Genomic DNA, 57,671 nt, shown 5'->3' on the forward strand with positions numbered 1-57,671 from the left:
AGCGAGCGGGACAACACTGCCATCCGGGCCGGGCGGGGCCTGATCAGCGGGATCACCAGGAGGACGGACAAGTGACCGTGACCGGCGACCGGACACCGGCGCACAGCACGTTCGAGACGCCCGGCACGGCGTCCGGCGGCCCCGAGGGCAACGAGCGGCTGACCGCGGCGACCGGCGCGGTCCTCCTGGTCCTGTTCGCCGTCGAGGGCGTCACCATCCTCTTCCTCGGGCAACTCCTCACCCTGCACTTCTTCGTCGGGCTACTGCTGACCGGCCCGGTCTGTCTGAAGATCGGCTCGACCGGCTACCGGTTCTACCGCTACTACACGGGCTCGCCCGCGTACCGCCGCAAGGGACCGCCCGCACCGCTGCTGCGGGCGCTCGGACCCCTCGTCGTCGTCACGAGCGTCGCCGTCCTCGGCACCGGAGTGGCACTGGCCCTGCTCGGACCCGACACCGGCCCGGTCCCGGTACTCCTGCTGCACAAAGCCGCCTTCGTCTGCTGGATCGCGGTGACGGCCGTGCACGTCCTCGCCTACCTGTGGCGGCTGCCGCGCCTCATCGGCGCCGATCTGCGGCGCCGCCCGGCACGTCATGGGGCTCCCGCTCCCCTGCGGGCCGGACGCTGGTCGCTGCTGGCGCTGTCGCTCGGCGCGGGCCTCGCCGTCGCGCTCGCAGGAGTCCACCTGGTCTCCGGCTGGACCGGATAGGGCCAACGCTTCTTCCCTGCCCGGTCGGGAATCGATGTGCGGACGAACCGGGTCTTGCGCCAGGTGCTTTTCGTCGACGCGGTTCAGTCGTCAGAGTCTGTGCGGGGGGTCGCGCTCCTCGGCCTCCCCACCCGCCTCTTGGGGTCGTTCACGGAGCGAGGGAGAAATAGTTCTCCTCCTCCTGGGTGAAGTGCAGGCGCAGGACGGTGTTGAGGCCGTAGAGGCAGGAGCGGAGGTCGTCGAGTTGCCCGGCGGAGAGGCCCCCGTCCGCTTGTGCCAGTTGCAGGTGGGTTGCGATGCGGCGGGAGAGGCGTTCGATCTCGGTGTGGGCGCGACTCATGGTGGCGGTGGCCTCGGGGCCGCCGAGGGTGGGGGCGAGGGCGGGGTAGAGCTCGTGCTCCTCTGCGTACTCGTGCGGCAGTAGCCGTTCGGTGAGCAGACGGTGGGTCTCCTCCAGTGCGGCCAGGGCCGTCGGGCCGGAGCTGTCGGAGAGGCGGTCGGCCGCATCGCGTACGGATTGCAGGACGTCCTGGAGGTCGTCGTGCTCGGCGGCGAAGCGGTGGATGAGGGCTTCGGCAGCGGGGGTGAGGGCCGGGTGCGCGGCTCGGCCGACGCGCAGCGCGCGCAGGGCGTTGAGGATGACAGCGGCATCGATGCCCTCTTGGAGCAGGGCGCCGGCGGCGGGCGGAAGGAGCCCGGCCGCGGCTGCGGCCATGGCGGCCAGGGACATCAGCATGCCGCCGAGGGCGCTCTGTACGGCGATGTGGCGGGCCCGCTGGGCGATGGTGACGGCGTCGGCGAGGCGGTCGACGCGGTCGGTGGTCAGGACGATGTCGGCGGCTTCGGAGGAGGCTGTGGACCCGCGTGCGCCCATGGCGACGCCTATGTCGGCGGCGGCGAGGGCGGGGGCGTCGTTGACGCCGTCGCCGACCATGACGGTGACCGCACGTTCGCGTTCGGCGCGTACGGCGGCGACCTTGTCGGCCGGACCGAGTTCGGCGCGCACGTCGTCCAGGCCGAGGACGGCGGCGACCTCATGGGCGGGTGCGGCGCGGTCGCCGGTGAGCATCAGCAGCCGTTCGATGCCCGCCGCTCGCAGGTGGCGCAGGGTGCGGGGCGCGTCGTGGCGGAGAGGGTCGCGCAGCAGGACGGCACCGGCCGGCTGTCCGTCCACGGTGAGCCAGGCGACGGCCGCACCGTCGAGGAGCGCGCGGTTGTCGACCGCGTTCGCCCAGCCCGGCCGGGCGGTCGCCGCGCCCATACGGCCTACGGAGACCTGGTGCCCCTCCACGTTTCCGGTGGCACCCCGGCCGGGCTCCTCGGTGACGTCCGTCGGGACCGAGAGCGCCAGTCCGCGTTCGCGGGCGGTGTCGACGATGGCCTGGGCGAGGACGTGCGGCGAGTACTGGTCGAGGGAGGCAGCGAGGCGCAGCACTTCGGCGGCTTTGACTTCGGGCGCGGCAATCACGTCGAGGACGCGGGGGCGGCCGCGGGTGAGGGTACCGGTCTTGTCCAGCAGGAGGGTGCGGGCCCGGCCGAGGTTCTCCAGCGCGCCGCCGTCGCGGATGACGACGCCGAGACGGGAGGCGCGCGAGAGGCCGGAGACGATGGCGACCGGGGCGGCCAGCAGCAGAGGGCAGGGGGTGGCGACCACCAGGACGGCGACCGCCCGTACCGCGGACCCGCTGATCAGCCAGGCCAGGCCCGCCACCGCCAGGGACAGCGGCAGGAACCAGGCCGCGTACCGGTCGGCCAGCCGTACGACGGGCGCGGACTCGGCGCCCGCCTGCCGGGCCAGTCGTACGATCCCGGCATAGGTGCTGTCCTGCTCGGTGGCCGCGGCGCGCAGTTCGAAAGCGCCGCCGGCGTTGACCACGCCGCTGCGCACCGTCTCGTCGCGGCCCCGCTCGACCTGTAGGGCCTCACCGGTGAGAACCGACTCGTCGAGCACGGCGGCGTCGCTCTCCACCCGGCCGTCGACGGGGACCACCTCGCCGGGGCCGACGACGAGCAGGTCGCCGACGGCGACCTCGGCCAGCGGCACCGAGGCCACACCGGCGTCGGTGCGGCGGCGCGCGGAGCGCGGTGCGTGCTCCAGCAGGGCCCGCAGGTCGTGGGAGGCGCGCCGCTGGGCGGCGGCTTCCAGGGTGCGGCCGGTGGCCAGCATCAGCGCGATCAGCGCGCCGGCGAGGTATTCGTGGACGGCCAGGGTGCCGCCGAGCGCGAGCACGGCGATGAGGTCCACGCCCGCGTGCCCGTGCCGCAGTGCGACGAGCACCCATGCCACGGCGGGGACGACGGCGGAGAGGGTGCCCAGCCCCCAGAAGAGATCGGCGAGGTCGCCTGCTCCCGTGAGCCAGGCGATGCCGCCGGCCGTCAGCGCCGCCGCGGTGACGGCCAGGAGGACGGGTTCGAGCCGTGGCGACCCGGTCGCCGAGGCCAGGCGGCGCAGCTGCGCTGTGCACGTGCGGTGGATCATGGCGTACCTCGGTCCGTCCGGCGCGGCGATCCCGAAACCGGTTCTTCTCCATCGGAATGCACCGCTGGGTGCCCACGGCAGGGGTCGTCCGGCCCTGATTCAGGGCCATGCGGACGGTGCCCGCGCGTGCTGCTCATGGCCGGCCCCGGTCGGTGTGCACCGCAAGGCGGGGCAGGCGGCGACGGCCCGGCGTGCGGGAGAGCGCAACTGACCGGGGCACCGCTCGGCCCTTCAGGACGGGGCAGGCCCATTCGGCGAGGTCGATCAGTTCGGGCAGGTTCCGGTGCCGGCAGGGAGGCCGGTGGCGGTGGCGGTGGTCCAGGTGTGCCGGATGGGGCGGCGCACCGAGGCAGGTGTCCGTGCTGGTGGCGACGATGGTCGCTGTGGTGGTGGTCTGGTCCGAGGTCACCTGGGTGTGGAAGGTGTCGGCGCGTTCCGCGGTGACCGCGGCCGGGGTGGCGGTGCTCGCGTCCGTGTCCGCCCGCACGGGTGTTGGCGGAGGTGCTGGAGGCGCTGGTGCTGGGGAGCGGTGACGATCGCGGTGGCCTGGTCGCGGGAGCGGCCGGCCTGCCACACCCCGCCCGCAGTCGCCAGGACGAGGCGGCAGGCGAGGGCGAGCGCGGTTTCGGGCCGGTCGGGTAACTCGCGGCGGTAGTCGTAGTAGAGGGAGGGGCTGGCACGGCGTACGGGGCGTCGGATGATGTCGTCGTGGATCACGGCGGGGGTCTGCAGCAGTTCGATGCAGGATGGCGGCCTCGTCCAGACCGGGCACGGCCTCGTCGGTGACCAGGGCGGCCTCGTGCAGCAGGGCCACGCGCAGGCACTCGCCCGACACCGAAACCCTCGTCCTGGGCACCCACTTCGCACCGCACGCCGCCGACCGCGTGATCACACACCAGCTCGGACCAGGCGTCGAGCGCGGCCGCGGCCGGTCGCGCCGACGCCTGACAGTTCCGACCGCGCCATTTCTCAACTCCACTTCCAGCATGGCTCGTCACTGAGCAGTGGCATGCCGCAGGTCCTCGGGCGCCAAGGGTCTCGACCCATCCTGGACCCAGACATTGGGTCGGCGCCGTCACGGACCAGACTCCGCCCCACAGGCCGTCAGCCCGCGACGGCACCACCCATTTGCACTTGTAACAAAGTGATCACGAGATCAAAACTGTGTGTCAAGTTTGAAGTGCCGGAACGATTCTGAGATTTTAGTCGGACGCCCGCTCCTGCTGCAAAGCCTGCCCAAAAAGAAGGGAGTGGTGCGGCTGAAAACTCGGGACCGCCGGGGGCTAAATCCCGTTGCAGACGGCGGGCTGGAGGGTACATGTCACGGATTGAGTTGCGTCCGCATCAGGTTGAGGCGAGCGATGGGATCCTCCGGAATCTTTCCGTTGCTCCGGGTGGTCGAATCCCGCCGGAGGGACTGAGAACGCAGGTGATCGCCGCCACCGGCTCCGGTAAGACGCTGATCGGCGTGGAGTCCGCGAACCGGCTTTCGGCTCGCCGGGTCCTGGTCCTGGTGCCCACCCTCGACCTGCTGACCCAGATGGCCCGTGCATGGCGCCGGGGCGGGCGCGAGGGCCCGATGGTGGGGGTTTGCTCGCTGCGGCCTGAAGACAGCGATGGCGTGCCCTGCACGACCAATCCGGAAGAACTCGTGGCCTGGACGCGGGATCTGGAGTCGGTGACGGTGTTCGCCACATACGCGGCCGTGGGTCTCCGCCTCCTGCAGCGGGCGCACGAGAGCGGCCTGCCGATGTGGGACCTGATGATCGTGGACGAGGCGCACCGGACGAGTGGTGATGCCGGGAAGCCGTGGGCGGCTGTGCACGATCAGAAGCAGATCCCGTCGGTGCGCAGGTTGTACATGACCGCGACGGCGCGCATCTGGGAGGCAGAGGGCAAGACGTACCGGCTGATGGCCAGCATGGACGAGGACTCCCCCGTGTTCGGGCCGGTGGCCTACAAACTGCGGTTGTCCGAGGCGATCCGGCTGGGGCTGGTGGCGCCGTATCAAGTGCTGTGCCTGGACATCCGCGATCCCGAACTGCACGCCGCGCTGACGAGCGAGGAGACCGGCTCCGCTGCCGTACGCGGTGCGCGGCTGGCGGCTGTGCAGACAGGGCTGATGCGCGCGGCCGTTGAGGAGCGTTTCCGACGGGTGCTCTCGTTCCACAGCCGGATCGGGGAGGCGGAGGCGATGGCGGCCGGCATGCCGGCGATCGCGGCCCGGCTCGCCGACGACGCCCCGGACACCTTCCCACCCGCCGAGCGGGTGTGGGCGGACTGGTTGTACGGCGAGCATCCGGCCGGCCATCGCCGCCAGGTGCTGGATGAATTCGCCTCGGATTTCCTCGGAGGAACCGGCTTTGCGGGGCGTGAAACGCCCGCTGCTTTGCGGGTGTTGAGCTCGGTTCGAGTTCTCGGGGAAGGAGTCGATACCGCCGAATGCGACGCGGTGCTCTTCGCCGACGCGCGCGGCAGCATGATCGATATCGTACAGATGGTCGGACGAGCACTACGCATGCAGCCAGGTTCCGGAAAACTCGCGACGCTCATCGTGCCGGTGTTCCTGGAGCCAGGCGAGGACGCGAATCAACTGCTCACCTCGGACGCCTACGGCACACTTGCAAAGGTCCTCGGAGCTCTGCGGGCCCACGACACGGACACGATCGAAGCGCTCGCCAACCCCAACATCCGCGACGCTCGCTTGCAAGTTGAACCGGATGGTGACGGTGGGCGGTTGCCCGAGGACGTCGTGGGCGAAAGGCAGAACGAGGAGGACTCCGCGCGGGTGAGCGAGCGAGCGGCTGGAGTGCTGCGGTTCATGGAGGAACGCGATCCGGCAGCCATCGCCCAGTTCGTGAGGTTGCGGGTCATCGACTCCGAGGGCACCTACTGGCGGCGCGGCATCGAAGCCGCCACGCGGTGGCGGCGTGAGACCGGCAGCCCCGAACTGCGCGTGCCCTACACCTTTGTCACACCCAAATACTGGCAGGGTATCGGCAACCACCCCTTGGGGGTGTGGGTCGCAGATCAGCGCCGCTACTATGCGGCCGGGACGCTGCAGCCGGAGCGTGTGGCCGAACTCCAGGCGCTGGGCATGGTGTGGTCGGTGCACGACACCGCGTGGGAAGAGGGCCTGGCCGTGGCCCGCGCATACGCGGCCGCGGCCGGTGGGATGCTGCTCCCGCCGACCTCCGCGGTGTGGAAGGGCTACCCGATCGGGACATGGGTCAAGAACCAGCGCGCCGCCGCCCGCAAGGCACGGGAGAACGCCGAACGACGCGCAGCAGGTGAGACCGTCTCTTACGCCGGGGAACTGCCACAGGACCGACTGGCGGCCCTGGATGCGATCGATCCAGGATGGTGCCCCTCCTGGGACATCGGCTGGCAACGCTGCTTCCGCCTCGCCCATGCCCACGTGAAGGCCGGCGGAACGCTGTCGGCGCCCGCCGGCCAAGTCATCGTCCGGGGAGAGGATCTGGGAGCCTGGGCAGCCGCGCAGCGGCACGGTTGGGACAAACTTCTCCCCGCCCAGCAATGGCTGCTGGGCAGCGCACTTGGTCTGGAACCGGCGGGCGAGAAAAAGCGGTCCACGGGTCGCTCGCAGAGCGCCGCGTGGGCGCGGAACATCGCTGCCGCCCGGCAGTTCCGCGCCCGCCAGGGGCACCTGACCGTGCCGCGCAAGCACATCGAGGATGTCGAGGGCGACCTCGTGAAACTGGGTGCGTTCATCAGCAACATGCGCCGTCGCGCCACGACGCTGAGTGCGCAGCGACGCGCCGACCTCGACGAACTCGGAATGAAGTGGTAGCCGGATTCAGCGTCCATGGATGATCCGTGAGGCCCGCCGCCCACATCCCAGCGCAGCGTCGGGTGGCGGGGTAAGGAAACTCTTCGCCACCGGGCAATCTGTGCCGAGGAACCCGCCAGAGCTTGCCTCTGTCGGGCCGGTCGACGCTCCACGTGAAGCGCTTTCTACGGTCGCCTACCGGGCGAAGCAAACAGGCGGGCGCCGAGCCGATACCACTGGCCGGACTGCCGCTACACGAGCCCGTGGGCGTTGAGCGTACGCAGCAGGCGCGGCACGGTCGACGTATGCGCGCCCCCACAGTCGCGTTCCGACTCTCCGCTCAGCCCCTTCGCCGCGCCGGGCTTTGATGCCTGCATTCGGGTGGACTGCACACCGCAATTGCCCGCCGAACAGCCGCACCCTCACAAGGAAATCGTAACGTTGACGGAAATGACGGTGGTTCGGACTCCGGCACCGTCGGCACCGCCGCGGTCATTTCGGTGCCGACCGGCCGCCCGGGATCAGCCACATCCTTGATCCTCACTATTTCCATGAGATGTGAAAAAATGAAACGCAGGCGATTGTGGGCGGGGATTTTCAGTGCGGCGACGGTTGCGGCTGGGGTGACCATTTGGGCGGTTCATTCCCATTCCGCAACAGCACCTGAATCCGGATCCGATGTGGCGAACAATCGAACTCAGGATGCCGATACGCTCTTCCAGGCCGCCCTGCTGCAGGAGAAGTACCAGGACTTCCAGGGCGCGGTCAGAACCTATCAGCGGGTGCTGGAGCTCGAACCTGGCAACAAGCTGGCCTGGTACAACCTGGGGGTCCTCGCGCAACGGGACGGCAGGACGGTCGAGGCTCGTGCCGCCTACGACAAGGCGCTGAAGATCGACCCGAAGTACGCCTCGGCCCTCTACAACGAGGCGGTCCTGCTGAAGGCGAGCGACACCGACCAGGCCGTCAGACTCCTCAAGCGCGCCATCGCCGCCAGTCCCCGGGCCGCCACGGCCCACCTCCAGCTGGGCTGGATCCTGACCCGGAAGAACCACGACGACGAGGCCGAGGACGAGTTCCGCAGTGCCGTCGCGGCCGACCCCTCGCTGTACTCCCAGGTCCCGGAGCAGTTCCAGGACGACGTAACCCCCACTCCGACATCGAGTCAGGCAGGTGCCAACGGATGACATCGACCGCAACGCCCAGGTTCTCCGTCTTCACCCCCAGCCACCGGCCCCGCTTCCTCGACGAGTGCCTCAAGTCCCTTCAAGCGCAGACCTGTCGGGACTGGGAGTGGATCGTCCTGCTCAACAACGGCGCCCGGTGGCGGCCCGAGCGGGACGACGAACGGGTGCGGATCGAGATCGCGGACGGCATCCGCGGCGTCGGGGCGGCGAAGCGCAGGGCCTGCGAACTGGCACGCGGCGACATCCTCGTCGAGCTCGACCACGACGACCTCCTGGCGAAGGCATGCCTGGCGGAACTGGCCAAGGCGTTCGACGCGCATCCCGAGGCCGTCCTCGTGTACAGCAACACCGCACAGATCACCGAGGACGGCAAGCGGGACGACACCCGCTTCAACGAGGCGCACGGCTGGAAGTACGAGGACGTCCGCGTCGACGGGCGCAAGCTGCTCCAGGCGCTCTCCATGGATCCGACGCCGCACAACGTCTCCTACATCTGGTACGCGCCGAACCACGTGCGGGCATTCCGCAGGGAAAGCTACGAGAAGGCCGGCGGGTACGACGCCACACGTACGGTGCTGGACGACCAGGACCTGATGTGCCGACTGTTCCACCTCGGGGACTTCCACCGCATCGCCCGCTGTCTGTACCTGCAGCGGATGCACCCCGCGAACACCCAGCGCGACCCGGAGATCAACGCACACATCCAGCGCGAGACGGTCGCCCTGTACGACAAGTACATCGAGGCCAACGCGCTGGCCTGGACACACCGGCGTGAACTGCTCGCACTGGACCTCGGCGCGGCGCACCGCAAGCCGCCCGGCTACCTCGGCGTGGACCAGTACCCCGGTAAGGGCGTCGACATCGTCGCGACCCTGCCCGGAAAGCTCGACCTGCCCGACAACTCGGTCGGTCTGCTGCGGGCGGTGGACTTCCTGGAACACGTACCGGCGAAGGTGCCGCTGATCAACGAGCTGTACCGGCTGCTGGCACCCGGCGGCATGCTCCTCACCATGACGCCCAGCTCCGACGGCCGCGGCGCGTACCAGGATCCGACCCACGTCGCCTACTACAACGAGAACTCGTTCTGGTACTACACGGACAACCAGTACCGCACCTTCGTGCCCGAGATCGAGGCCAGGTTCCAGGCGTCACGTCTGGTCACCTACTTCCCGACCGAGTGGCACTCCCGGAACAACATCTCCTATGTCGTCGCCAACCTCATCGCGATGAAGGACGGCGCCGCGCGGTGCGGAGGACCGCTGCTGGTCTAGCGCCGGCACATGCGGAAAGGCGCCCTGCTGACGGTCATCTCCCGCAGGGCGCCTTTCTTTCCGTCCGGGGCAGTCGCTCGTCGGTCAGGCCGGCGACCGTGGACCGTTCCTGCGCGCGGCTTCGGCCAGAGCAGCGAAGGGGTGCTCGGCGAGAGCCGCGGTCAGCTGGTCGTGCCATCGCGGGAGGGGGGCGAGGCCGTATCGGGCCCAGTTGCCGTGGCCCAGGACGCCGGACGCCGGGCGGGCGGCCTGGCGCGGGAACCTCTCCGAGCCGACCGGGCGGATCCGTGCGGGGTCGAGGCCCGCGAGGTGGAAGGTCTCCCGCGCCAGGCCGTACCACGTGGTGTGGCCGCTCGCCGTGCCGTGGTAGATGCCCGCCGGCGCCCGCCCGGCCAGGGCCGCACGGCCGAGCGCGGCCAGCTGCCGGGCGAGCGCGCGGGTCCAGGTGGGCTGGCCGCGCTGGTCGGCCACCACGTCCAGGGTCTCGCGCCGGGCGGCGAGTTCGAGCACGGTGGCCACGAAGTTGCGGCCGTACGCGCCGTAGAGCCAGGCGGTGCGCACGACATAGCCGGTACGCGGCAGCAGTTCGGCGACGGCCCGCTCCCCCGCCAGCTTGCTGCGCCCGTAGGCGTTGACAGGACCTGTCGGCGCGTCCTCCGGGCAAGGCTCACGACTGTCGCCCGGGAACACGTAGTCGGTGGAGACGTGCAGCAGGAGCGCACCGCTGTGCGCGCAGGCCCGTGCCAGGTTGCGGACTCCCGTGCCGTTCACGGCCGTGGCCGCCGCCTCGGACCGCTCGGCGCCGTCGACGTCCGTCCAGGCGGCGCAGTTGACGACCACACGGTGGCCCGTGACGGCCGCGCGGACGGCGGCCGGGTCGGTGATGTCCAGCTCGGCACGGCCCAGTCCCGTCACCACGGCGTCCTGACGGGTGGCGAGTTCGGCCAGCACGTCCTGCCCGAGGAGCCCGCGGGCGCCGGTCACCAGCCATCCGGTGCTCACCGCAGCCCCGCCCTCTCCTTGAGCGGTGCCCACCAGGAGCGGTTTTCGCGGTACCAGGAGACCGTGGCGGCCAGGCCCGCGGCGAAGTCCACCTGCGGCTCGTACCCGAGCTCTTCGCGGATCTTGCCGTCGTCCAGCGAGTAGCGCAGGTCGTGGCCCTTACGGTCGGCCACCTGCTCGACCCGGTCCCAGCCTGCGCCGACCGCGTCCAGCAGCAGACCGGTGAGCTTGTGGTTGCTCAGCTCGGTGCCGCCGCCGATGTGATAGACATCGCCCGCCCTGCCGCCCTGCAGGACCAGGTCGATGCCCCGGCAGTGGTCGGTTACGTGCAGCCAGTCGCGGATGTTGCGACCGTCGCCGTACAGGGGGACCGGCTTCCCGTCGAGCAGGTTGGTGATGAAGAGCGGGATGATCTTCTCGGGGAACTGGTAGGGCCCGTAGTTGTTGGTGCACCGGGTGACGACGACGTCCAGGCCGTGGGTACGGTGGTAAGCGAGCGCCAGCAGGTCGGAGCCGGCCTTCGAGGCGGAGTAGGGGGAGTTCGGCGCAAGCGGCCACGTTTCGGGCCAGGAGCCCTCGCCGATCGAGCCGTACACCTCGTCGGTGGAGACGTGGAGGAAGCGGCCGACGCGGTGGCGGTGGGCCGCGTCCAGGAGCACCTGGGTGCCCATCACGTTCGTACGGACGAACGGACCGGCGCCGTCGATGGACCGATCCACGTGCGACTCGGCGGCGAAATGGACCACCGCGTCCTGGGCTGCCATCACCTGGTCGACCACGTCCGGGTCACAGATGTCGCCCTGGACGAAAGTGAAACCCGGGTACTCACCCACGGGCGCCAGGTTGGCCTCGACCCCTGAGTACGTGAGCTTGTCGAGGACGGTGATCCGTGTCCGCGGCTCGGACTTCAGTCGTCGGCGGACGTACTCGGAACCGATGAATCCGGCGCCGCCGGTCACAAGGATGCGCATGGCTCTCTGTCTTTCCTGCTGGCCGGCGTGCGCCGCATTCCTGGCAAGCCGGACCGGCTGAGGTCGGTGTCGTAGGACTCGGCGTCGCGTGCGGGGCGGCGCCGGAGACGGGAGCGAAACGCTCCGGTGCCCCGCGGCCGAAGCCTTGGGGCACCGGAGCTCGTCCGAACCGGGGTGGGCGGTCGTACTGCGTGTACCGCCGCTCACCTTGCGGTGGTCACGGACTGCAGATCACGTACGCCGTGAGCGTCGAGCCGTCGTTGCTGGTGGCCTGCCACCCCGTGGCGGGGGAGCCGCCGATCGGGGCGCTCTGGCTCGCGGCGGCGCCGGCCGTGGGGTCCTGATATCCACCGCCGAGAGCCGACTGGCCGGCGGGGCAGGTGGCGGTCGACTGTGCTCCCTGGGCTCCGGTCACGACGGTGGTGCTGACCGCTCCCTGGGCACCTTGCGTACCCTGAGCGCCCTGTGAACCGGTGGCGCCGGTGGCACCCTGCGGGCCCGAGGGACCGGTGGCACCGGTGGTGCCGGTGGCACCCTGAGAACCCTGCGGGCCGGTGGCGCCGGTGAGGCCGGTCGATCCCGTGGCACCCTGCGGACCGGTGGGACCTGTCGCACCCGTGGCACCAGTGGCGCCAGTGGTGCCCTGGAAGCCCTGCGGACCCTGCGCCCCGGTGTCACCCTGGAAGCCCTGCGCGCCCTGCGCACCGGTGTCACCCTGGGAGCCCTGGAAGCCCTGGAAGCCCTGCGCACCTTGGGCACCGGTGTCACCCTGGAAGCCCTGCGCACCTTGGGCACCGGTGTCACCCTGGAAGCCCTGCGCACCTGTGGCCCCGGTCTCCCCCTGGAAACCCTGCGCGCCCTGCGCACCGGTGTCACCCTGGAAGCCCTGGAAGCCCTGGAAGCCCTGCGGACCCTGCGCCCCGGTGTCACCCTGGAAACCCTGGAAGCCCTGCGCGCCCTGCGCCCCGGTGTCACCCTGGAAGCCCTGGAAGCCCTGGAAGCCCTGCGGACCCTGCGCCCCGGTGTCACCCTGGAAACCCTGGAAGCCCTGCGCACCTTGGGCACCGGTGTCGCCCTGGAAGCCCTGCGCGCCCTGCGCCCCGGTGTCACCCTGGAAACCCTGGAAGCCCTGAGCACCGGTGTCGCCTTGGAAGCCCTGCGCGCCTTGGGCACCGGTGTCACCCTGGAAGCCCTGTGCGCCCTGAGCACCGGTGTCACCCTGGACACCCTGAGCGCCTGTGGCCCCAGTGTCACCCTGGAAGCCCTGCGCACCCTGAACGCCGGTGGCACCCTGCGAGCCCTGCGGACCGGTGGCACCCGTCAGGCCGGTCGACCCCGTGGCACCCTGCGGGCCCATGGGACCAGTCGCACCCGTGGCACCGGTGGCGCCGGTGTCACCCTGGGGGCCGGTGGCCCCGGTGTTGCCCTGGAAGCCCTGAGAGCCCTGGACACCCGTGTCACCCTGGAAACCCTGGAAGCCCCGCGGACCCTGGACACCGGTGTCGCCCTGCGAGCCCTGCGGACCGGTGGCCCCCGTCAGGCCGGTCGACCCCGTGGCACCCTGCGGGCCCATGGGACCAGTCGCACCGGTCGCACCGGTGGCGCCGGTGTTGCCCTGCGAGCCCTGGACGCCAGTGTCACCCTGAGAACCCTGGACGCCGGGGTCACCCTGGAAACCCTGCACGCCCTGAGTACCAGGCCCGCCTTGAGAACCCTGGGCGCCCTGGACACCCGTGTCACCCTGGAAACCCTGGAAACCCTGCGGGCCCTGAGTACCGGTGTCTCCCTTGTCCCCCTTGTCTCCCTTGTCCCCCTTGACGCCCTGCGGCCCCTGAGCACCCGGGACGCCCTGGAAACCCTGCGGGCCCTGCGGGCCCCTGTCGCCACGCGGCCCCTGCGGCCCACGGTCACCGTGCGGGTCGCTCTTGCTCGCCTTCACCTGCCCCTTGCCGTGCTCGGCGCCCACGGCACCGTTCGGGCCGGGCAGCCCCACGCTGCTGCTCGTGCCGGAGCGGTGGATCGCATCGGCGATGGCCGCGGCGCTCGGAGCGATATTGAGCACGACTGCGAGCGCGCCCACCGAAACCAGAGTTGCGGATTTCACGCGCGAAATCCGCATTGTTCTACGGCTCACTGAGAACCTTCCTCGTGAAACTTGGGAAGCGGCCATGCCGTATACGCACGCACCGTGCGCGCTCACCAGACGGCGGCCATCGACTGTGCCATTATTCACTTCCGGCGGTGAAATAATCGGGAATGGGCCCCGACATAGTCCAATATCACCCGGGTGGCGGCAACGAATCGAATTGTGCAGGGCGTCAGAAATTCCGGCTCGACACGAACCGGTGACCGCGGGACTTCTGCGATACGCATGCCGACCTCGAACGAAGAGCGGCAGGTCCCGCCATTCGCCCTCCTCCGGCATGGCCGGCGCCAGGACGAGCGGACCGAGCTCCCGCTGCGGCGCATACCCTTTCGAACGCGGAGAAACGACTGCGGAGTTGGCTCCCATCGCAATGAAGGCGTGACCCGGTCACTCCGGGAAGCACCCACAGTGGTGCTTGGTGCCGCCCGGCCGATTCGCCTCCCATTTCCCGAAAGTCAGGGAACCGATACGGATATCGACCAGGACGTCCTAGTGAATATCGCGGAGAGTACCACTGAGGAAGTGAATGCCGCGGCCGTACGACCCAGGCCCCTTCTACTCCCAGCGGTCACACAAAACAGAGAGGAACGCCGTCACGCAAGAACTCCCGGACCGGCGCGCAGCATTTCCTCGCCGCGCGGTCCGGTGTCCACGCTGCCCCGTGGGGGTACGACGAGATACCGGGAATCCTCCAGCAGACCCAGCAGGTAATGGCCGTATCCGCTCGCGAGCAGCGGCTGGGCCAGCTCCCGAAGCCGCTCGTCGTCGATCAGTCCGGCCCGCCAGGCCGCCTCCTCGACACAGCCGACCTTGTAGCCCTGGCGCTGCTCGATCACCCGGACGAACTCCGACGCCTCGACCATGGAGGCGAAGGTCCCGGTGTCCAGCCAGGCGGTGCCCCGGTCGAGCCGGGTGACGCGCAGTTCCCCGGACTCCAGATAGACACGGTTGAGGTCGGTGATCTCCAACTCGCCCCTGGCGCTGGGCCTGAGGTCCTGCGCGAATTCCACGCCCCGGTTGTCGTAGAAGTACAGGCCGGGCACGGCGTACCGCGACTTCGGCCGGGCCGGTTTCTCCTCGACGGACAGCACCCGCCCCTGCTCGTCGAACTCCACGACACCGTAGGCCGAGGGGTTGGCGACCTGGTAGGCGAACACTCTGCCGCCCTTCAGGTCGCCGTAGCACGACAGCTGTGTGCCCAGTCCGGTGCCGTGGAAGATGTTGTCGCCCAGGATCAGAGCGACCGACTCGCCGCCGATGAAGTCGGCTCCGAGGACGAGCGCATGGGCGATGCCCTTCGGGCACTCCTGCGCCACGTATTCCAGCCGCAGGCCCAGCTGGCCGCCGTCGCCGAGCAACCGGCGAAACTGATCCTGGTCTTGCGGGGTGGTGACGATCAGGATCTCCCGAATGCCGGCCATCAGCAGTGTGGAGAGCGGGTAGTAGACCATCGGTTTGTCGAAGACCGGCAGGAGTTGTTTCGACACCGAACGGGTCAGCGGCCACAGCCTCGAGCCGGTACCTCCGGCCAGCAGAATTCCGCGCACGGCATCACCATAGGCGAACTGTCGGCAGATGCCCCTTTTATTCCACGCGTGGCGCGTACCGGCAACATCGAAGGGCTTCCCCCTCACCAACGCCGCGACCCCTTCGGCACCCAGGGAGTAGACCACCTCCCGCAGGAACTCGCGTACGGCAGCCACCGAGAACACACCCGGCGCCAGGCCGCGGACCCACGTGGGCCCCGACGTGTGGTGGCCTCACCCGGTGCGGCTGGGGCAGTCGCTTGATCCACTCAGGGCAATCCCGCGCCCCCGAAAGTGGATAACCCTGACATATTACGAATTACCGGCCGACTGCCCTGGCAATGATCAGCCCTGTCCGAGTGTGCAGCCTGTGCTTGGCAGAACTTCCTGGGGGGCTGCCGGGCCGGCGTCGCACGCCCTCAGAGAATGGAGACACACGAATGAAGTACGGTTTCAGAGGCCTCTACGCAGTGACCGGAGCGGTCGCCGCCGGGGCACTCTTCGCCTCGCCCGCGGTCGCCCAGAGCGCCGCGCACGCGGCAGCGGGAGCCCACTACTCCACTCCCGGACTCGTGTCCGGGAAGTTGGCGAACCAGAACGGCCACAAGAAGGGTGAGGTCAGTACGCGCTGTCGCGAGGACGAGCGTGGTTTCGACACGGACATCGTGGCGAACGGGACCTTCGCGAACACCGAGTTCCGCCTGGTGACGAACGGCAAGGGGGAGGCCCTCCTCAACGACAGCCGCAACCCGGGAGTATGGGCAGACATCGATGTCGTCCCCAACGCCCCGAAGTGTGTGATCGACGCCGCCGTGTCCGTTACCGACAGCGGTGCGCTCAACCCCAACAAGCTCTTCCTCAACGTGGAGACCGACAAGGGCGCGATCTACGAGGCTGTGTGCGCCATCACCGCGACTCCGTTCAGCGCGTCGAACCTGGGGACCAGCTGCGGCTCAGGCTTCACTGAGCTTCCGGGGACTCCGGTGCGATAGCACTCCGTGTGCCGGCCCCGGTCCTTCCGCCCCGGGGTCGGCACACTCATGGCATCGCGGTGAAGTCCCGCCGCACGAAGTCCGGGGCGCCGGCGCCTGCCCGGCCTGGTCAGCGACCAGCGGCGCGTGACCTACCGGCCGACCAGACCAAACGCGCCCATCAGCTCACGGCGGTGTTCACCGGCACCCGCCGGCCGACGGCGCACCAGCTCGAGAAGACCGATGGCCGCCCTGCCCCACCGGTACGGATGCGGTCAGAGGACCTCGACGCGCCCGTCCCGGCAACGGTTGCGGGCATCGAAGACGTATGCCCCCGCTTCCGCGACGAGCGCGTAGTCGAAGTCGTCGTGATCGGTGGCCACCACGACCACGTCGGCCGCCCTGATCTCCTCCTCGGTGAGTTCGACCTGGGTGATCTCCGGGGGAACGAGGCGTGAATCGGTGTGCGATTCCGCCACGAACAACCGGGCGCCGAGATCCAGGAGTGAGTGGGCAAGAACGAGGGCCGGCGACTCGCGGATGTCACCGGTGTTCTTCTTGTAGGCCAGGCCGAGTTGCAGGATGCGCGAGCCATTGACCGGTTTACCGCGATCATTCAGCCCGCGGATGATCCGCTCCACTACACGGGCAGGCATGTGGTCGTTGATCTCATTGGCCAGCGTGATGAATCGGAGGTCCTGTTTCAGCAGGCTCTTCGCTTGCCACGACAGGTAGGACGGGTCAACAGGAAGGCAGTGTCCGCCCACGCCCGGCCCGGGGCTGAAGGGCATGAACCCGAACGGTTTCGTGCTGGCTGCTTCGACGGCCTCCCAGATGTCGGCCCCCAACTGCCGGGAAACCACAGCCATCTCGTTGACCAACGCGATGTTGACATGTCGGAAGGTGTTCTCAAGCAGTTTGGTCAGCTCCGCTGTTCGACAGGAGCTCACGCAGACGGTTCGCTCCACGATACGGCCGTAGAAGCGCTCGACGCTTCGCAGCGACTCGGCGTCGATACCGGAGATCACCTTGGGCGTGTTCTCCAGGTGCCAGTCCGGGTTCCCCGGGTCGATGCGCTCGGGACTGTAGCCGAGGTGGAAGTCATCGCCTGCCTGCAGTCCGCTGCCCACCTCCAGCAGCGGGCGCAGCAGACTCTCTGTTGTCCCCGGATACGTCATGGACTCCAGAACGACCGTGGCACCCCGGGTGATGTGGGGGGCGATGTTCCGCCCGGCACACTCCACGAAACTCAGATCCGGCACCCCGTCCCGCAGCGGGGTGGGCACCGTGATGGCGCACACGTCAAAACCGTCGACCCGACAAAAATCGCTGGTGGCACGAAGGTAGCCGCTTTTCATCGCCGCCGTGAGGCGTGCGCTGTCGATGCCTTCAACGTAGGAGTCGCAGGCATTAAGACGCTTGATCCGCAGCTCATCGGTGTCGAGGCCGAGGACGGAATAACCTGCTTCAACCCCACGAATGGCCAGGGGAAGACCTACGTATCCCATACCTACGACAATCAGACTGGGCCTGACTTCGGCATCACTGTTCTGCCGCACCTTCACCACACCCACTTCGTTCCCGAGGACCCCACGGTCATATGCCAGGGGACAGTTATGCACCAAAGTGGCGGCGGTCAGCAACCTTGGTGCGGGTTTCCCGCCAGCATCACCCCAATTCCGTAACCGCCGGCGTGACGCGTCCGAATGAGTAAACATCGGCTGACGGAGTTTCGATTTGATCCGAAACCCGCATAGGTGAACATTGTCTCGATGACCGTCGAGTGCTTGCCCGAGGCACCGAATCCTTATCGCCCGCACCGGAGTGAGACCATACATGGATCATGGTTCGAAGAATCTGGTCACTGGCGGAACACACACCCGTCCAACGCCCTACCTCGGTGGTGTGGCCGTCGCTACCGCCACCCTTGCCGCAAGTGGGGCGACCGCCTTCGCCTTCGGTGCCTTCGACCCGGCTCTCGCGGTGCTGCTCGGTGGTGCGGCCGTCGTGTGCGTCCTCGGGCTCATCGACGACCTCCGCCTGCTGGGCCCGGGGGTCCGGCTGAGCGTCGAGACATCGACGGCCGCGGTAGTAGTGCTGACGGGAGGACACCCGACCGTCTTCGGTGGAGCACTGGACGCTGTCCTCGCCATCGTGTGGACAGTCTTCGTGACGAATGCGTTCAACCTGCTGGACACCCTGGACGGTGCGGCCTCCTCCCTGTGCGTCATCATCGGCGGATCCCTGTGCCTGACCGCACCAGCCGGCGGTTACGAGAGCCTGGGGGTGGTGATGGCCGCGCTGGCTGGAGCCTGCCTCGGCTTCCTCTTCCACCACAGGCATCCGGCGCGGATCTTTCTCGGCGACGCGGGCTCGCTCTTCCTCGGCTTCACGCTGGCGTCCGCGATGGTGGTGCTCCACGATGACGCCGCAGGCCTCTCCGGACCCGTCAGTCTTGTGCTCGCCACGCTGGTCCCGACGTTGGACACCGCGCTGGTCGTGCTCTCCCGCCGTAGGAAGTCGAAGCTCTTGCTGCAAGGCGCCGCCGCCCAGATCGCCCACAGGTTGCAGCGCACGGGCATGACGGTGCGGCAAGCAGTCCGGACCCTGACCCTCGCCGCCGTGGTCGGCTGCCTCTCCTCGATGCTGGTGACATCCGGGTTGCTCGCTCCCGGCGTCTCGCTCCTGGCCGCTTCCGCGGCGAGTGTCATCGCCCTCCAGTTGTTGCTCAAGATCCCTGCTACAGCGCGAACGTCACCGCGCACGCGGCACCGATCGGGGCTCCGCAGGAGTGAGCGGCTCGTTCCGCCTCGCGCTTTGAAGCGCCCTTGGAGCTCCCGGACGCCGTCACAGAGTGATCCGGCCGCTCATTGCGCCCCGTTCAGGAGAGTCCCTGGCGAGGCACCGCCCCACCTTGTCCCGGACCGGGGGATCCCGACAGCACCGCGGTGACGCAGGTGCGCCGAACGCCGCCAGGGGGCGGGGCGTGCCCGCAGTGGACCCTTCTGCGGGCATCGCCGAAATGGGGCCACCCCCTGGCGGCACTCAGATTCCGCCGATCCACCTTTCCAACTGCTCGCACCGCGCCCTTGGAACGCTAGAAGGGCCGGACGCCGGCCGAGGAGGCCGGCGAGCTGTGCCCGGACGGCATGCAGCGGCTGCTGAACCAGGCCGACTGGATCGAGAGTGCGCGGAGGGGATTTCCTTCGGCCTACCGAGTGAGTTTTCGATCCAGACCCCTGGCAAAGGGTTGCCCCGCGGACAAGATCGTCCCGAGGCGCGGCAGCGCGCCGCCACACGCGTGCACGACCGCGCGCGACACCTGGAACTACCGAGAGGCGCTCTCCATGTCCGTCCTGAGGAAATCCCTGCGTCCGTTCCCCGCCGTCACCCTGGGAGTTGCGCTTCTGGGGATGAACGCCGGTCTCGCGCAAGCGGTTCCGGCCGCGCACCAGAAAACACAGAGAGCCGCCCCCACTTCCGACGACTGGCGCAAGACGGCCGTCCAGTACGCGGACGCCCACTGGAACTGGAGCACATGGGACGACAGCACCCCACGGGTGAAGGACGGCCAGGCTCAGCCCGATTTCGAGTGCGCCGAGTTCGTCGCTCGCTCCCTTGCCGCGGGCGGCCTCGTTCCCGGACTGAAGCCGGATGATCCTCAGGATTCCTACTATCACTACAAGGCGCCGAACGGAAAGGAATACGATCTCCTGCTGATCTCGGACGTCATCGGCTACCGAAGCCTCTACGACTTCATCATGGACTACGACCTCGGCGCGGACGTCGGCGACGATCCCACCCAGGCTCAGCCAGGCGACGTGGTGGTCATCTTCAACCCGGACTACTCGGACAAGCTGCACACGGGTCTCGTGGCGCAAGAGGTGAAGGGCGACGCGGATTCGACCGTCGACGCCCACAACAACGCGCACTACCGTCGCACGTACCAGAAATTCGACGCGACCGGATACGCTCACGTCATTCATATCGACCCGGGTGGGATCAAATCACAGAAGCCCGCCGTTCAGCCGCCCTCCGACCCGGACCTCATCCGATCCCACGCCAGTCACGCCCGCCCCTCCTAGTACTGCAGCCGCTGTTCACTCCATTCCTTTCCCCCTGTCATATGGATTTCCGACATCCAGACTGCGGGCCTCCACCGACAGGAAACACCAGATCGCGCAACCAATTGACTTCTCCGAAGATGCACAGGTGAGCGCCGCGACGTGTGTAACATGACATTCCGTGAGGATCACCCAGGAGTCACCCTACGCACGTATGGTGGCCATGTCATATCTGCACCACGTCCTTGACGGGGACTGGATGGAGAGACGGAGACTGGAGAAGGAATATCCGAATCTCTCCGCCGGCGTTGCCGCGGTAGGACTGAAAGCGGTGGATGACATCGCACTGCCCGCCCTTCGGCAAATCCCAGACGCTCGCAAAGAGATAAGGATTCTGCATTCGCGCCAAATTTTCGTCACGCGGACGAGTGTGCCCCCTCGGGTGTTTTCTCGGTTGCAGACTCGAATGTTGGCCCACCTGGTGCTGCGCCTTATCAGTACGGAACGTGCTGTCATCGGCTTCTCTCGTAGAGAAGAACGGCTGTTCGACAGAGCCCAGCGCGCCCAGAGGCTCCGAGACCTGGCCCGAAGCTGGTACTAGGTCTCCCACCCTCCGGCAAGGACGATCGGATCACTTTCCGTGGGGAAACGTCGGTGCGCGGCCGACCCCGAAGAGCCAAAGCCAAGGAGGAGCGGCGACCTCCGTTGGCTGTTGCCTGCTGTGGCGACGAGACAGTGACCGCCGCACGGACCGCAGGGTCGCCGTGCCGCCATCAGTCGCCGCCCTGCCGCGCCAGGGCGGGAGGCGCCACCGCTGGATGCATCATCTTGGGTGCGGATAGGTTTTGGAATGGCCTGTCCCACGCGTCCCTGGACGCTGCCGGCCTTCTGAGCCGGCAGGTCCGGCGAGCTGTGGGGCGACGAACGAAGGTCCTCGGCGAGGCAGCGTGGACGGCGATGATCAGACACGTCCACAGCTCGGCAGCGCGCCGATCGCCAGGCCGGCCGCCTCCTTCGACGACGACGCAGGCATCGCTCTGGAAACCGCACGGCCGCTCATGCGGCGACACACTCCCGCTCTCGCCGTGGCCCCCGAGAGCGAAGGTATCGTCCAGGAGGTCGTCAAAAGAGCCGAGGAATTCGGCGTGGCCCTGGTGCCGGGCTGGGTGACGGGGAAGGACCGGCGAGATCGCGGAGGTGGCCGGCGCCGAGGAGGCCCTCACGGTCGACGGCGTGCTGGAGGCCTTCATCTTCGTCGCCGCGGGGGACGAGGTCCGGGAGCCGCGCAACTCCTTCAACCGGGTGGCCTTCGCCTCGGCTGCCGCGGCCACCGCCGACGAGGCGCTGAACGCCGTACGGGCAGCGACGGATCGTATGGTCGTCAAGACCGTACCCCTGTCCAAGGACGTCCCTGCTCAAGGCAGTTCGACGGAGCAGGCAGGGAGCGGCACGACTAGGCTCGCACGCCATGAAGCTCAACGGATCCGAGTCCGGTAGGGAGAAGGCGTTCTACGTCACCACCCCCATTTACTACGTGAACGATGCTCCTCACCTGGGTCACGCCTACACCACGGTCGCAGGCGACGTACTGGCCCGCTGGCACCGCCAGCGCGGCGAGCAGGTGTGGTACCTCACCGGCACGGACGAGCACGGTCAGAAGATCATGCGCACCGCGGACGCGAACGGTGTCTCTCCGCAGGAGTGGTGCGACCGGCTCGTCGACGGCTCCTGGAAACCCCTCTGGGAGCACCTGAAGATCTCGAACGACGATTTCATCCGCACCACGCAGAAGCGGCACACGGACCGCGTGCAGGAATTCGTGCAGGACCTCCACGAGAAGGGGGAGATCTACCAAGCCGGGTACGAGGGTCCCTACTGCGTGGGCTGCGAGGAGTACAAGCTCCCCGGGGACCTGATCGACGGCGAGGGCGCCTACACGGGCCAGAAGGTGTGCGCGATCCACAAGAAGCCGGTGGAGCTCCTCAAGGAGGAGAACTATTTCTTCCGACTGAGCGCGTATGGCGACAAGCTGCTCGCCCACTACGAGGCCAACCCCGGCTTCATCCAGCCGGAGTCCGCGCGCCACGAGGTCGTGAACTTCGTCCGCCAGGGTCTGCAGGACCTGTCGATCTCCCGCTCGACGTTCGACTGGGGCATCCCGATCCCGTGGGACGACAAACACGTGATCTACGTCTGGGTCGACGCGCTGCTGAACTACGCCACGGCGGTCGGCTACAACGAGAACCCGGAGAAGTTCGAGTCGACCTTCCCGGCCGACGTCCACCTGGTCGGCAAGGACATCCTGCGATTCCACGCGATCATCTGGCCCGCGATGCTGATGGCGAACGGCCTGCCGTTGCCGGGCAGGATCGCGGCCAACGGCTGGCTGATGGTCGGCGGCGAGAAGATGAGCAAGTCGAACCTGACGGGCATCAAGCCCCAGGACCTGACCTCGCACTTCGGCGTGGACGCGTACCGCTGGTACTTTCTGCGCGCCATCGCCTTCGGCCAGGACGGCTCGTTCTCCTGGGAGGACTTCTCGGCCCGCTACACGAGCGAGTTGGCGAACGACTACGGCAACCTCGCGTCCCGGGTGGCGGCCATGGTCGGCAAGTACTTCGGCGGCTCCCTGCCGGCGGCGACAGCGGCGGGCGACGCGGAGAAGGCGCTCCAGGACGGCTTGCGCAAGGCGGTCGCGGAGTCCGACCGGAGGATCGGTGACGAGCTGGATTTCCAGGGCGGCATCCTGGCGATCTTCGCCTTCGTCAAGCAGGTGAACGGCTACATCACCGAGCAAGCACCGTGGACGGTCGCCAAGGACACCTCCGAGGAGGGCCGGGCCCGCCTGGCGACGATCCTGTACACGGCTGCGGAGTCGCTCCGCGCGATCGCGGTGCTCCTGAACCCGATCATGCCGGACACCTCGCAGGAGCTCTGGGAGTCCCTGGGCGCCGAGGCGTCCCTGGGACTCGTCGCGGACCAGAAGGTCCAGGAGGCCGGCACCTGGGGCAGACTGCCCGCCGGATCCGTGGTCACCAAGGGCGCGGCCCTTTTCCCCCGTCTGGGGGACCCCGCACGGGGGTGAGACCGGGCGGGTGTCCGCCGTCGTGCGGCGGCGGACACCCACGTGCCAGGACCGTCCGTGCCCTCATAGACCGCCGTCGAGGTCACGGAGTTGCTCCGCCATGAGTTCCCAGCTGCGCGCGTAGCCCTCTGCGAGGGTCGCCATGGCGTGCATGCAGTGCGGGAGCAGGCTGGCCGCGATGCTCTCCCTGTTCCTGGCGAACGCGGCACTGGCATCGAGGAGACGGAGAATGGATCGCCCGGCGTCGCTCAGACCGAGGGAAGGGTCTCGCCGTAGCGTGTCCAGAATGTCCCCGAACTCCGTGACCGGGACGGGACGGTGCACGGCGGCGGATCGGCCGCGGAGGTCCTGCGCGCGGGCCGTCGTTGCCGCGAGGGAGGCCTCTCCTCCAAGGTCGGGCTCTCGCCGCGCGCCATACGGCCCCGCACGTCGGCGACGGTGGTGGGAGAGACACCGGCCTCCTTCGCTATCTGCCGCAGCGAGGCGGCGGGGTTCTGCAGGAGGAGTTCGGCTACCGGCGTCCGCCCCTGTGAGGGGGCAAGCGGGCGGGCATGGTCGTCTCGCCCCACTCGTTCGCTACCTGCTGCGGTCCCGCTGAACAGGTCCCGCCGAATGTCCGCGGCTTTTTTCGGTGACAGACCCGCGATCGACGCGACTGATCAGTCAGCCCAGTCCGGATGGCTGATCAAGTTCCGCCGCACCGCCGCCATGCGCTCCCGGGCCGAAGTCACTGGTTCGGGGCCGGCAACCAGATCCCGGGTCAGCACTTCTTGGTCTTCTTCCGCTGCGGCGGAGTCCACTCGCCTTGGTGCAACTGGCAGCGGGAGTAGCCGATCATCGCCGGATTCTGGCAGCGTTTGCCGGTCTTGGTATGATTCGACCCATTTGACCGCGGTCTTCCGCTCTTACGGCACGCTGGGCCCGGAATCCCACAAGGAGGAGACCGGCGCAACCGAGGGGACAGCCGAGCGCGGTCCGCCCGGTGCGGGATGTCGGCTGCCGAGGGGGTGTTGCGGCTGTATAGCACCCGCAAACCCCCGGCACCAGCTTGCTCTGTCATCTGGCGAGAGCCTTGCGGCCTGCTTGGCCAGTATGCCATTTTCAATGGCATACTGGGGGTGTGACTGATGACGACGTTGACTTCCTGCCCGGCGACGGCCCCACCAGCGGCATCTCCGTCACGCTGACCGCCGGAACCCTGCAGGCGATCCGTGAGCGGGTCGGCAAGCGGGGCGTCTCGGCGTACCTGGAGAAGGCCGCCCAGCGGCAGATCGAGCGGGACAACCTGGACGAGCTGATCGCGGACTTCGACAGGGTGCATGGCCCTGCCGACCCCGAGGCCGTGGCAGTGAAGCGTGCCCGGTTGACCGGCGGCGCTTCAAATGCCGGAGCGGCCGCGTGAGCGGTGCCCTGGTCCTGGACAGCGAGGGCCTGGCGAAGGCCGTACAGCGTGATCGGGACATCCACGAGTGGCTGACGGCGGCTCGTGACGCGGACCTGCCCGTGATCACCTCTGCAGCGGTACTGGTCGAGGTGATCCACCCGAAGATCAACGAAGCCGCACTGAAGTGGACCCTGTCCCGCCTGAGTGTCGAGCCGGTGACCCAGGCCGTCGCCCAATCCGCTGCCGCTTTGCTGCGTGGAGCGGGGCTGCACGGCCACAAGTACGCAATCGACGCCATGCTGTGCGCGACCGCCCTGCAGCATCCCGGCCGGGTGACGATCCTGACGTCCGATGCAGAAGACGTCGGGCAGCTCACCGCGGAGCATCCACGCGTGAGCGTGGAAAAGGTCTGAACCGAGGCGCCGTCTCGCCGTGCCTCACGGGCAGCCGCTGTTCCCCGTGAGTCCCCGCTGCGTCTCGTCGGACCGGGCACGCAACGGGCTCGCAGATGCACTTTGAGCTGTCCGGGCCGTTTATGCGACGGCTGGCCCGTGACAACGGAGCCGGCACCGGAGCACTCTCAGCCTGAGGAGCCGTCAGTGTCGCCGAGTCCCCGTGTTTCTCCGCTCCTTCTGGCGCGGCTATGGCACGGGCTTACCCCCTCGACGCGAACTACGGTCGGGGACGTTGCTGGATCGCGGTATTCGCTGCTTCTGCGTCCGCTCAACTGCGCCCATCGTCACCTCCGCCGCGCGTGTCGGGATTACCGGCGTAGGCTCCGCGTGTCCGCATGCAGGGCACAACCGAGGGGCGTTCATGGGCGAATCTTGGAAAGCCGGTCCGGAGGCCAAGTCCCGGGTCGGTGGGGATGAGAAGTTGGACGGGACGACTTACCCGGAGAACGTGAGCGGTGTGCCGGACAGCGGGGGCGGGCTACGGCGCCGGCTGTCGTGCCTGGGAGTGGTCACGCTCGTCCTCGCGATGCTGGCTGGAGGGATCGTCTGGCTGTTCCGGGATGAGCTGTTTTACCCGTTCGGCGATGTCCGGGCCTGCCAGGGAAGCGACGTGCAGTTGCCAGGCGTGATCGGCGCCGGGCGTGCAACGATCCCCACCGACGCATCCGACATCCACTACTTCACGCGAAACAGCAGCGCCGAGGTCTCCTTCCTGAGCGCCCAGATACCGAACTACCTACACCGCGCAGGCCTCGTCCCAGATGGCATGCCCCTGTTCGACGAGAATTACGGCAGTCCCTACGGGCTCGGCGACGATGAGACCGAGCTTCCGGATGGCCTGTGCGGCTCGCCACTGCGGGGCCCCGCCTGGAGCTACCAGTCCACAGGCGACACCAGTCCCCGCGTCAGCGTATTGGTCGAACGCTCCCCCACAAGCGGCGACTCCTTCCGGACCCCGGCCCGCGCCGTAGTCAGCTTCGACATCCAGTGACGCACGCTCGGGGCGGCCTCTTTACGCGTCACCGAAGTGCTCCACCGGCCCACCCCCTCCTCGATGCGAACCACCGGCGGCGCGGTCGCCGAGGTCTGCCGCGGTGGTCAACACCCTTGGCGCGATCCAGGCCGAGGTGCATGATCTGGGCCATGAGATTCACCGGTGGCGCAAACATTCCGACCATGTTGGGTTGGCGGCTGAACGCAACGTGGCCGCTGGGTGTGCTCACGATAGAGGACGGCAGGCTTCATCTGCGCGTACGAGCCCTTGGGCCCATCGCGAAGTTGTTCGGAATCAGGCCGCTGGAATGCGCAGCCCAGGAAATTGCCGAAGTGTTCCCCTGTCGTGGGAAGTTCGGTACTTCCGGCGTGGGATTCCGTACCGAAGACACGCGCTGCTTCTATTTCTTGACAGGTCGGATCCAGGACGTACTCGAAGTGTGCCGACAGCAGGGATTCGCCGTCTCGGATGAAAAGCAGCGCGTCAGATTCGGCCGTTGATGTGCATGCCCTACCGGCAACCGGTTGACCAGCGATGACGCCTTGTCCCGACGAGCATCGCACGAGGACTCGTATCAACCCACCATCTTCCCCATCCCGTCCGCCGTCGCCCCACACACCGTGGAGCGGGCGTGGTTCATGGCGTCCAGGTGGAGCGCGCCACTGTACGAACGACCTTGACGCCCTGGGCCGCGTCCGCTCGGCTCTGCCTGGGTCGATGGCGGACGGGATGGGAACTCCCCGCGCAAGCCACTACGGACCCGCGGGCGGGAACGGCGCCCCTCCATCCCGGTGCCGGCCGATCCCCGCCGGAGGCATTCTTCCCGCTCTCCCGTCGAACGTGCACTTGCAGCTCGCGAAGGGCGATGAGACCGGTGACGGTCACCCGGGGGTGTCCGCCTTGGCGCGCGGCGGGTTGGGTTCGAGCTGGGCGGCGACACGTTCTGCGGTGGCGGCGGCCCAGCGGCCGGAGGTGACGGTGCCCAGTACCAGGATGGCCGCCCCGCACCCGGCGATGATCCACCAGGCCGTAGGCCGCGCGCCGGATGCGACCGCGGCGCCGATCACCGCGATGCCGAGCGAGGATCCGACCTGACGGCTGGTCGCGGCGACTGCGGCGGCGACGCCGGCCTGGGCGCGCGGCATGCCGGACACCGCCGTGTAGGTGATCGGTGCGTTGACGAAGCCGAAGCCGAGACCGAACAGTCCGTATATGACGTACAGCGGGATGTCCGAGGGATGGGCGGAGCGGGTGACGGCGACAGCCAGTACACCGCTGGCGCCGATACCGGCCCCCGCGAGGACAAGGGGGATCCGCGGGCCGCGGCTGCCCACGATCCGCCCGGACAGCGGCGGGCACACCAGGGCCAGTATCGCCATCGGCAGCAGGTGCAGCCCGGTGCCCAGGGCGCTCAGTCCCACCACCCGTTGCAGGTAGAGGGTGTTGGCGAACAGGAAGCCACCGAGCGCGCCGAAGGCGAGGACCGCTGTCGCGGTGGCCCCGCTGAAAGGCGCGCTGCGGAAGAGCCGCGGGTCGATCAGCGGTTCGGCGCGCCGGTTCTCGTACGGGATCAAGACGGCCAGCGCGCCCGCTGCCATGATCAGGCAGGCCACGATCGGAGCGGTCCAGCCCTCTCCGGGCGCCTCGATGATGGCGTACGTCAGTCCGCCGAGCAGGACGATCACCAGCAGCTGGCCCACGGGGTCGGCGCGTCGGGCCGTGTGCGCGCGGGACTCCGGGACGAACAGCGCGGCGAGCGTCAGCGCGGCCAGCCCGACCGGCACGTTCAGCCAGAACACCGACCGCCATCCGGCCCACTCCACCAGTACCCCGCCGAGGACCGGCCCGGCCGCCATGCTCAGGCCGACCACCCCGCCCCAGACGCCGATGGCCCGCGCCCGCTCCCGTGGTGCGGTGAAGGTGTTGGCGAGGATGGCCATGGCGACGGGGGTGAGCATGCTGCCGCCCACCGCCTGCACCATACGGAAGACGACGAGCCATCCCGTCGTGGGCGCCAGACTGCACAGGGCCGACCCGCCGGTGAACAGCACGAGACCGAACTGGAAGACGCGCCGCCGTCCGACGCGGTCGGCGGTGGCGCCGGCCAGGGTCAGCAGCGAGGCCAGGACGATGGTGTACGCGTCGAGCGTCCACTGCAGGCCGGAGACGGACGCGCCCAGGGACCGCTGCATCGAGGGAAGTGCGACGTTGAGAACGGTGACGTCGAGACTGACCAGCAGCACGCTCAGGCAGCAGACGGCGAGGACGGGGGCGCGCCGCCCCCGTACGGGATCGGACACGTGGGCTCCCGCGCTCAGTCGGTGGGCCGATGGGTTGCATGTACTTCGGCGAAGTCCCAGACCAGAGCGAGGAGTTGCCCCGGAGTCTCGATCTGGGGCATGTGACCGGTGCGAGGGAGGAGCTCGAACCGGGCGCCGGGGATGGCGGCGGCGTACGCACGTCCGTACACGGTGTCGACGACCTGGTCGCTCTCGCCCCACGCGACGAGGACTGGGAGAGTGACCTTGGCCAGGCGCTCCCGCAGGGTGGGATCGGCCATGGTGTGCGGGCCCGAGTAGACCTGCAGCGCGGCCATGTTGGCGGCCGCGACCGCGCGCTGTTCGTCGGAGAACGTGCTGGGGTCGATGCGGAACTTCTCGACGTCGTGGAAAGAGAGAGCGGACAGCTCGGCGGGTGTCAGGGCGAAGGGGTCGGCGACCGGGTGGCCTGGGACATGGATGCCGGCGGCGTTGACGAGGACGACGCTGCTGATCCGGTCACTGCCGAGCAGGGCTGTTTCGGCGGCGATCCAGCCGCCTATGGAATTGCCGACGACGGTGACGTCCTCCAGGCCGAGGTCTTCCAGCAGTCGGATGTAGACCTGGGCGAGGGTGGGCACGTCGGTCAGCCAGTCGGGCCGGGCGGTCCCGCCGAAGCCGGGGTGGACGGGGGTGATGACCCGCGCCGGCCGTTGCCCGGCGAGGAGCCCGGCGAACCCGGCGACGGTCTGCGGACCGCCGCCGCCGTGCAGGAGCAGGAAGGGGTGACCCTTGCCCCGCTCGTCGTCGGTGAAGCTCAGGTCGACGTCGCCGGAGTCGAGGGTGAGGGTGACAGTGCGGGCGGTGGCGGTCATGGAAGTCTCCAAGTTGATTGTCGGAGGCGGGAGTTGGCGAAGACTGCTGACGCCGCCGTCACGCGTAGTCGGTCGCCGGCACGGTGGCGTAACGGCCCATCATCTGAACGGTCGCCTGCGGGGTCAGCTCCCGACCGCCGGCGATCATGTCCCGCAGGTCGCGGAAGTACTGCACGTACAGGTCGGGCGTGAAGGTGTTGAGCATCACCGCCGGTTCGTCGCCGAGGTTGGCGAAGGTGTGCGGGGCCCCGGGCGGGATCATCGCGAGGGTGCCGGCCGGTGCGACATGTGTCGTCTCCCCGACGGTGAAGTGCACGGTGCCGGAGACCACGTAGAAGCCCTCGTCGTGCTGGGCGTGACGGTGCTGCGGGGGCCCTTCGGTATGCGGGGCGAGGGTGATCTCGGCCATGCCGAGACGGTGCCCGGTGGTGCTGCCGTCCTCGAGGATGCGGATCTGTGCCGGTCCCAGAGGGATCGTCTCGCCGTCGTCCGGACCTACCACGGAAACCTTGGTCATCGTCATCTCCTTCGTGAGAGTTGACTCTCACGAAGGAGGTTAGAGGGTTCGGCATCATCATGCAAGTGCACTCTCACGACGAGAGTGGTCAGTGATAAGGTGAGGGCGGATGGACGGACAGGAAAGGGGACGTACTGGTGGCAACGACGCAGGCGGAGACCGGCCGCACCAATCAGAAGAAGCGCACCCGTACAGCGATCGTCGAAGCCGCCCGCGAACTCATCGGCACGGGCGGCGAGGTGACCATGCCCGCCATCGCGCGCGCGGCCCTGGTCTCCGAGGCCACCGCATACCGCTACTTCCCCGACCTTCCCTCGCTGATCAGCGAGGCCCTGGCCGGCGCCTGGCCGCCCCCCGCCGAGGCGCTCGCACCGGTCGCTGACTCCACCGAGCCCGTCGAACGGGTCGCCTTCGCCTGCGAGTTCCTGTTGCGCGGCATACTCCTCCGGCAGGGAGCGGTGCGCGCCATGATCGCGGCCACCGTCACCCGCCCGGAGACGGCGACCGTCAGGCCCGGGGTCCGCTTCGGGTTGATCGACTTCGCACTCCTCCCTCTGGAGGACACACTCGGGGTCACGGATCCGGAAGTCCTCGCCCAGCTCAAGCGGGACCTCGCCGTGGTCGTCGGCGCAGAAGCCCTCTTCTCCCTCACGGACCTGTGCGGCCTCGCCCCCGACGACGCCATCGCCAGCGCGGTACACACGGCGACCACTCTGACCGAAGCCGCACTGCGGACGAGTGTGCGAGGGTGAGCCGAGCGCGGAGGTCTCTGAAGAGTTTCCGATAAAGCACAAGCCCCAGGCCACTGACCTGGGGCTTCGCTACGGAGCGGGTGACGAGAATCGAACTCGCGCTCTCAGCTTGGGAAGCTTGGGGCTCTTGGCCGCGGTTGCACTGGTGACCTGCGACGGAGCGATGTTGGAGTCCTGGTCGCACGTGGGGCAAGTCCCCGCTGTTCCCCGTGGTTCCCCGCAGGATCTGGCACGCGAATGGCACGGACTCTTCGCCTAGAACGTCCTTTGGCAGAGCTGGGCCCCGGAGTGTCTGAGCCCCAGCCGACGACAGTCAGCCACGACGGCGGGTGCGTCGACCGATCACTCACGCGTATGCCTCGCTGTACCCCCACCGGCCTCGGCCACGCTACTGGCTTGTGTCGTCGACCAGAACAAGCCGCGACTGCCGGCCCGTGACGGACGGTCCGCGAGCCCTCGGCCGGGGTGGTGCGGCGAGTGCAGGCGCTCGTTGAAACGACGTGGGGTCCCTGCGACGCACGCACCTGCTACAAGCCATCCCGCAAACACTGGGTGAGCCAATCGTTTGGTGGGTAGTGTGGAGCGCTGTCGGGGCCGACTACCCTTGTGGCGCTGGCCAGGGTTACGCAGGGGGGTAGTGCAGATTACATGCCAACAGTCACGCTTGCCGATCAAATGCTATTGCACATTTCCACCAGCAAGAGCGCGACAATATCAGCACTTCCAAAAGGCGGCAGCAAATATCCGTTCCCCACGGCTCAATTGCTGCAGCAGATTGTCTCGGATCGTCTGCTCCTAGCGGGAGGGCATCTCCGGGCGGGTGACGCTCTACTTTTTGCGACACAGTACAGATCGGCTATCAGTCGTTTCTATTACGCAATGTACCAAGCGGCGCGTGCCATCGCTTTCGCGGAAATTAAAGGTGACGATCACGAGCGCCATAACATCCTTCCGCGGAATCTCCCGGCGGGCATCGATAGCCCGGTCGCACGTGAGGCTGAACTCGTGGATGCCCGCCTGTTGCGCAATCAGGCTGATTATGACATCTACCCAATCAACGAGTCCGATTGGGAAAACGATGCTCGTGCACTTTCAGCAACAGCGGCCAATTTTGTCCAGATGTGTGAATCTTTCGCCCTGACGAACGGATATATCTGATGTCGGCAAGTGATTACGAAGCCCGCATCGCTCGGGTACTTGACGATGCAGACATCCCCATCGTGCGTGTCGAGGAAAGGTCATTTCCTGGCGAACGATGGTTTCTCGTTTGGGTGGACGAAGACTCGATAGCGGCAGCGCAGAGTCTGGCTGGACCTATTGAGCAAGAACTAAATTCCGTCCACGATACGGAGAATGAATCTCTCGCTGTCACCTTTAGGCCGCATCGTACCGATATTGAAAAGCCTTTGGTCTCGACACCAAAGAGCGTCCTCGCCTCTTCAAAAGTTGACCAACTGATCCAACTGTTGGAAGCTAGGTCGCGCACATCTGACGCACTTCCCAGTCTAAAGTACATGGAAGATCCCCGGGCTAGTCTGGCCGCTATTGGTGCGTCACGTCACCACCTCGTCTACGGTCGACGTGGTGTAGGGAAGACGGCGCTCCTTCTTGAGGCTAAGCGTCTCGCCGAGAGAGAAGGGCACGTAACGGCGTGGATGAATGCCCACACCCTGCGACTGATGAACCCATCTTCCGCTTTCCTTATGGTTGCGGAGACTGTACTAACCTCCTTGATTCAGCATGCAGGCACTTCCCAGGGTGATTCCTTCGCTCGCCTAAAGGATCTCGGCGAGAAAGTCACATCTCTCCGGGCCGCTCAAGTAGATGCAGAGCTCGGCGAAACCATCGCTGATTTGAATAGGGGATTGCGCACGGTTCTGCGAGCGGAGATCGTTCGCCTGTACCTGTATCTCGATGACTTCTACCTTTTTCCCACCTCCGCGCAACCGCATCTGCTTGACTACTTGACTAGCATGCTGCGCGACTGTGATGGCTGGCTGAAGGTTGCGAGCATTGAACGCTTGACGCGGCCTTTCGAGCCGTCCTCGCATATCGGCATTGAAATTCCGCATGACGCATCCAAGATCGATCTGGACGTGACTTTGGAAGACCCTGAGGCCACGCAGAAGTTCTTGGAGTCCGTGCTTACGAACTACACGGAAACCGTGGGGATCTCTAAGCCGTCGAGTATTACCCGTGACGCGGCGCTTGGCAGGCTGATTCTCGGTTCAGGTGGTGTACCCAGGGATTACTTGAACCTTTTCGCCTCTTCGATCGTGGCAGCTAGATCCCGGACAAACGCTCGGGAGGTCGGACAGGAAGACGTCGCAGATGCCGCCGGTAAGGCGGCGCGAGGAAAATTGAGAGATCTAGAGCAGGATGTTTCTGCAGATAACGCCGATTCTTTGACCTCGGCTCTCGAATACCTTTCGTCGTATGTTCGGGGAGAGGGGTACACCTACTTCCGTGTCAATGTTGCCCAAAAATCCCTCCCGGCCTATGAGACTCTTGCACGCCTCGTTGACCTCCGGTTTGCGCACCTGATTCAGGCTACGCTTTCAGACCAGCACCGTCAGGGAGTCAAGTATGAGGCGTACATTCTCGACCTAAGTCAGTACTCAGATGTGCGCTTGAAGCGGGGGCTGCACGTACTTGACCTTGAGGACGGCAAATGGACTTTCAGGTTGAGCGGCAAGGCTAATACGCTCAGGAAATTGAAGAGCACTCTATTCCGAGACGAGTTGCGGCGATCGCCTGTACTCGATCTGGAAGCGCTTGGGCGGCATGCGGGCCTGAACACGGCATGAGGTCGGTAGAACTACTTTTGGGGCCGTGAACTTCGAGGCTCGCGCCAGAGTGGCTGCGTAAAGCTGTGTAGCCGACCGCCCCAGCCGCGATGAACCCCTGCTTCGGCATCTCATAGTTGATCGCTCTGAGCGCGGCACGGGCGCCGGCCGGGCTGGAGCGGGACGGAGGCAGGAGCGCAGGCCCGGCCGGGGGCCGGGCCGCGCGCGGGGAGCGGAGCGAGCCGCCTTGAACCAGTAAAGAAAGTTGTAACTCACCGACTGACGGCTTTGTGGATCTTGGGTGAGTGAGTTCAGAACGGCGGTTCCCCGCTGTACCCCCTCGGCAGGGTTGGGGTCAGCAAGCCAGGCCCATGTGCCGCCAGCCGACAGGTCGGAGTCGCAGAACAGGAACGGGTTCCGCTGGCCTTCCAAGCCCGAGGAGTCCTCGCCCCACGCGTCAAGGGCGTCGATGGCCCGTTCGCGGTGCTGCCAGAGTTCGCTCGTGCCCAAGGCCTTCTCGGACCAAGGGAATCAGGGGCCGCCGGTGGCGCAGCAGTCGGGGATCGTCAAGGCGGCGTGATGCGTCCGGCTCCGATCACGTTCGAGACGACGGCGGACGCGGACGACTGGCTTGCCGAGAAGCAGACGGAGATCCGACGGGGCGAATGGCGCGATCCTGAGGCGGGCGCCGTGAGCTTCCGGGCCTACGCCGACAAGTGGGTCGACGAACGGGAGACCGCGCCCCTCACCCGCGACCTCTACCACTACCTTCTCGACAAGCACCTGTTCGCCTTCGCCGAGTCGGACTTGGACGAGATCACAGCTCCGCGCGTGCGTGAGTGGCGGGCCGATCGGCTGCGGACGGCCAACGCCAGGACGATGACGGCCAAGGCGTACCGGCTCCTCAAGGCCATCATGGAGACGGCCGTGGACGACGAGTTGATCACTCGCAACCATGCCGGATCAAGGGCGCCGGTAAGGAGAAGGCGGCTGAGCGGCGCATCGCCACCGTGGCCCAGGTTGACGCACTCGCCAACGCCGTAGGGATGCGCTGGCGGCTCATGGTCTACCTCGGTGCGTACGGTCCGACGCGACCGGAAGAGCTGGCCGGCCTCCGCCGCCGGGATGTCGACCTCGACAACCTGCGCGTCCGTGTGCGCCTCGCTGAGCCGGAGCGGATGAACGGGCGGCGCGTGCAGGGCGACACCAAGTCCGAGGCCGGAACCAGGACTGTGATTCTTCCCGCGTTCCTCCACCGGGAGCTCCGCTGGCATCTGGAGAGCTTCGCCGAGCAGGGGCCGGATGGGCTGCTCTTCGTGGGCGAGAAAGGTGCTCCCTTCCGGCGCAGCACCTTCGGGCGGAGGTGGCGGAAGGCTCGGGAGATCGTCGGCATGTCTGAGGGCTTCCGGTTCTACGACCTCCGGCACACGGGGCACACGCTGTCCACGCGCTCCGGGGCCACGCTCAAGGACACGATGGTCCGGGCCGGACAGTCCTCCGAGAAGGCGGCGCTGATCTACCAGCACTCCGACGACGAGCGGCAAGAGGAGGTCGCCGCCGGGCTGGACGCCACGGTGCGTAAGGCACGGGCCGCTAACGCGCAGAGAGCGTCTGAGAAGCCTTCTGGCACGAATCTGGCACGCGACAACTGATCACGATGGACAGCAAAAAGGCCCGGGTCTCTGACCTGGGCCTTCTCCGTGGAGCGGGTGACGAGAATCGAACTCGCGCTCTCAGCTTGGGAAGCTGATGTTCTACCATTAAACTACACCCGCGTAAGACGCCGACCTGGCCGGTGTCCGAACGCTCGCTCACTGTACCCCATGACGGACCCCCGGTGCTCAGACCGTGGGGTTCGTGTGCGTTTCGATGGACGGGGCAGGGGTGGGATACGGGTGCGGGAGGCCGGAGTTGGGGCGTACGGTGGAGGTGTGGGAGAGGGGCCCGGCAGGCCGGAGTGCCGCCTGGAGAGCCGTCCCTTTGATCCCGTAATGTGGCTTTCCGTCGTCACGGCAGTAAGCCCGACGCGGCTCCTGGGGAAGGGACTTAAGGGACTTGATGGAACGCACCGTCGTCCGCTGTGCCGAAGGGCACGTGTTCAGCACCGCTTCGTTCCCGATGCAGCAGGCCGAGCGGCTCGGCCCCGGCCGGCTCGTGCGGTGTCCCAAGTGCGCCCGGCTGCGCAGCGTCGTGCCGGTCGCACTGGAGAAGCAGCAGTAGCGGAAGCAGTGGCAGAAGAAGGACAGAAACAGCAGTAGCTCGGGCGCGCGGACCCGTCACGATTGTCGTGGGTCCGCGCGCCTTGCGTATCCTCGGGGCGTGCTTCTCTCAGACAAGGACATCCGGGCCGAGATCGACGCCGGGCGGGTACGGATCGATCCCTACGACGAAACCATGGTGCAGCCGTCGAGCATCGACGTCCGGCTGGACCGTTTCTTCCGGGTGTTCGAGAACCACCGGTACCCGCACATCGACCCCTCCGTCGAGCAGCCGGACCTCACCCGGCTCGTGGAGCCCGAGGGCGACGAGCCCTTCATCCTCCACCCCGGTGAGTTCGTGCTCGCCTCGACGTACGAGGTCATCACCCTGCCCGACGATCTTGCGTCCAGGCTGGAGGGCAAGTCCTCGCTCGGACGGCTCGGGCTGGTCACGCACTCCACCGCCGGGTTCATCGACCCCGGCTTCAGCGGACACGTCACCCTTGAGCTGTCCAATCTCGCGACCCTCCCCATCAAGCTGTGGCCGGGCATGAAGATCGGGCAGCTGTGCATGTTCCGGCTCTCCTCCCCCGCCGAGCACTCCTACGGCAGTGAGCGCTACGGCTCCCGCTACCAGGGACAGCGCGGGCCCACCGCCTCCCGCTCCTACCTCAACTTCCACCGGACGCAGGTGTGAGGGACCGGTCATGAGCAACGACACTCCCGTGCGGGAGAACCTCACCTACGAGCAGTTCGGCGTCGCCGTGCGCGAGCTCGCGCAGACCATCGCCGACGACGGGTTCGAGCCCGACATAGTGCTCAGCATCGCGCGCGGCGGGGTCTTCGTCGCCGGCGGGCTCGCCTACGCCCTCGACTGCAAGAACCTGCACCTGGTGAACGTGGAGTTCTACACAGGGGTGGGGACGACTCTCGACATGCCGGTCATGCTCGCGCCCGTCCCCAACGTCATCGACTTCAGCGACAAGAAGGTCCTGATCACGGACGACGTCGCCGACACCGGCAGGACGCTGAAGCTGGTCCGCGACTTCTGCCTCGAAACGGTCGCCGAGGTACGGTCCGCGGTGATCTACGAGAAGTCCCACTCCCTCGTGAAGTGCGAGTACGTGTGGAAGCGGACCGATGATTGGATCAACTTCCCGTGGTCCGTGCTACCCCCTGTCGTGAAGAGGGCCGGGCAGGTTCTCGACGCCTGAGTGCGGACAAGGACACGGACGAGGGCCCCGGCAGCAGTGCCGGGGCCCTCGTCCGTGTGCGCGGGGCTAGAACGTGCCCAGCTTCACGATCGACAGCAGGGCGATCAGCTGGATCGCCGACGCGCCCAGGGCCTTCGGCCACGGCAGGTCGTGGGACTTGCCGACCATGAGGGTGAGCAGGACACCCGCCGCGACCCAGGTGGCCCAGCCGAGGAGCTGGACGAAGCCGGCGTTGCCGCCGAAGAACATGGCGAAGAGCAGGCGGGGCGCGTCGGTGACGGACATGATCAGCATGGAGAGGCCGACCGTCGGCTGCCAGGCTCCGTCGCCGCCGAGCTGGCGGGCCAGAGTGTGGGTCACCACGCCCAGGACGAAGGCTGAGAGCACCATCGCGACGGCCGTCACCAGGACGATCGGCACCGCGTTGGTGAGGGTGGCGTTGATCGCGTCCGCGCGGGCGCCGTCGAAGCCGAAGACGGCGAGCAGGCCGTAGAGGAAGGTCACGATGAGGGCGGGGCCCCACATCGCGTAGTCCCGCATCTGGAGGAAGGTCTGGTTCGGGGCGAGGACGATCCCCTTCAGCAGGTCCTTCCAGTGCAGGCGCGGGCCGATCGGACCGGACGGCGCCGCGGAGCCCGCGTGGTAGGTCGCGCCCTGCGTGTAGCCCGCGGCCTCGTCGACGGAGAAGGCCTGGGTGCTGCCCGGCTGGTTCGCCGCGTACGGGTCGGGGGCGCCGTAGCCGTTGCCGTCGCCGAAGTACTCCGGGCCGTCGCCGCCGGGCTGCGGACGGCCGGGGTGGCCGCCGCGCGCCTGCGCCTGCGGCCAGCCGGACGCGCCGCCGTGCTGCGGGTACGGCTGCGGTGCCGACGGGTATCCGTACGACGGCCCCGGCTGCCCCCCGTAGCTCTGGGGCGGCGCCTGCTGCCCGTACGCGGGTTGTTGCGGTCGCGCTTGCGGGGCGCGGTCGTCACGGCCGCCGCGTCCGTTCCTGAATCCAGCCACTCATCGAACGTACCTGGTCCTCGCGGACCGTGTGCGGGCTCGGGCGACCGGGCCCGCCATTGCGGCAGAGCTGTGACATCCCCTAAGGGTCCGGATCGGGGCCGCATCGGGGCCTGGCCGGGGCCCGCCCGGGTTCGGTTCGGGGTCGGGTCGGGGTCAGTCCCCGCCCAGCCTGGCGAGGGCGGCTCGCATCCCCTCGGTGAAGCGCCGGCCGGCCGGGAGGAGTTCGCCGCTGCCGAGGAGCGTGTCGACGGCACCGCGGGTGTATCCGTACCAGGTGGCGTGCTCCCGTCCGGCCCGGGCAGACGGCGCGGCGGTGCTCCGCTCGGTGTGCCAGAAGTCGCAGACGCCCAGGTGGGCGTAGGTGCCCTGGAGGAGCGCGTCCAGTGGCCGCGGGTCGGGGCGCCAGGGGGCGTGGTAGCGGGCCGGTGACGCCGGGCCGTGCAGGGGGACCAGGTCGAGCAGGGCCCCGAGCTGCACGTGCAGGAACTCGTGGACCAGGGTCAGGGCGAAGAGCACGGGGTCGGCGGGCGGGGAGAGGGCGACGGCGCCGTAGGCCCTGCGGGCCGCGGAGCTCACCGCCGTGCCGCCCGGTGCGGGCTTGAGCGGCACCAGGGTGGACAGGCAGGCGGCGACGGCCCGGGCGTGCCAGGGATGCCGGCGGACCAGGACCTGCCAGGCGCCGTCCAGGGCGCGCTGCCAGTGCTCGGCCTCGTCGGCGCTCTGCGGGCCGGCCGGGGGGTGGCCGTGGACGTCGCGGAACGGGCCGCGGTCGGCCAGCCGCAGGCTCAGCACCAGGCCGTCGCACTCGGTGGTCAGCAGGTGCGGTCCGGAGAGCGCGGCCGGTCCGCCGTCGGCCAGTTCGCCGAACCAGGAGAGGTCGGGCCGGTCACCGCGGGCGCCCCCGGCCAGGGCGCGGGCCAGGCCCTCGTCCAGGTAGGGGTGGAGCAGCACCGCCCGCCAGCGGTCCGGATCGTCGCGGTACAGGCCGGCCAGCCGCCGGTAGGGCTCGTCGAAGCCGGAGCCCGGGGGCAGCGACCGGCTGACGGCCGCCAACAGCAGCCTGCGCTTGCTGAGCTGCCCGCGTCCCAGCTCGGCCACGGCCGCGGTGCCGCCGCGGGCGCGGGCGAGGGCGTCGAACAGGTCCGGGTCGACGTCGTGCATGGCGAGGGTGCCGGGAGCGGACGGGTCGGGGGGCGGGACGGGCACGGGGGACGGGACGGGCACGGGGGGCGGGACGGGCACGGGGGCTTGCTCCTCGCGGGCGGGCCGGATGCGGGGCGCCGTCATCTCGCGGCCGGCTGGGCCGCCGCACGCAGCGCCGTGACGTCCCGGCGCAGCCGTTCGGCGATGTGGTCGACGAGGACGGCGAGGTCCTGGCAGTAGACGGACGGGGCGGCGAAGGGGGTCGGCGTCGCCCCTGGGTGGTAGCGGTGGGCGTACAGGCCGCCGCCGCACACCGCCGCGCGGGGGCAGGCGGCGCAGACGGGCGCGAGGCCGGCCAGCCCGCGCTGGCGGGCCCGGAAGGCCTCGTGGCGGGCGGCGTCGGCGAAGGTGTGGTGGAAGACGTCGAGACCGGTGCCCGGGGCCCCGGGGTAGGTGACCTTGAGCGAGTCGGCCTGCTCGATCGTGCCGTCGGTCTCGACGACCACGAGGTCGACGGGGGTCAGTCCGACGGTCTCGCTGCGGGCGGTGCCGCCGAGCAGCAGCGCCAGGATCTCCTCGAAGAGCCGCACACCGGTCTCCCGGCGGGGTGCGTCGTACCAGCGGTCGAAGACCGCGCACAGCCACCGCGCGTACGGCGCCGGTCCGCCGGGGGTGGCTCCGGGCGCCGTGCGGGGCGGGCTGGTCCGGTCGGCGAGTCCGGGCGGCGGGCTTTCCCAGGTGCCGTGCGGCAGGAGGAGGTTGAGCCGGGGCGGCGCGAACTCCAGCAGCGCCTCGTAGGTCTCGACCGGGTCGGCGGCCAGGTCGACGGTGCACAGCACCCCGGCGTAGAGGGCGCGGTACGGGCCGTCGGCGAGGAGCCGCAGCGCCCGCGCCACGTCGGCGTGGCTGCCGCGGCCGTCGGGGCGGCGGCGGTGCCGGTCGTGGGTGGCGGCCGTGCCATCGACGCTGACCCCGATGCGGACGCCGTGCCGGGCCAGGACCGGCAGCAGGGCCGGGTCCTCGACCAGCCGCAGGCCGTTGGTCTGCAGCGTGAGCCGCAGCTCCGCCACCCCGTGCAGGGCGTCGGCGAGTTCGCGCAGTACGGCGTCCAGCCGTACCGCCCCGACCAGCAGCGGCTCGCCGCCGTGCAGGACGACGTGCACCTCGGCCAGGCGGTGGCGGCGCGCGTGCTCGGCGATCAGTGCGGCCGTCCGGCGCACGGTGCCGGGGGCCATGACGCGGGGGCGGTCGCGCCAGCTCTGGTCCACCGACTCGTAGACGTAGCAGTAGTCGCAGGCGAGATTGCAGCGACTGTGGATCTTCAAAAGGAACTGCCGGAACGGGACCATGGGCCAGCCTCGCTGGGGCGCACCGGAGCCGCTCCCGCCGACGGCCGGGCCGACACGGAACGGGTGCTGGCGGGTGGCCGCATCCTACCGCCCGTCAGGTCGCCGGGACCGCGCTCCGCTCACGTGGTCGGCGGCTCGCCGCTCACGTGGTCGGCGGCTCGATGTCGGAGTCCAGCCGGACCCCGCGTGCGATCGCCAGCGTCGTCGGGTGCTGCTCTCCCAGGGTGTGCCTGGCGCGCGCCAGGGCGTCCTCGCGCAGGGCGTCCGCCTCCGCCGCGCGGCCCAGCTCGCGCAGGGTCAGCGAGAGGTTGGAGCCGCTGCCGATGGCGTCGTAGTGGTCGGGCCCGAACGCGGCCAGCAGCCCCTCCCGCGCCCTGGCCTCGATGCCGGCGGCCTCCTCGATGCGGCCGGCGGCCACCAGGTCGTTGGCGTGGTTGAGCAGGCAGCAGTAGGTGTGCGGGTGGTTCTCCCCGAGGACGGCGCTCAGGTGTGCCGCGGTGCGTTCCGAGAGCGCGAGTGCCTCCTCCAGGCGGCCCTGCAGCCGCAGGTACACCGCCATGTTGTTGGCGCAGGCCAGGGTGACCGGGTGCTCGTCGCCGAGGTAGTCCTTGTAGCGGCCGAGGGCCCGTTCGGTGAACTCCAGCGCCTGGGCGGTGTCGCCGAGCGCCGCGAGGTCGCCGGCCAGGCTGCAGGCGACGGCGAGGGTGTCGTAGTGGTCGGGGCCGTGCGCCTGCAGGTAGCGGTTGTAGATGTCCTGGTCGATGTCGCGGGCCTCGGCGTACCTGCCGTCCCGGCACAGTGCCACGGCCAGGTTCTTGCGCGCCCGCAGGGTGTCGCTGTGTCCGTCGCCGAGCAACTGCTGGTAGAGGCGGGTGGTCGTCTCCAGCAGGCTGAGCGACTGCTGGAGCTCGCCGGTCTCGCGCAGGTCGCGCGCGTAGTTGTTGGCCAGGTTCAGGGTGCGCGGCTTCATGCTGCCCTGGTTCTGCCGCTGCCGTTCGTAGGCGCTGCGGTGCAGTTCCAGGGCGGCCCGGCGGTCGCCCGCCAGGTACTCGGACATGCCCAGGTTGTTCGCGTACATCAGGGTGCGCTGGTGGTCCTCGCCGAATTCGGCGTACGCCGCCTCGTAGGTGGTGCGGTCCAGCTCGCGAGCCTCCTGGTAGCGGCCGAGGGCCCGCAGGTCGGCGCCGACGTTGCCGGCCGCGGCGAGGGTGGCCGGGTACTCGGCGCCCCTGGTGCGGGTGAGCCGTTCCAGGACGTCGGCGTCGAGTTCGTACGCCTCCACCAGCCGCCCCTGCGAGCGGAGCACGTTGCCCAGCTGGGTACGGAGCAGCAGGGTGTGCGTGTCGTCGGGGCCGCCGGGGAAGTCCGGCCGCCCCCAGCGCTCCAGGGTGCGTACGGCGAGGTCGTGGGCGGTGCTGTACAGGCTGCGCTTCCACAGGTAGCGCACCGAGTCGATGATCAGCTTGCGGACCTCGGGGTTGGTGTCGGCGGACGCGCGGGAGGGCTCCAGGTGGGGCAGGAGCTCGTCGTACTCGTCCCAGTCGGCGGTGGCCTCCGGGTTGCCCGGGTTGGCGTCCGCGAGTGCCGTGTGCACCACCCTGCGCAGCTCCGCCCAGCGCCGTTCGCCGACGCCGTCCCGGATGACGGCCTGGACCAGCCGGTGCACGCTCAGGGTCTCGCTGCCCTGGTCGCTGCGGGCCAGCCCGTACCGGTTGAGCAGGCGCAGCAGCTGCGCGACGGCCATCTCGTCGCGGGGTTCGTCCGCGTCCGAGGTCAGCGCCCGGGTGACCGCCCGGCCGTAGAGCAGCCGCATGGGGATGGGGTCGGGGCCGAAGAAGGAGCAGATCTCCAGCATCTCGGCGGCCGCCCGGTCGCGCCTGCGCAGGTCCTCCACCGCGATCTGCCAGGTCCTGGCGGCGGAGTTGGGGTACTCCCGGGGCGGCAGCTGGGTGTGGTCGAGGATGTCGGCGGGGCGGTCCCGCAGCTGGGCGAGATAGCGGTCGACCGGCATGTTGCTCTCGCTCAGCCAGGTCGCGGTCTGCCCCACCGCGAGGGGCAGGTCGCCGAGTTCGCGGGCGATCTGCTCGGCGTCCTCGGTGGAGAGCAACGGGCTGAACCTGTGCAGCAGTTCGATGCTCTCCGCCCGGGTGAAGACCTCCACCTCGGCCCGGCCCGCGCTGTTGACCCAGGCCCGGTCCCGGGAGGTGATCAGCACGTGCCCGCCGGGCGGTCCTGAGGGCAGGAGGCCGTCGAGTTCCTTGGGGCTGCCGGCGTTGTCGTAGACCAGCAGCCACCGGTCGTACGGCCGTCCCTGTCCGAGGACGCGCAGGACGGCCTCCGCGGTGCTGCCCACGTCCTCGCCCTCCTCCAGGTCCAGGTAGGGGGCGAGGTCGGCGAGGGCGGAGCGGATCAGGCCGGGCTGGGCGGCGTTCATCCACCACACCACGTCGTAGGAGGACTTGTGCCGGTGCGCGTACTCGAGCGCGGTCTGCGTCTTTCCCATGCCGCCGAGCCCGTACAGCGCCTGGCTGGGCACGGTGGCGGTGGGCCCGGCGGTGAAGTGGTCGCGGAGCCGTTCCAGCAGCGGGCCGCGGCCGGTGAAGGAGAGGTTGCGGGACGGCAGGCGCTGGGCCGCCGGGATCGAGCCGGGGAAGCCGGGCAGCGCCGCGGCCGATGCCGCCGCGGAGCCGTCCGGGAGCCGCCGGCCTGCGGGCGGTCCGAGGACCGCGAGGAGCTGGTCGACGGCCTCGGCCGGACCGCACCGGCTGAGGTCGGCGGCCGTGCTGTCGAGGTACGGGCCCGCGGCCGCCGGGTCGAGGTCCTGGATGCGGACGGCGACCAGGCCGGGGCCGCCGAGCGTCTCGTGCCCGGCCAGCTGGAGGCGGATCGCGGCGGCCCGCGACTGGGTCGCGTACTCGGGTGACAGCAGGGCGAGCACCCGGCCCTGGCCGTTCAGGGTGCCGGCCACCTCGGGCAGGACGCTGCCGCCCTGGGCGACCGTGCTGTGCAGCGAGACCTGGTAGCCGACCGCCTCCAGGGCCTCCGCCGTCCACTCGGCCCAGACCCGGCCGAGCGGCGCGTAGCTGATGTAGATCTGGGTGGGCAGGACACGCGGAGCCCGCAGATAGGCGGCGCGCAGTTCGGCCCGCCGGTCCGCGGGCAGCGGGGCGAGCCGGCGTACCCGGCCCTCCGAGATCCATTCGGTGAGCCGCTCGAACGCGGTGAGCAGCGAGCGCTCCTGGCGCGGCCGGTCGGCGATCGTGGCGGGGATCTCCTCGTACGCGTAGAACGCCTTGTACGGGATCTCTATCTCGCCCCAGTAGCGGCTGTGGTCCTCTTCCGGGAGCCAGCTCAGGAAGGGTTCGAACTCGGCGCGGGAGAAGTCCCGGCCGGCCTCAAGCCGTTCGGTCTCGGCCTCCTCGACCCGCATGGGGACCGGCAGCACCTTGATGTCACGGGGTGCGGAGCGGCGCACGGCGGCCGCCGCGTCCACACCGCCGCGGATGCTCTGGGCGCTCATCGTGAAGCAGTCGACGAGGACGTCGGGCAGGACGATGGTGCAGATGCCGGAGGTGTCACTCACGCCCGTCCGGCTGTCGATCAGCACGTAGTCGTAGGCGGCGATCATCTCCTCGCGCAGGGCCTGGAGGAAGTACCCGCCGCCGTGCCGGTCGTAGAAACTGTGCCAGTTGAAGCTGGTCACGGCGGCGGAGTAGGCGGCCGTCTGACGTCCGGCGGGCAGGAAGTCGAGCCGGCCGCCGGAGGGCAGCTCCAGCAGCAGCCCGACGGTGTACGGGGTCAGGTCCGCGGCCTCCCGGAGCCAGCCGTCGTGGCCGGCGCCGGCGGTCGCGGACGGGCGCGGGCCGGGGCCGCCGACGGTCTCGCGGACCGCGGGCGGCTCGGGGCTCAGCACCGTGCGCACGTAGGCCTGCACCATGTTGATCAGGCCGTCGGAGGAGCGCAGTTCGGGGTCGACCAGCAGGGGGTGCAGGTAGCGGTGCAGGCCGGGGGCCTCCAGGTCCCAGTCGACCAGCAGCACCCGGTGGCCGCCGCTGGCGAGGATCCAGCCGACGTTGGCGAGCGCCATGGTGCGCCCGGTGCCGCCCTTGTACGAGTAGAACGTGACGATCTTGCCCGGTCCGCCGGTGCTAGTGGTCATCGTCTGGGTCCTTCGGAACGGATCGTCCGCCGGGCGGCTGCGGTGGAGGCGGGGCAGCGACCGGGCGGGGCGTCGGGGCACCACCGAGGAACGGGAACCGCGGCGGCATGTCGGCAGGTACGGCGGAGACGGACGGACCCGGGATGGTGAGCCCCGTCAACGGGGGCGGGGTCGGACCCGTGGGAACCCGGAAGGGAGTGGTGCTCTCCATCTCCATCAGCCGGTTCTGGGCCACCACCAGCATCACGGAGAGCCGTTCGTCGAACTCGTCCCCGCCCACCCGCACCCGGAACAGGGGGTCGTGCGGGTCGTTCTGCCGGCGCCAGTTGCGCCAGAACACGTGGCTGAGGTCCTCCCATATCGACTCGCCGCCCGACTCGTCGTCGGAGTCATGACAGGGCACGAGAACGCCGGTGGCCGGGCGGTTCTGGCCGTCGTAGTCCGCGAGCACGTCCCGGTAGGCCGGGGTGCGCGCGGCCCACGGATCGACCAGCAGGATGCTCGTCTGGTTGTTGGCCATCGACTCGTCGAGGCGGCTGCTCAGCGCGGCGTCGACGACCTCGACGCTGCTGGTGTAGGGACCCGACTCCATGATCACCCGCTGGGCCCGGCGGGCGAGCGTGGGGTCCTTGGGCGGGTGGTACGGCGTCCATTCCCGCGGCGAGCGCCCGTAGTACTCCGACCGGTGCCGCCCTTCGGGCAGCGCGTCCGCGACGCCGGCGGCCAGGAAGATCTCCACGTGCCCGGCGCCCGGTGCGGCGGCCCGCCGGTGCCCGCCCGCGGGGAAGAGGCCGCGGACCTCGCCGAGGTCGAGATCGGACGTGAAGGGCAGCCGGAAGCGGTCCGCGGCCATCCGCACCCGCGCGGCGACCTTCTGGACGACCCTGCGGTAGGCCAGGCCCATCGGTTCGGTGCGCAGGATCTGCAGCAGTCCCTGCGTGACGTACTCCTGGCCCATGTCGGCCTCGTGGTACTGGAAGCGGGCGATCTCGTCCGGCAGGTCCCCCTCCATGGGCGCCCAGAGGACCGGGACCAGTGCGGGCACGTCGATCTCGGTCTCCCGGCGGTACTCGCGCAGCCTGTCCCGGAAGGCGGTCCACTCCTTGCCGCAGTACTCGCTGTTCAGGTAGGCCGGGGAGTACAGCGCGACGAAGGCGCGGCAGTGCCCGACCGCGGCACCGAGCACCCGCGCCCAGTCGTCGCCCAGGCCCAGCCCCTCGACGTCCCGGAACGGTGGCTGGGCCGCGGGATCGGCGCCGATCCGACGGAGTTCCAGCACCAGATCGTCGTAGAACCGCTTCACGAATTCGTCAGGATTGTCCTTCCGCGCATAGCTGAGGAAGAAATACGGCTCCTGAACCAAGGCGCCCCCCGAGTGCTCTCCGGCCGACCTGACAGCGTGCCACCTGAATGCCAGAGCATGTCCGGGTCATACCCCGAGGGGTGAGACCTCAAGCTGCCGGCCTCTGATCACCTGTCAAGTATGCGTGAGGGGGCGGCGATTGGCAGGAGAACGGCGCGGAGGAAGGCCGCGTGGTGAGGGTACGAGGGGGACCCGGGGGGTGCTGCGCGAGGGGGCTGCCGGGGGGCTGCGGGGGAGGCGCTCAGCCCATCGCGGAGTCGAAGGCGGCGTACGGCACACCGACCGGGTTGACGGCCTCGTCGACCATGCGTCGCAACGCCGCGCCCAGCGCGTTGTCGGGCAGCTCCCCGAGCAGCCCCTCCAACGCTTCCGTACTCAGGTCCGCGACGTCGAGCAGACACGAGTCGATCCGAGCGCCAGCGTCCATCGACATCCTTCGCACACGGGCGTGCCCTGTAGGTGCTCGGGCACACATAGTTCGCTCACCCTACAGGTCCGGGACCGCCTGATATCAAGCACCGCGGCACCCTGACGCGCGAGCCGGTGCACGCCGCGGGCACGCGCCGGGACCACGGCCGCGGCAGGTGCGGCGGCGTACTCCCCGGACCTGCCTCACGGCCCTTACTGATCGAACGTCAGTGCCCGGACGGACGCGATGGCCGGTCCGGGGTTCGAGGGTGCCGGGCCCCATGACCCGTATGGGACGGTCTTGGCCGGGGCGCCGGGAAAACCGGATGCGGTGGCCGGGCAGGGTGGCTACCGTCCGGGCGTGGCCCACACCTATCCACCACTGAACGTCGAGGTCCGCACGCCACGTCTGACGCTGGCCGGCGCCTCCGACGAACTGCTGGAACGCCTCGTGCCGCTCGTGCGGGCCGGGGTCGCCGACGCCGAGCCGTGGCCGTTCGACGACCCGAGCTCGTTCTACGCCGACAGCCCCGAGCGGGAATGGCGATGGCTGCGCGCCGTCTGGACCGGCCGCGCCCGCGTCAGTCCGGACTCCTGGCGGCTGTACTTCGCCGTCCTGGTCGACGGCGAACCGGTCGGCATGCAGGACCTCGTCGCCGGCGACTTCACGCGGTTCGGCACGGTGTCCAGCTTCTCGTGGCTGGCCCCCGGCAGCCGCGGACAGGGACTCGGCAGGGAGATGCGGGCGGCTGTCCTGCACCTGGCCTTCGCCGGACTGGGCGCACGCGAGGCCGGCAGCGACGCGTTCGTCGACAACGAGGCGTCCAACCGCGTCTCCCGTGCCCTGGGCTACGAAGCCAACGGCACGGACTGGGACACCCGCCGCGGGAAACCCGCGCGGATCCAGCGGTGGCGGCTCACCCGGGACGCGTGGCAACGCATCCGCCGGGACGACATCGAGCTGACCGGCGTCAGGGAATGCCTGCCCGTCCTGGGCATCGGCTGACTGCTCTGCCTCACCTTCGCTCACGTGCCGGACGCGGTTGCCGACTATCGCCGCCTGAAGGCCCGGATCATCGCGGAGGCGTGAACGCTCGACCGTGAGCGGCGGCCCCCTCCTCCCCTCGGTCGGTTTGGGCGCGCAGGCGTTCGGCCTGCTGATTCGTGTCGGCGGTGTGCCGCAGGCTCTCCCGCAGGCCGGCGACCTCGCCCACTGCATCCACTGGGTCCCCTCCGTCCACAGGAACCTGGCCCTTGGACCGGGCGTCGGAGACGCCGGGCAGCACTGGGATCATCATCGGGTGCGTGGAACTGACGAGCTGATCAACGTGGACGATCCGGCCTGGCCCGAGCTGCAGGAGCTGTTCGCGACCAGCGCTGTTCCGGTGAGGGTGCTGCCCGTTGACCGAGGCGAGAGCCGTCGGAGCCTGCTGCAGATGCACGTCACGGCACGATCAGCGCTCGGCGCCGTCGCGTTGAACAGCGGCGGCCTGGTCCTCGACGACGGATGGGTGCGTGTGTTCGGCGGAGGGTCGGGCGAAGGCGACGGCAGCCTGCCAAGCCTTGCCCAGGTCAATGCGTTCCCCTCCGATTTCGATCCTGCCTGGCATCCGGCGAAGGGCTTGGTCGTCGGCCACGACGTGCTGGGCGGAGTGTTCGCGCTGAACGGCCACGACCCGGAAGCGGCGGGTCGGCCCGGTGTCCCAGGACAGATGACCTACTTCGCCCCCGACACGTTGGAGTGGGAAGCGATGGAAATGGGTCACTCGATGTGGGTGTCCTGGATGCTGTCCGGGCGGCTGGAGAAGTTCTATGAAGGGCTCCGCTGGCCGGGCTGGCGTCAGGAGGCGGCCTCCTTGGCCTTCTCGCAGGGCATCTCGGTGATTCCGTTCCTGTGGTCGCAGGAGGCTCAAGCGGACCTTGCCGCCACCAGTCGCCGTGCCGTGCCGATGCGTGAGGTCCTCGGCGTAGCTGCTGATTTCGCCCAGCAGATGGGCCCGGCCGATCCGGGATTCCTTGGTGCGGTATAGGTCAGAGGGCTGACCCCTTGCACGAACTGTCGTCGGCCGGAGGCCATGTCCCGCGAGCCTCTACTGACGGTGGATGTCCATTTGTCATCCTGCGGATCGACGTCGGGCGACCCCTCGGAACGGTCGGGCTCTGGCTGAAGGACCAGGGCCTTCGACGACCCTGCCCCGTCGCCGTACTTGCACCACGGAAACACCGTCACCGGCCGCCGGATACGCCCGGACACGGCTCCTGGTCGCTCACGCTCTCCTGATCACTTGTGCGCCAGGATGGCTCCATGAGCGTAGTCAAGATCAACGTACTGACCGTGCCGGACGAGCAGCGGGAGACGCTGGAGAAGCGGTTCGCTTCGCGGGCGCATGCCGTGGAGGGCTCGGACGGGTTCGAGTGGTTCGAGCTGCTGCGGCCGGTCGAGGGGACCGAGCAGTATCTGGTGTACACGCGGTGGAGGGACGAGGAGTCCTTTCAGGCGTGGATGGAGGGGCCGATGAAGGCCGCGCACCAGGGGGGTGCGGAAGGTGAGCGGCCCAAGCCGGCGGCTTCCGGGGCGACGCTGTGGTCGTTCGAGGTGGTGCAGTCCGCGGGGCCGAAGGGCTGACGAAGCCGGTGGCCGGTGCCCCCCGTGGGCACCGGCGCGGTGAGTGGGTCAGGCGGCCTTCCCGGGGGTGGCCGGGAGGGGCGCGGCCGCACGGGCCGGGGCCGCTGCGAGGGGGCGGCGGCGGGACGGGAGGCCGAGCATCGGGTGGGACACGGCCCAGGCAGCGCCCTTGCAGACGAGTTCCTTGTAGCGGGCGGCGGCGCGGCCCGTCAGAGCCGCCTGTACGGCGCGGTCGTCGGCGGTGACGAACTGGACCAGACCCTGCCTGCGGCCCAGCGAGACGCACTGGTTGAAGTAGCGCAGCGGCATGTCGGGGAGCTTTCCGCCGGTCAGGCGGGCCGCGATGGCGTCGGCGGCCTGCCAGGCCATCGGCAGGCCCGAGGCGCAGGACATGCGCAGCGGGTTGCCGGCGGGGCCCGTCGCCTGGGCCGCGTCGCCGACGGCGTACACGTCCGGGTGCGAGACCGAGCGCATGGTCCGGTCGACGACGATCCGGCCGGCGCCGGTGACCTCCAGGGCGGTGGCCCGTGGGATCGGGTGGACGGCGAAGCCGGTGGTCCACAGGGTGACCGCGGCCGGGACCGACCCGCCGTCGGCCGTGGTCACGTGGCCGGGTGCCACGGCGGTGACGTCGGTGTGCTCGTGCACGGTGATGCCGAGCCCGTCGACGACCTTCCGCAGGTGGCGGCGGCCCTTCGGCGAGAGCCAGTCGCCGAGGGCGCCGCGGGCGGCGAGCGCGACGTCGAGGTCCGGGCGGGCCTCGGCGATCTCGGTCACGGCCTCCAGACCGGTCAGTCCGCCGCCGACCACGAGCACCGGCTGTCCGGCCGGGAGCGCGGCGAGGCGCCGGCGCAGCCGGAGCGCTCCGGGGCGGCTCGCGATCTCGTCGGCGTGCTCGGCGGCGCCGGGGACGCCCTGGTCGTTCCAGGTGCTGCCGAGGGCGTACACGAGGGTGTCGTACTCCAGTTCCTCCGGCTCGCGGGTTTCCCCGGCGGTGGGGAGTGCCGTGACCGTCCTGCGGTCGACGTCCACGGCCGTGACCCTCGCGAGCCGCAGCCGCACGCCGGTCCCGGCGAACATCTCGGCGAAGGGCCGGGGCCGCAGCTCCTGGCCGGTCGCGAGCTGGTGCATCCGGACGCGCTCGACGAAGTCGGGTTCGGCGTTGACGAGGGTGATCGCGACGTCCTCGCGGCGCAGCCGGCGGGCGAGGCGGCCGGCGGCGACGGCTCCGGCGTATCCGGCGCCGAGGACGACGATGCGGTGCTGCATGTCCGTACTCCTGTCATCCAGGTTCAGCGGGTCGCCCCCTGAACCGGGCGGCCCGCCGTTTCCTGACAGGAGGGCGGTGTGAAGCGGCTCACATCGCCCGGGAGTTCTCGGAAGGGCTCAGAAGAGTCGGGCGAGGGGTTCGCCGTGGGCCGTCGCCGCCCACTGCCTGGTCGCGCGCTCGAGCTTGTCGGGGTTGACCTGGTTGCGGAACGCGGCGATGCCCTCGGTGGTGATCTCCAGGCACATCACGCCGAAGACCCGGCCGTCCAGGATCGCCACCAGCGCGGGGTCGCCGTTGGCGGTCGTGGCGTACAGCTCGACGGAGCCGCCGACCAGCGCCCGCTGGGCCGGCCCCTGTTTGAACAGGCCCCGCATGAACTTCGCGACCGCGAGGGCACCCTCGAACGCCCTGGCCGCAGCCGGGACCTTCCCGCCGCCGTCACCGACCGCGACGGCGTCCTCGGTGAGCAGCCGGACGAGCGGCTCGGTCCGGCCGCTGGCCGCCGCCGCGAGGAACTCCTCGATGATCCGCCGGGCCGCCGCCTCGTCGACCTCGGTGCGGGCCCTGCCCTGCGCGACGTGCTTCCTGGCCCGGTGCAGGATCTGCTGGCTGGCGGCCTCGGTGAGGTCGAGGATCCGGGCGATCTCCCGGTGCGGGTAGTCGAACGCCTCGCGCAGCACGTACACGGCGCGCTCGGCCGGGCTGAGGCGCTCCAGCAGGACCAGGACCGCGTACGACACCGACTCCCGCCGTTCCGCGGTGTCGGCGGGGCCGAGCATCGGGTCGCCGGCGAGCAGCGGCTCGGGGAGCCACTGGCCCACGTAGGTCTCGCGCCGGGCGCGGGCCGAGGTGAGCTGGTTGAGGCACAGGTTGGTGAGCACCTTGGTCAGCCAGGCCTCGGGGACCTCGATGCGGGCGGTGTCGGCGGCCTGCCAGCGCAGGTAGGTGTCCTGCACCGCGTCCTCGGCCTCGCTCGCGGAGCCGAGGAGGCGGTAGGCGATGGCCGCGAGGCGCGGCCGGGCCGCCTCGAACCGGTCCACGTCGGTAACGGTCGCTGCCATGCTGCGGATCCTAGGCGCTCGGCCGGAAGTGCCGCGATGTGCCGTCGGCCGGCGGCGACCCGATCGCCGTTGGCGTGGGGAGGTATGCGCATATTGTCGTCTATGCGTGGTATACGCCGCTGTAGCGGGCCCGGGAGAGGTTCCGTGCGGCGTACGCCGCTCACCGCAACGACCGGAGGCGAACGCATGCGGCTCCGTGTCCGGCCCCGGGGTGACCTTTCGGTCGACGATGCCCTGGGCGTGGCGCTGGCCGACGTGGTGCGCCGGACCGGGGCGGCGATCGGCGGCGTGTACCTCATCGAGGAGCCGGCCGCGCTGCTGCGCCTGGTGGCGGTGTGCGGGCTGCCCGTCGACTTCAGCGTGCCCTGGCAGCGGCTGCCGCTGACCGCGCCCGTCCCGGTGGCCGACGCGATCGAGGAGGACCACCTGGTCTGGGTCGGCTCCCAGGACGAGATGGCCCGCCGCTACCCGCGGGCCGCGACCGTCCTGCCGTACCCCTTCGCGCTCGCCGCGGCCCCGCTGCGCGGGATGCGCCGCAGGTGGGGCGGGATCGTGCTGATGTGGCCCGCCGACCACCCGCCCCGTGCCACCGCCCGCGAACGGCACCACATCACGGCCAGCGCCCGCGGTCTGGCCCGGCTCCTGGACGACTCGCCGGTGCCGCCCGCCCTCCCCGACCGGCCGCGTGCCGTGGCCGTGGACGCGCAGCGTCATCCGGCCCAGACCGCGACGGCCGCCGCCGACTTCCTCGACCGGATCCCGGAGGGTGCCGTGGCCCTGGACCTGGAGGGCCGGATCACGTTCATGTCCGCCCCGGCCGCGCGGCTGCTCGGCCGGGACGCCGACCGGCTCCTGGGCACCCGGCCCTGGCAGTCCCTGCCGTGGCTGGACGACCTGCGGTACGAGGAGCGGTACCGGCTGGCGGTCATCAGCCGGGCGCCGGTGTCCTTCAGCGCGCTCCGCCCGCCGGACCAGTGGCTGACCTTCCACCTCCACCCGGACGCCAGCGGCATCAGCGTGCGCATCACCGCCGGGGAGGAGGCGGCGACGGACGCCGGAAGCGGGCGCGCGGAGCCTGCCCCGACCACGCCCGGCCGCCTCTACCAGCTGGTCCACCTGGCGGCCGCACTCACCGAGACGGTGACCACCCGGGACCTCGTCGCGCTGATCGCGGACCAGATCCTGCCGGCGTTCGGCGCCCAGGGGTTCCTGCTCAGCATCTCCGAGGCGGGCCGCCTGCGGATCGCCGGACAGCACGGCTACTCCGCCGAGGCCGTCGAGCGCCTCGACGCCCTCCCCCTCGACACCGGTGTCACCCCGTCCGGGCAGGTCCTGGCGAGCGGCGTCCCCGCCTTCTTCGCCAGCCCGGCCGAGCTGAACGGCAACTACCCCCGGGTACCGCAGATCAGCGGGAAACAGGCGTGGGCCTACCTGCCCCTGATCATCTCCGGACGCCCGGTCGGATCCTGCATCCTCTCCTACGAACACCCGCACGTCTTCACCGCCGACGAACGCGCCGTCCTCACCCCGCTGTCCGGCCTGCTCGCCCAGGCCCTGGACCGGGCCCGCCTCTACGACACCCAGCACCACCTCGTCCACCAGCTCCAGCAGGCGCTCCTGCCGCGCAGCCTGCCCACCGTGCCCGGTCTCACGGTCGCCGCCCGCTACCTGCCGGCCGGGCACGGCATCGACGTCGGCGGCGACTTCTACGACCTGCTGCGCCTGGACGACACCTGCGCGGCCGCCGTCATCGGCGACGTGGAGGGCCACAGCATGGCCGCGGCCGCCCTGATGGGCCAGGTCCGTACGGCCATCCACGCGCACGCCACCGCCGGCGCCGCCCCGGACCAGGTCATCGCCCGTACCAACCGGCTGCTCGCCGACCTGACCCCCGACCTCCTGGTGACCTGCCTCTACCTCCATCTCGACCTGGACCGGCAGGAGCTGACCCTGGCCGGCGCCGGCCATGTGCCGCCGCTGCTGCGTCCGGCGGCCGGCCGGGCGCACCCCCTCTCCCTCGATCCCGGGCCGCCGCTGGGCGTCGACGCCTGCGCCCGCTACCCCCTCACCCGAGGCCCGCTCCCGGCGGGCTCCGTCCTCGCCCTCTACACCGACGGTCTCGTCGAACGCCCCGGCACCGACCCCGGCCACGCGACCGCGGGCCTCGCCGAGCACCTCGCCCGCGCCGACGTCGGCGACCTGGAGCGCCTCGTCGACGACCTCGTCCAGCGGGCCTGGCCGGCCGGCGGCCACACCGACGACCTCGCCGTGCTGTTGCTGCGGACCGGGCACCCGCACGCGTGAACCTGGCCCCCTGACAGGCGGCTCGGGGCGCGGGGGATACTCACCGCACAACGCGGCGGGAGCGCGCACCTGCCCCACGTACCGCCAGCCGCTCCACCCGCTCGTGCAGGGCCTCGACGTGGTCCTCGGACTCCGGCTTCATCAGGACGCTGCGCAGGATCCGGGCGCCGTCCGCGTCCGCCGTGATCTTGGGGTGGCGGGCGCCGAAGGCGACGCGGTCGGCCTTGAGGGTGCTGAGGAAGACCGGGTCGGGGGCGGCCATGCCGTCGGCCAGGACGCGGGCGGAGGCGGCGTCGATCGCGGTGAGGGCGGCCGGGTCGGTGGCCGGGAAGTAGGTGACGATGTCCAGCTGCGGGCGCTGGTAGAGCTCCAGGGCGTCGGACGCCTCGATGAGGTCCGACCAGCGCAGGGCGGCCCGGCGCCCGGCCGCCAGCACCTGGCCGAGGCCGTCGGGCGTGGGCGGCAGCAGCCGGAAGGTGAGCCACAGGGCCGCCGCCGCGGCACCGGCGCGGGAGCACTCCAGGCTGATCTCGCCCAGGTGGAGCTCGCCGGAGGTGAAGTAGGTGTACGGCGAGTCGTGCAGGTAGAAGCGGCCGACCTCGGGGTCGCGGAAGAGGACGGCGCCGCAGCCGTAGGGCTGGAGTCCGTGCTTGTGCGGGTCGACGACGATCGAGTCGGCCCCGACGAGGGCCAGCCAGGGCTCGGGCGGCAGCCCCTCGGGGCCGCCGGCGCCGGCGAGCAGCGTGAAGAAGCCGCCGTAGGCCGCGTCGACGTGGACGCGGACGCCGTGCCGCTCGGCCAGCGGCAGGATCTCGTGGACGGGGTCCACGGCGCCGAGCCCGGTGGTGCCGGCGGTGACGACGACGGTCCCGACGTCACCGGTCTCCAGCACCTCCGCCAGCGCGTCGAGGTCCATCCGGCCCCGGTCGTCGGTGCGGACGGGGTGGCTCGTCATGTCCAGCACGTGGCACATGCGGCCGTGGGTGTAGTGGGCGTCGGCGCTGTGCGCGACGCCCCGGCCGGGGTGGAGTTCACGGGCGACGAAGAGGGCTTCGAGGTTGGCGATGGTGCCGCTGGTGGTGAGGTGGCCGAGGTGGGTGTCGTAGCCGAACATCGCGGCGAGCTGTGCGACCGCCTCGCGTTCCATCGCCGCGGTGGCGGGGCCGCCGTCCAGGGCGTGGTTGTTGGGGTTGATCAGCATCGCGGTGAGGTGCCCGACCACCGCCGCGGGGTGCGGGGGCTTGAGCATCTGGCCGGCGTAGTGCGGGTGGAAGAAGGGGTAGTTGTCCTTCAGCCGGTCCGTGAACTCCGCGAACACCGGCGCGAAGCGGTCGTCGGCGACGTCGAGGGACGGGTGGGAGCGGTAGGGGCCGAAGGTGCCGGCCCACTCCTGTACCGCTTCGGTGGCTCGGCCGAGCCAGTGCTGCAGATCCACGGATCTTCCTCTCGCTCTCGCTCGCGGTGCCCCCACCGTACGATTTCGTTGACTAATCAGCAATCATCTAGTCAGTAATAAACAAGTCAGCAATAGACTGATCAGTGATTGCGGAAGCGGTAAGTGCGGTCCCAGTAAGGTCGGTCGCGATGAACTCCACGCCCCAGCACGACGCCGAAGCCGCCGCCCGCGCCGCCGACAGCCCGCTCGTCCGGGACTTCGGGCTGCTGATCACGTCCGCCACCCGCCTTGAGCAGCGCATCGACAGCGCGCTGCGCCGGGAGTGCGGGATCAGCCACACCATGCTGGAAGTGCTGATCCTGCTCTGCCGCCGGTCCGGCGAGGAGGTCTCGCAGCGGCAGCTGGCCGAGGGCCTCACCCTCACCAGCAGCGGCACCACCCGCCTGATCGACCGCATGGAGGAGGCCGGGCTGGTCCGGCGCGTGCCGTCACCTGGGGACCGTCGGGTGGCCCTGGTGGAGCCGACCGCCGAGGGGCGTACGACGTTCCTGGGCGCGGTCGCCGTGCACGCCCGGGTCGTGGAGGAGTTCTTCGTCGGGCCGCTGTCGGCCGACGACTACACGCGGCTGACCGGCGCGCTCGCCGCGATCGACCGGGCCCTGCGCGAGGACACCGGCTGAGGGCTCCCCACGGGCGTCACCGCACACCGATACGGCCGAGCCGGTCCAGCCGCCGGTTGAAGGGGGTTCGGGGCGGCGGGATCCTGGGAGCAGTACCCGGACAGCCGGAGGCACCATGCAGGGTCGCGTACCGGAGGACCTCGCGGTCGTCGTCGACGCCGGCGGCGCGGTCCTGGTGTGGAGTGCGGGGGCCCGGCGACTCCTCGGATACGAATCCGCCGAGGTCGTCGGCCGTCCCGCACTGACGCTGCTCGCCGCCGACCTGCCCGTCTCCGCGCGCCGGCACCTCGCCGACGGGCAGCGCTGGTCCACCGAGGTGGCGCTGGTGCACCGCAACGGTGACCGGATCGTCGTACACCTCCAGGGCATCCCGCTCGCGGACGCGGGCGACAGGCCGCTCTGGCTGGTGACGGGTGCCCCGCGGACGACCGTCGCCGGACGCGACCAGCCCGGCGCGGCGGCCTTGTGGGACCTCACGCTCGCCCAACTGCCCACTCCGGTGGCGATCTACGACCGTGACGCCCGGCTCGTCGCGGCCAACGACGCCATGTCACGGATCATGGGCCTGCCCGCGGCGGAGATGCGGGGCCTGACCCTGTCGGAGATCGAGCCCGGCTTCCCCTTCGACGAGTACGACCGCCTGCAGCGGCAGGTCCTGAGCACCGGGCGGACGATCTTCCACGAAGAGCACGCCCAGGCGCCGGGCGAGACCCGGGAGCACTCCTGGTCGATGTACTTCTCCCCGCTGAAGGACGAGACCGGCTCGGTGCAGGGCCTGTCCGCGGTGGTCTTCGACACCACGGAGCAGTACTGGGCCCGCCGCCACCTGGCCGTCCTCAACGACGCCGGCCTGCGCGTCGGCACCACCCTGGACGTGACCCGCACCGTCGAGGAACTGGCCGAGGTGGCCGTGTCCGGGTTCGCGGACTTCGTCACCGTCGACCTGCTGGAGTCCGTCGCCCTCGGCGACGAGCCGGAACCCCTGACACCGGGCCAACCGGTCGCCGTACGCCGGGCGGCCCAGCGGTCGGTGCTGGCGGGCTGCCCGGAGGCGGCGTTCGCCCCCGGCGACGCGTTCCGCTACCCGATGGACACGCCCCCGATGCGGACGCTGCTCACCGGCCACGGCACCCGCCACCGGCCCGGCGACCCCGGCATGCAGGACTGGCTCAGGGCCTCCCAGGCCCACGCCGAGTCCGTCACCCGGCACCTGATCCACTCGGTGCTGATGGTTCCGCTGCGGGCCCGCGGCGTCACCCTCGGCCTCGTCCACTTCCTGCGGCACCGCACGCCCGAGTCGTTCACCGAGGACGACCAGCGGCTCGCGGAGGAGATCGTCGCCAGGGCCGCGGTGAGCGTGGACAACGCCCGCCGCTACACCCGCGAGCGCCGCACCGCGCTCGCCCTGCAGCGCAGCCTGCTGCCCGGCCGGCCGCCGGGCCTGGCGGCGACGGAGGTGGCCTACCGCTACCTGCCCAGCGGGGCCGGTGCGGACGTCGGCGGCGACTGGTTCGACGTGATCCCGCTCTCCGGCGCCCGGGTCGCCCTGGTCGTCGGCGACGTCGTCGGCCACGGCATCCGCGCCTCGGCCACCATGGGCCGCCTGCGCACGGCGGTACGGACACTGGCGGACGTCGACCTCGCCCCCGACGAACTCCTCACCCAGCTGGACGACCTGGTCATCCGCCTCGACCGCGAGGAGGGCCCGGAGGTGCCCGGCCGGGCGGAGGCGGCGTCGGCCGGCGACGTCGGCGCGACCTGCCTGTACGCCGTGTACGACCCGGTGACCCGCCGCTGCACCGTGGCCCGCGCCGGTCATCCGCCGCCGGCCCTGGTCACCCCCGGCGGCGACGTCCGCTTCCTCGACCTCCCGGCAGGCCCGCCGCTCGGCCTGGGCGGGCTGCCCTTCGAGTCCGCCGAGGTGGAGCTCGCGGAGGGCAGCCTGCTCGCCCTCTACACCGACGGCCTGGTGGAGACCGCCGACCACGACATCGACGTGGGTCTCGACCTGCTCCGCGGGGCCCTCACCGACCCTGCCGCGCCCCTGGAGGAGATCTGCGACCACGTCCTGCGCACGGTCCTGACCGACCGCCCGGCCGACGACATCGTCCTCCTGCTCGCCCGTACCTCCGCCCTGGACACCGCGAAGGTCCGCACCTGGCAGCTCCCCCAGCACCCGGCCGCCGTCGCCAGGGCCCGCAAGATGGCCTGTGAACAGCTGGCGGCCTGGGGCCTGACGGACGCGGTCTTCGCCACCGAACTGATCGTCAGC

43 protein-coding genes, 1 tRNA gene and 2 pseudogenes (1 of these 46 cut by a window edge) are annotated in these 57,671 nt (G+C 69.7%); 26 read left to right on the forward strand and 20 right to left on the reverse strand.

Translation table 11 applies throughout. The annotated features are described in order from the left end of the window. Positions 1-71: 71 nt before the first annotated feature. Positions 72-710, forward strand: a complete 639-nt coding sequence (locus tag ACZ63F_RS26935; protein ID WP_469714363.1) for a hypothetical protein — start codon at positions 72-74, stop codon at positions 708-710. A gap of 148 nt (positions 711-858) precedes the next feature. Here ACZ63F_RS26935 and ACZ63F_RS26940 read toward each other — a convergent pair whose 3' ends face one another. Together ACZ63F_RS26940 and ACZ63F_RS26945 are read right to left on the reverse strand one after the other, a co-directional pair. Next, positions 859-3,189, reverse strand: a complete 2,331-nt coding sequence (locus ACZ63F_RS26940) for a heavy metal translocating P-type ATPase (RefSeq protein WP_469714365.1) — start codon at positions 3,187-3,189, stop codon at positions 859-861. Between the two features lie 133 nt (positions 3,190-3,322). After that, on the reverse strand, positions 3,323-3,676 hold the full coding sequence (locus ACZ63F_RS26945) for a hypothetical protein (protein WP_469714367.1): 354 nt from the start codon (positions 3,674-3,676) through the stop codon (positions 3,323-3,325). Between the two features lie 831 nt (positions 3,677-4,507). Here ACZ63F_RS26945 and ACZ63F_RS26950 point away from each other — a divergent pair. The 3 genes from ACZ63F_RS26950 to ACZ63F_RS26960 all read left to right on the forward strand — a co-directional run bounded on the left by ACZ63F_RS26950 (position 4,508) and on the right by ACZ63F_RS26960 (position 9,437). Next, positions 4,508-7,000, forward strand: coding sequence for a helicase associated domain-containing protein (locus ACZ63F_RS26950; RefSeq protein WP_469714369.1), 2,493 nt, complete (start codon positions 4,508-4,510; stop codon positions 6,998-7,000). A gap of 659 nt (positions 7,001-7,659) precedes the next feature. Beyond that, complete coding sequence (locus tag ACZ63F_RS26955; RefSeq protein WP_469714370.1) at positions 7,660-8,166, forward strand: tetratricopeptide repeat protein; 507 nt, start codon at positions 7,660-7,662, stop codon at positions 8,164-8,166. After that, on the forward strand, positions 8,163-9,437 hold the full coding sequence (locus tag ACZ63F_RS26960; RefSeq protein ID WP_469714372.1) for a glycosyltransferase: 1,275 nt from the start codon (positions 8,163-8,165) through the stop codon (positions 9,435-9,437). Before ACZ63F_RS26955 ends, ACZ63F_RS26960 begins: the two co-directional genes overlap by 4 nt. Positions 9,438-9,521: 84 nt before the next feature. Here ACZ63F_RS26960 and rfbD read toward each other — a convergent pair whose 3' ends face one another. The 4 genes from rfbD to rfbA form a co-directional block, all read right to left on the reverse strand. Next, entirely contained in the window at positions 9,522-10,439 is a 918-nt protein-coding gene (rfbD, locus tag ACZ63F_RS26965) for a dTDP-4-dehydrorhamnose reductase (RefSeq protein WP_469714373.1), read from the reverse strand. Next, positions 10,436-11,410 (reverse strand): dTDP-glucose 4,6-dehydratase, encoded by a 975-nt coding sequence (gene rfbB / locus ACZ63F_RS26970; protein WP_469714375.1) that lies wholly within the window; start codon positions 11,408-11,410, stop codon positions 10,436-10,438. The genes rfbD and rfbB overlap by 4 nt, the downstream gene beginning before the upstream one ends. Before the next feature lie 217 nt (positions 11,411-11,627). Next, positions 11,628-13,490 (reverse strand): collagen-like domain-containing protein, encoded by a 1,863-nt coding sequence (locus tag ACZ63F_RS26975; RefSeq protein WP_469714377.1) that lies wholly within the window; start codon positions 13,488-13,490, stop codon positions 11,628-11,630. Between the two features lie 659 nt (positions 13,491-14,149). Then, on the reverse strand, positions 14,150-15,103 hold the full coding sequence (gene rfbA / locus ACZ63F_RS26980) for a glucose-1-phosphate thymidylyltransferase RfbA (RefSeq protein WP_469714378.1): 954 nt from the start codon (positions 15,101-15,103) through the stop codon (positions 14,150-14,152). 419 nt (positions 15,104-15,522) lie between these two features. Between rfbA and ACZ63F_RS26985 the strand changes: the two genes are divergently transcribed. Then, positions 15,523-16,074 (forward strand): hypothetical protein, encoded by a 552-nt coding sequence (locus tag ACZ63F_RS26985; RefSeq protein ID WP_469714379.1) that lies wholly within the window; start codon positions 15,523-15,525, stop codon positions 16,072-16,074. Positions 16,075-16,328: 254 nt separating this feature from the next. Here the strand turns inward: ACZ63F_RS26985 and ACZ63F_RS26990 are convergent, their stop codons facing one another. Further along, the gene (locus ACZ63F_RS26990) at positions 16,329-17,621 is read right to left on the reverse strand and encodes a nucleotide sugar dehydrogenase (RefSeq protein WP_469714381.1); all 1,293 of its coding nucleotides are present in this window, start codon (positions 17,619-17,621) and stop codon (positions 16,329-16,331) included. A 337-nt stretch (positions 17,622-17,958) separates the two neighbouring features. On the opposite strand from ACZ63F_RS26990, the gene ACZ63F_RS26995 reads away from it, so the two are divergent. From ACZ63F_RS26995 to ACZ63F_RS27030, 8 genes and pseudogenes are all read left to right on the forward strand, one after another. Then, positions 17,959-19,005, forward strand: a complete 1,047-nt coding sequence (locus tag ACZ63F_RS26995; protein ID WP_469714382.1) for an MraY family glycosyltransferase — start codon at positions 17,959-17,961, stop codon at positions 19,003-19,005. 131 nt (positions 19,006-19,136) lie between these two features. Continuing rightward, positions 19,137-19,250: pseudogene (locus tag ACZ63F_RS27000) on the forward strand (IS701 family transposase); the annotation flags it as partial. A gap of 2,055 nt (positions 19,251-21,305) precedes the next feature. Then, positions 21,306-21,614 carry a hypothetical protein gene (locus ACZ63F_RS27005; RefSeq protein WP_469714560.1) on the forward strand — a complete coding sequence of 103 codons (309 nt, stop codon included), beginning with the start codon at positions 21,306-21,308 and terminating at the stop codon, positions 21,612-21,614. Continuing rightward, on the forward strand, positions 21,586-23,202 hold the full coding sequence (gene metG, locus ACZ63F_RS27010) for a methionine--tRNA ligase (RefSeq protein WP_469714384.1): 1,617 nt from the start codon (positions 21,586-21,588) through the stop codon (positions 23,200-23,202). The genes ACZ63F_RS27005 and metG overlap by 29 nt, the downstream gene beginning before the upstream one ends. A gap of 1,120 nt (positions 23,203-24,322) precedes the next feature. Further along, positions 24,323-24,604, forward strand: a complete 282-nt coding sequence (locus ACZ63F_RS27015) for a hypothetical protein (RefSeq protein WP_469714386.1) — start codon at positions 24,323-24,325, stop codon at positions 24,602-24,604. Beyond that, the gene (locus ACZ63F_RS27020; RefSeq protein ID WP_469714388.1) at positions 24,601-24,999 is read left to right on the forward strand and encodes a type II toxin-antitoxin system VapC family toxin; all 399 of its coding nucleotides are present in this window, start codon (positions 24,601-24,603) and stop codon (positions 24,997-24,999) included. Before ACZ63F_RS27015 ends, ACZ63F_RS27020 begins: the two co-directional genes overlap by 4 nt. Positions 25,000-25,402: 403 nt before the next feature. Beyond that, on the forward strand, positions 25,403-26,032 hold the full coding sequence (locus tag ACZ63F_RS27025) for a hypothetical protein (RefSeq protein ID WP_469714390.1): 630 nt from the start codon (positions 25,403-25,405) through the stop codon (positions 26,030-26,032). 152 nt (positions 26,033-26,184) lie between these two features. Next, positions 26,185-26,535, forward strand: a complete 351-nt coding sequence (locus ACZ63F_RS27030) for a hypothetical protein (RefSeq protein ID WP_469714392.1) — start codon at positions 26,185-26,187, stop codon at positions 26,533-26,535. Between the two features lie 381 nt (positions 26,536-26,916). Here ACZ63F_RS27030 and ACZ63F_RS27035 read toward each other — a convergent pair whose 3' ends face one another. The 3 genes from ACZ63F_RS27035 to ACZ63F_RS27045 are packed head-to-tail and all read right to left on the reverse strand — an operon-like array spanning position 26,917 to position 29,685. After that, the gene (locus ACZ63F_RS27035; RefSeq protein ID WP_469714393.1) at positions 26,917-28,335 is read right to left on the reverse strand and encodes an MFS transporter; all 1,419 of its coding nucleotides are present in this window, start codon (positions 28,333-28,335) and stop codon (positions 26,917-26,919) included. A 14-nt stretch (positions 28,336-28,349) separates the two neighbouring features. Next, positions 28,350-29,168 (reverse strand): alpha/beta fold hydrolase, encoded by an 819-nt coding sequence (locus ACZ63F_RS27040; RefSeq protein WP_469714395.1) that lies wholly within the window; start codon positions 29,166-29,168, stop codon positions 28,350-28,352. Between the two features lie 58 nt (positions 29,169-29,226). Further along, positions 29,227-29,685, reverse strand: a complete 459-nt coding sequence (locus ACZ63F_RS27045) for a cupin domain-containing protein (RefSeq protein ID WP_358972104.1) — start codon at positions 29,683-29,685, stop codon at positions 29,227-29,229. Between the two features lie 137 nt (positions 29,686-29,822). Here ACZ63F_RS27045 and ACZ63F_RS27050 point away from each other — a divergent pair, with 137 nt between their 5' ends. From ACZ63F_RS27050 to ACZ63F_RS27065, 4 genes and pseudogenes are all read left to right on the forward strand, one after another. Further along, a complete protein-coding gene (locus ACZ63F_RS27050; RefSeq protein ID WP_469714396.1) occupies positions 29,823-30,437 on the forward strand; it encodes a TetR/AcrR family transcriptional regulator in 615 nt (204 codons plus the stop codon). Between the two features lie 648 nt (positions 30,438-31,085). Beyond that, positions 31,086-31,595: a hypothetical protein gene (locus ACZ63F_RS27055; protein WP_469714398.1), complete on the forward strand. Its 510-nt coding sequence runs from the start codon at positions 31,086-31,088 to the stop codon at positions 31,593-31,595. After that, the gene (locus tag ACZ63F_RS27060; protein WP_469714399.1) at positions 31,595-33,244 is read left to right on the forward strand and encodes an AAA family ATPase; all 1,650 of its coding nucleotides are present in this window, start codon (positions 31,595-31,597) and stop codon (positions 33,242-33,244) included. The genes ACZ63F_RS27055 and ACZ63F_RS27060 overlap by 1 nt, the downstream gene beginning before the upstream one ends. Positions 33,245-33,709: 465 nt before the next feature. Beyond that, positions 33,710-34,875, forward strand: a pseudogene (locus ACZ63F_RS27065) (tyrosine-type recombinase/integrase). Positions 34,876-34,924: 49 nt separating this feature from the next. Here ACZ63F_RS27065 and ACZ63F_RS27070 read toward each other — a convergent pair. Continuing rightward, positions 34,925-34,998 (reverse strand) — tRNA-Gly (locus ACZ63F_RS27070). A 283-nt stretch (positions 34,999-35,281) separates the two neighbouring features. On the opposite strand from ACZ63F_RS27070, the gene ACZ63F_RS27075 reads away from it, so the two are divergent. From ACZ63F_RS27075 to ACZ63F_RS27085, 3 genes are all read left to right on the forward strand, one after another. Further along, positions 35,282-35,443 carry a hypothetical protein gene (locus ACZ63F_RS27075; RefSeq protein ID WP_177233016.1) on the forward strand — a complete coding sequence of 54 codons (162 nt, stop codon included), beginning with the start codon at positions 35,282-35,284 and terminating at the stop codon, positions 35,441-35,443. Positions 35,444-35,542: 99 nt separating this feature from the next. After that, positions 35,543-36,118 carry a dCTP deaminase gene (gene dcd, locus ACZ63F_RS27080; protein ID WP_123975552.1) on the forward strand — a complete coding sequence of 192 codons (576 nt, stop codon included), beginning with the start codon at positions 35,543-35,545 and terminating at the stop codon, positions 36,116-36,118. 10 nt (positions 36,119-36,128) lie between these two features. Further along, positions 36,129-36,635, forward strand: coding sequence for a phosphoribosyltransferase (locus ACZ63F_RS27085; RefSeq protein WP_469714401.1), 507 nt, complete (start codon positions 36,129-36,131; stop codon positions 36,633-36,635). A gap of 66 nt (positions 36,636-36,701) precedes the next feature. Here the strand turns inward: ACZ63F_RS27085 and ACZ63F_RS27090 are convergent, their stop codons facing one another. From ACZ63F_RS27090 to fxsA, 6 genes are all read right to left on the reverse strand, one after another. Then, on the reverse strand, positions 36,702-37,637 hold the full coding sequence (locus ACZ63F_RS27090) for a Yip1 family protein (RefSeq protein ID WP_469714404.1): 936 nt from the start codon (positions 37,635-37,637) through the stop codon (positions 36,702-36,704). A gap of 156 nt (positions 37,638-37,793) precedes the next feature. Next, positions 37,794-38,882, reverse strand: a complete 1,089-nt coding sequence (locus ACZ63F_RS27095; protein ID WP_469714405.1) for an aKG-HExxH-type peptide beta-hydroxylase — start codon at positions 38,880-38,882, stop codon at positions 37,794-37,796. 41 nt (positions 38,883-38,923) lie between these two features. Beyond that, positions 38,924-40,132 (reverse strand): FxsB family cyclophane-forming radical SAM/SPASM peptide maturase, encoded by a 1,209-nt coding sequence (locus ACZ63F_RS27100; protein ID WP_469714407.1) that lies wholly within the window; start codon positions 40,130-40,132, stop codon positions 38,924-38,926. A gap of 142 nt (positions 40,133-40,274) precedes the next feature. After that, on the reverse strand, positions 40,275-44,291 hold the full coding sequence (gene fxsT, locus ACZ63F_RS27105; RefSeq protein ID WP_469714409.1) for an FxSxx-COOH system tetratricopeptide repeat protein: 4,017 nt from the start codon (positions 44,289-44,291) through the stop codon (positions 40,275-40,277). After that, a complete protein-coding gene (fsxC, locus tag ACZ63F_RS27110; RefSeq protein WP_469714411.1) occupies positions 44,281-45,654 on the reverse strand; it encodes an FxsC protein in 1,374 nt (457 codons plus the stop codon). Before fsxC ends, fxsT begins: the two co-directional genes overlap by 11 nt. Positions 45,655-45,895: 241 nt before the next feature. Further along, positions 45,896-46,081, reverse strand: a complete 186-nt coding sequence (fxsA, locus tag ACZ63F_RS27115; RefSeq protein WP_351956645.1) for an FxSxx-COOH cyclophane-containing RiPP peptide — start codon at positions 46,079-46,081, stop codon at positions 45,896-45,898. A 342-nt stretch (positions 46,082-46,423) separates the two neighbouring features. Here fxsA and ACZ63F_RS27120 point away from each other — a divergent pair, with 342 nt between their 5' ends. From ACZ63F_RS27120 to ACZ63F_RS27130, 3 genes are all read left to right on the forward strand, one after another. Further along, a complete protein-coding gene (locus ACZ63F_RS27120; RefSeq protein ID WP_469714414.1) occupies positions 46,424-47,068 on the forward strand; it encodes a GNAT family N-acetyltransferase in 645 nt (214 codons plus the stop codon). A gap of 94 nt (positions 47,069-47,162) precedes the next feature. After that, complete coding sequence (locus tag ACZ63F_RS27125; RefSeq protein ID WP_469714416.1) at positions 47,163-48,092, forward strand: DUF2625 domain-containing protein; 930 nt, start codon at positions 47,163-47,165, stop codon at positions 48,090-48,092. Positions 48,093-48,367: 275 nt separating this feature from the next. Further along, positions 48,368-48,688 carry an antibiotic biosynthesis monooxygenase family protein gene (locus tag ACZ63F_RS27130; RefSeq protein ID WP_469714418.1) on the forward strand — a complete coding sequence of 107 codons (321 nt, stop codon included), beginning with the start codon at positions 48,368-48,370 and terminating at the stop codon, positions 48,686-48,688. Between the two features lie 48 nt (positions 48,689-48,736). Here the strand turns inward: ACZ63F_RS27130 and ACZ63F_RS27135 are convergent, their stop codons facing one another. Next, a complete protein-coding gene (locus tag ACZ63F_RS27135; RefSeq protein ID WP_469714420.1) occupies positions 48,737-49,957 on the reverse strand; it encodes an NAD(P)/FAD-dependent oxidoreductase in 1,221 nt (406 codons plus the stop codon). Between the two features lie 117 nt (positions 49,958-50,074). Further along, positions 50,075-51,019, reverse strand: coding sequence for an RNA polymerase sigma-70 factor (locus ACZ63F_RS27140; RefSeq protein WP_469714422.1), 945 nt, complete (start codon positions 51,017-51,019; stop codon positions 50,075-50,077). 186 nt (positions 51,020-51,205) lie between these two features. On the opposite strand from ACZ63F_RS27140, the gene ACZ63F_RS27145 reads away from it, so the two are divergent. Continuing rightward, complete coding sequence (locus ACZ63F_RS27145; protein ID WP_469714425.1) at positions 51,206-53,323, forward strand: SpoIIE family protein phosphatase; 2,118 nt, start codon at positions 51,206-51,208, stop codon at positions 53,321-53,323. Positions 53,324-53,363: 40 nt separating this feature from the next. On the opposite strand, the gene ACZ63F_RS27150 is transcribed toward ACZ63F_RS27145, so the two are convergent. Next, positions 53,364-54,758: a pyridoxal phosphate-dependent decarboxylase family protein gene (locus ACZ63F_RS27150; protein ID WP_469714427.1), complete on the reverse strand. Its 1,395-nt coding sequence runs from the start codon at positions 54,756-54,758 to the stop codon at positions 53,364-53,366. A 149-nt stretch (positions 54,759-54,907) separates the two neighbouring features. On the opposite strand from ACZ63F_RS27150, the gene ACZ63F_RS27155 reads away from it, so the two are divergent. After that, on the forward strand, positions 54,908-55,399 hold the full coding sequence (locus ACZ63F_RS27155; RefSeq protein ID WP_469714428.1) for a MarR family winged helix-turn-helix transcriptional regulator: 492 nt from the start codon (positions 54,908-54,910) through the stop codon (positions 55,397-55,399). A 115-nt stretch (positions 55,400-55,514) separates the two neighbouring features. After that, a protein-coding gene (locus ACZ63F_RS27160; protein ID WP_469714430.1) for a SpoIIE family protein phosphatase crosses the window boundary here: on the forward strand, positions 55,515-57,671 show its 5' portion. It continues 243 nt past the right edge of the window; only the first 2,157 of its 2,400 coding nucleotides appear in the window; the start codon lies at positions 55,515-55,517; the stop codon falls past the right edge of the window.

The organism is Streptomyces sp. NPDC104761, from assembly GCF_055583445.1.

Coding starts and splice junctions, on each gene's coding strand:
- ACZ63F_RS27085 (WP_469714401.1), top strand. CDS start 36,129: ATGAGCAACGACACTCCCGTGCGGGAGAACCTCACCTACGAGCAGTTC.
- ACZ63F_RS26985 (WP_469714379.1), top strand. CDS start 15,523: ATGAAGTACGGTTTCAGAGGCCTCTACGCAGTGACCGGAGCGGTCGCC.
- ACZ63F_RS27140 (WP_469714422.1), bottom strand. CDS start 51,019: ATGGCAGCGACCGTTACCGACGTGGACCGGTTCGAGGCGGCCCGGCCG.
- ACZ63F_RS26950 (WP_469714369.1), top strand. CDS start 4,508: ATGTCACGGATTGAGTTGCGTCCGCATCAGGTTGAGGCGAGCGATGGG.
- fxsA (WP_351956645.1), bottom strand. CDS start 46,081: ATGGACGCTGGCGCTCGGATCGACTCGTGTCTGCTCGACGTCGCGGAC.
- ACZ63F_RS27130 (WP_469714418.1), top strand. CDS start 48,368: ATGAGCGTAGTCAAGATCAACGTACTGACCGTGCCGGACGAGCAGCGG.
- ACZ63F_RS27055 (WP_469714398.1), top strand. CDS start 31,086: ATGCCAACAGTCACGCTTGCCGATCAAATGCTATTGCACATTTCCACC.
- ACZ63F_RS27135 (WP_469714420.1), bottom strand. CDS start 49,957: ATGCAGCACCGCATCGTCGTCCTCGGCGCCGGATACGCCGGAGCCGTC.
- ACZ63F_RS27030 (WP_469714392.1), top strand. CDS start 26,185: ATGAGATTCACCGGTGGCGCAAACATTCCGACCATGTTGGGTTGGCGG.
- ACZ63F_RS26940 (WP_469714365.1), bottom strand. CDS start 3,189: ATGATCCACCGCACGTGCACAGCGCAGCTGCGCCGCCTGGCCTCGGCG.
- ACZ63F_RS27045 (WP_358972104.1), bottom strand. CDS start 29,685: ATGACCAAGGTTTCCGTGGTAGGTCCGGACGACGGCGAGACGATCCCT.
- metG (WP_469714384.1), top strand. CDS start 21,586: ATGAAGCTCAACGGATCCGAGTCCGGTAGGGAGAAGGCGTTCTACGTC.
- ACZ63F_RS27100 (WP_469714407.1), bottom strand. CDS start 40,132: ATGGTCCCGTTCCGGCAGTTCCTTTTGAAGATCCACAGTCGCTGCAAT.
- ACZ63F_RS27075 (WP_177233016.1), top strand. CDS start 35,282: ATGGAACGCACCGTCGTCCGCTGTGCCGAAGGGCACGTGTTCAGCACC.
- ACZ63F_RS27145 (WP_469714425.1), top strand. CDS start 51,206: ATGCGGCTCCGTGTCCGGCCCCGGGGTGACCTTTCGGTCGACGATGCC.
- rfbB (WP_469714375.1), bottom strand. CDS start 11,410: ATGCGCATCCTTGTGACCGGCGGCGCCGGATTCATCGGTTCCGAGTAC.
- ACZ63F_RS27060 (WP_469714399.1), top strand. CDS start 31,595: ATGTCGGCAAGTGATTACGAAGCCCGCATCGCTCGGGTACTTGACGAT.
- ACZ63F_RS27155 (WP_469714428.1), top strand. CDS start 54,908: ATGAACTCCACGCCCCAGCACGACGCCGAAGCCGCCGCCCGCGCCGCC.
- ACZ63F_RS27025 (WP_469714390.1), top strand. CDS start 25,403: ATGGGCGAATCTTGGAAAGCCGGTCCGGAGGCCAAGTCCCGGGTCGGT.
- fxsT (WP_469714409.1), bottom strand. CDS start 44,291: ATGACCACTAGCACCGGCGGACCGGGCAAGATCGTCACGTTCTACTCG.
- ACZ63F_RS27040 (WP_469714395.1), bottom strand. CDS start 29,168: ATGACCGCCACCGCCCGCACTGTCACCCTCACCCTCGACTCCGGCGAC.
- ACZ63F_RS26960 (WP_469714372.1), top strand. CDS start 8,163: ATGACATCGACCGCAACGCCCAGGTTCTCCGTCTTCACCCCCAGCCAC.